Genomic DNA, 57,077 nt, shown 5'->3' with positions numbered 1-57,077 from the left:
GCGTTGCACCTTGATCCGGTATCGCTGGCGGTCGCGCCGGGTGAACGTCGTCCGGTCGACCACCTGACCCATGCGTGAACCGACCTCCATCGAACGGGGAGCGCCTCCTCACCCTCCCGGACCAGGCCCGGTTTCGAAGGGAGAGGCAGTACACGGTGACATATCGCCGGACCGGGCGGTACCGGCTGACCGGGCGACCGGGCGCGGTGAACGGTCAGTGACGTGGGACGATCGGCCGTCGTGGCCATACTCACGCCGGTTGACATCCCGGACGACCCCAGGATCGACGACTTCCGCGACCTCACCACCGCCGATCGGCGCCCGGATCGGCCCGGTGGGCGCGGACTGGTGATCGCGGAGGGCGTCGTCGTCGTGCGGCGGCTGCTGGAGTCGGCCTACCCGGTGCGTTCGCTGCTGGGGGTGCCGCGACGCCTGGCGGAGCTCGCCGACGAACTCGACCGGGTGGACGTACCGGCCTACTCCACAGACGCGGACACGATGGCCCGGGCGGTGGGTTTCCACCTCAATCGCGGCGTTCTCGCCGTCGCCGACCGGGTCCCCGAGCCGCCGGTCGCCGGACTGCTGGAGCGGGCTCGCACGATCGCGGTCTGCGAGGGCGTCGGTGATCACGAGAACCTCGGTTCACTGTTCCGCAACGCGGCCGCGCTGGGGGTGGACGGGATCCTGCTCGGGCCGGGTTGCTCCGACCCGCTCTATCGGCGCAGCGTCCGGGTGTCGATGGGCCACGTACTCCGGGTGCCGTTCACCCGTTTGGCAGGCAGCTGGCCCGCGTCGCTCGACACGCTGCGTGACAACGGTTTCACGGTGGTAGCGCTGACCCCGGCGGCGGACGCCGAGCCGCTGGCGACCGCGGGGCTCGCCGGGACCCGGGTCGCGCTGCTGCTCGGAGCCGAGGGGTCGGGCCTCAGCGACGAGGCGCTGGCCGCCGCGGACCGGCGGATCCGGATCCCGATGGCCTCGGGGGTCGACTCGTTGAACGTCGCCACCGCGGCCGCAGTCGCGTTCCACGCCGTGACCGCCGGCTGAGCGTCGGCGGCGCGCGGGTTCGCTTGCGTTCGCACGGGTTCGGCACGTTCGCACGGGATCCGATCCCGTGCGAACGCAGCGAACCCGTGCGAATGGATCAGCGCTGTCCGCGGACGCCGAGGAGGACCTCGTCCCAGGACGGCATGACCGGCTTGCCCTTCTTGGTCCGCCGGGAGGCCGCTCCACGCTGGCGGGACGACTGGTCGGCGGCCCCGGTGGCCGAGTCCTGTCGCTCCGCGGTGTCGCCACCCTGCTCCGTCGCGCCGGCGCTCTGATCGGCGTCGGGGTCGGTGGCGCCGGTGCGGTCGGCCGTGGGAGAGGTGGCGGAGTCCAGTCGGTCTCCGGTGTCCCCGGCCGTGGTGTCGGTCGCCGTCGCGACGTCCGGCGCCGCGTCACCGGCCGCCGATGCCCCCGGGTTCGGCTTCCCGTCCGTCGCCGCCGCGCCGGACCGGGCACTGCCGGCGCCGTCGCTCGCGGCGCTGCCGGTCGCGTTGTTCCCGGTCGCGGCGCTGCCGGCCGGCGTGTTCCCGGTCGCGGCGTTGCCGGCCGGCGTGTTGCCGGTCGCGTTGTTCCCGTGGGAGGCGCCGTCGAGTTCGACGGCGCGGCTCGCCGTGTCACCGGCCGGCGCGCCGGTGTCCGGTCCGCCGTCCGCCACATCGGTGCCGCGCGCTGCGTCGCCGGTGGCGGTGCCCCGGTCTGCGGTGTCGCGGCCCGTCGTGGCGTCGGCGATCGTGTCGCGTGCTGTGCTCGCCCGGCCGGTCGCGGTGCCCGCACCGGACCCGGCTCCATCGTCGGTCGCCGAGCCGCCGGACGCCGCGCCGCTGCCGGACGCCGCGCCGCTGCCGGACGCCGCGCCGCCGCCGGACGCCGCGCCGCTGCCGGACGCCGGGCCGCTGCCGGACGCCGCGCCGCCGCCGGACGCCGCGCCGCTGCCGGACGCCGGGCCGCTGCCGGACGCCGCGCCGCTGCCGGCTGCCGCGCTACCGCGGGCCGGGTTGCCGCCGGGTGCTGCGTTGCCGGGTGCTGCGTTGCCGGGTGCGGTGCCGCCGCCGGGTGCCGGGTCGCTGCCCTGCTCCCCACCAACGGTGGCCTTCCCCGCCGCGCCACGGTCCGCGGCGCCCGCGGCCCGTGCCTCGGCCGCAGCCCCGCCGGCACCGTCGACGTCGTCGACGGAGGCGGTCCCGTCACCGGGCATCGGCTCGGCGGAGGAGGCCCCGGTACCGGCGGCGTGCTCGGGCTCGGCGGGTTCGACCCGCGGGATCGTCGGTGCGGCGGCGGCCGGTGCCCGGGTCTCGTCGGGCCGCGTCGTGCTGCCCCGGGTGGGTGCCTCGACCCGCGGCCGCGGCGGCGGGCTGGCGCGCCGCTGCTCGGGCGCGATCCCGCGGCCCCAGGAGTCGGCCGGCGGGTGCGCCTGGCCGCCCGCGACCGCCCGGGCCGGGGTGGCCTCGGTGGGGTGGTCCCCGACGGGCTCCTCGTCGCGCGCGATGTCGACGACCGAGCCGAGCGGGCGCAGCGGCCGCGCCGGGAGGCCCTCGACGAGACCGGAGGCGTGCTCGTCCAGCGGGGACACGGTGCCACCGTGCGCCCCGGGCTGGAACGACCAGTGCGCGGCGTTGTCGGACCGCCCGGTCTGCCAGGTCAGGACGACGACCCACTTGCCGTCCTCGCCCTTCCAGGAGTCCCAGCCGGCCGCGGTGAAGTCCTGGCCGCGCAGGCCGAAGGTGTGCGCGACGGTCTCGCCGAGGGTGCGCGAGTCGGGGCCGTCGGCCCGCTGCGGGTGCGCGCTCTGGGCGAGCTCGGCGGTGCGGGAACGCTCGAGGAGGACCGGGTAGGCGAACCGCTCGATCTTCTGGGTCGGGACGCCCGCCGCGGCGGCGACCTCGTCGACCGACGCGCCGCCCCGGATGCGGGCCTGGATCTCCCGTGGGCGCAACTGGCTCTCCAACTCGATCGCGATCTGGCCGAGCCGGGTCACGTCACCACGTGCGGCAGCGCGGAGCTGCTCGTCGGCCGGCACCGTGTAGCGCTCGCGGCGCCCCGGGTCCTCGAGGACGACCGAGCCGTCCCCGGTCACCCCCACGACCCGCAACGCGCGCATCGATCAATCCTCCTGCTGTCGTCCCCGTCCGGGTGACGGTAGTTGCCTGCAGCTCCGTGCCGGGTGAGGCGCGCCGTGCGAGTTCTGCCTGGTCGACGACATCCACCTGGCAGACGGATCTGCGAGACGGTCTCACTCACCGTGCCCAGGCTTCCATGACGCGTGACACACGATGCAAGTGGGGCGGATGTTACTCCTGTGACTACAACGAGTGTCTATCGATCGGGCAACGGACGCCGCGGCGAGGCAACCCCGACCGGGCCCACCGGTACCGGACGCACGACGGCCGGGCCCCGCAGGTTGCGGGACCCGGCCGGCGGGTGCTGTCCGGAGGGCGGACGGCCCGGAGGTCGAGCTGCCCGGGACGAGCCCGGGCGATGAGCAGGAGCCGGACCGCCCGGGAGCCGGGCTGCTCAGGTGCGGAGCCGTCCGGCAGCCGGGCGGCGCAGGAGCTGCGCTGCTCAGGTGCCGAGCTGCTCCACGACCCAGTCGATGCTCGCGGTCAGCGCCGACACGTCGGCCGGCTCGACCGCCGGGAACATGCCGATCCGGAGCTGGTTGCGGCCCAGCTTGCGGTACGGCTCGGTGTCGACGATCCCGTTGGCCCGCAGCGCGGCGGCGACCGCGGCGGCGTCCACCGCGTCGTCGAAGTCGATCGTGCCGACCACCTGGCTGCGGTGCGCCGGGTCGGTCACGAACGGCGTCGCGAACGCGCTGTTCTCGGCCCACGAGTACAGCCGACCGGATGAGTCGCGGGTGCGCGCCACGGCGCCGTCCAGCCCGCCGAGGCCGCCCAGCCAGTCGATCTGCTCGGCGAGCAGGAACAGGGTGGCGACCGCCGGGGTGTTGTACGTCTGGTCCTTGCCGGAGTTGTCGACGGCGGTGGCCAGCGACAGGAACGGCGGGATCCACCGGTCGCCGGCCGACTTCAGCTCGGCGACCCGGTCCAGGGCGCGCGGGCTCATCAGGGCGATGAACAGACCGCCGTCGGAGGCGAAGCCCTTCTGCGGCGCGAAGTAGTAGACATCCGACTGCGCGACGTCGACCGGCAGGCCGCCGGCGCCCGAGGTCGCGTCGATGAGCACGAGCTGGTCGTCGGTCGCGTCGGCGGGCCGCTGCACCGGCACCGCGACGCCGGTCGAGGTCTCGTTGTGCGCCCAGGCGATCGCGTCGACCGACGGGTCGCTGACCGGAGCGGGCGCGGTGCCCGGCTCGGTCGAGACGACCACCGGATCGGCCAGGAACGGCGCCCCGGTCGTGGTGTCGGCGAACTTCTGCGAGAACTCGCCGTAGGTCAGGTGCAGCGAGCGGCGGCGGACCAGGCCGAAGGCGGCCGCGTCCCAGAACGCGGTGGACCCGCCGTTGCCGAGGACGACCTGGTAGCCCTCGGGCAGCGAGAAGAGTTCGGTGAGCCCGGCCCGCACGCGTCCCACCAGGTTCTTCACCGGCTTCTGCCGGTGCGAGGTGCCCATCAGGGAGTCGCCGGTCGCGGCCAGCGCGGAGAGCTGCTCCGGGCGCACCTTGGACGGACCGCATCCGAAGCGGCCGTCCGACGGCAGGAGATCGACAGGGATCTTCAGGTCGGCAGGAGAGGTCACGCTGCCAGTGTCGCAGCACCGTGCGGCCCCGCAGCGGCGACGGTGCGCCGGGCCACACCCGGACGCTCAGCCCGCGCGCGGGGGCCGGTGCGCGCGCCGGTACGCCAGCGGGGCCATCCCGATCTCGGCGTGCAACCGGTGCCGCAGCGCGGCGGTCGTGCCGAAGCCGGTGCACGCGGCGATCTGCTCGACCGGCAGGTCGGTGGTCTCCAGCAGCCGCCGTACCCGGTCCAGCCGCTGCGCGGCGAGCCAGCGGCCCGGGCTGGTGCCGGTCTCGGCGCGGAACCGGCGGGTGAAGGTGCGCACGCTCATCGACGCGCGTGCGGCGAGCTCGTCGACGCCGGGGGAGCGGTCCAGGTGCTCGACCGCCCAGCGGCGCACCGCCGCGGTGTCGGTGCCGGACCCCTCCGGCATCCGGGTCTCGACGAACTGGGCCTGCCCGCCCTCCCGCCACGGCGCGACCACGTTGCGCCGGGCGGTGGTGGCGGCGATCTCCACCCCGTGGTCGCGGCGCACCAGGTGCAGGCACAGGTCGATCCCGGCGGCGACGCCGGCCGAGGTGAGCAGGTCGCCGTCGTCGACGAACAGGACGTCCGGATCGAGCCGCACCTGCGGGAACCGGCGCCGGAGCCGGTTCGCGTGCGCCCAGTGCGTCGTCGCCGGGCGGCCGTCGAGCAGGCCGGCCTCGGCGAGGACGAAGGCGCCGGTGCAGATCCCGACGATCCGCGCCCGGCCGGCGACCCGGTGCAGCAGGTCGAGCACCCGGCGGTCCGTCTCCTGCTCCGGGCCACCGGCCGGGCCGGGCGAGTGCGGCCCGGCGATCGCCGGGACGACCAGGGTCTGCGCGTCCGCCAGCACCTCGGGGCCGTGCTCGGGGAGCAGCCGGTAGCCCGAGCTCGTGCGGACCGGGCCGCCGTCGACGGAGCCGACCCGCACGTCGTAGAGCGGGGTGCCGTCGGTGCCGGTGGTGGTGCCGAGGATGCGTTCCGGGATCGCCAGCTCGAAGGTGATCACCCCGTCGACGGCGAGCACCCCGACCCGGTGCGGTGGGACGGCCATGGCCGGATTTTTGCACATGTCGTCCGATCGGCCACTGTCCCGGGCGGGCGGCACCGCGCAGTCTGATCTCCATGACGGAGGCACCCCCGCGCGCGGCGGGACGGGCACGCCGGGTGCACCCGGCCTGGTGGGTCGCCGGGGCGACGTTCCTCGCGCTGCTCGGCGCGGCCGGGTTCCGGTCGACGCCGGGGGTGCTGGTCGAGCCGCTGCACGCCGAGTTCGGCTGGTCGATCGGGGCGATCTCGTTCGCGATCGCGGTGAACCTCGCGCTGTTCGGGGTGACGGCGCCGTTCGCGGCGGCGCTGATGGAACGCTTCGGGGTGCGCCGGGTGGTGACCGTCGCGCTGCTGCTCGTCGCGGCCGGCGCGGGCAGCACCGTGTTCATGACGCAGGTGTGGCAGCTGGTGCTGCTGTGGGGCGTGATCGTCGGGCTGGGTACCGGCTCGATGGCCCTCGCGCTGGTCGCGACCGTGGTGAACCGGTGGTTCGTCGCCCGCCGCGGCCTGGTGTCCGGGATCCTCACCGCGGCGTCGGCGACCGGGCAGCTGGTGTTCCTGCCGCTGGTCGCGATGATCGTCGAGTCGGCGGGCTGGCGGCCGGCGGCGCTGGTCACGGCGGTCGCGGCGCTCGCCGTCGTACCGGTCGTACTGCTGTTCCTGCGCGACCGGCCGGCTGATCTCGGGCTGCCCCCGTACGGCGGCACCGAGGCCGACGCGGTCCCCGCGCAGCGCACCGGCGCCGCCGCGCTCGCGCTGCGCTCGCTCGTCGAGGCGTCCGGGAACCGGACGTTCTGGTTGCTGTTCGCCGGCTTCTTCATCTGCGGTGCGACGACCGCGGGCCTGGTCCAGGCGCATTTCGTCCCGGCCGCGCACGACCACGGGATGCCCGCGACGACGGCCGCGTCGCTGCTCGCCGTCGTCGGCGTGTTCGACCTGGTCGGGACCGTCTTCTCCGGCTGGCTGACCGACCGGTTCGATCCGCGGGTGCTGCTGGCCGCCTACTACACGCTGCGCGGGGTGTCGCTGTTCGCGCTGCCCGCGCTGTTCGGGACCGACCTGAACGCCAGCATGCTCGCCTTCGTCGTGTTCTACGGCCTGGACTGGGTGGCCACGGTGCCGCCGACGATGGCGCTGGCCCGGGCCGAGTTCGGCGCCCGCTCGGCCGTGGTGTTCGGGTGGATCTTCGCCGCGCACCAGGTGGGCGCGGCCGTCGCGGCGCTCGCCGCCGGGCTGGTGCGCGACGTGCTGGGCGGGTACGACGCCGCCTGGTACGGCGGGGCGGTGTTGTGCCTGATGGCGGCGGTGCTGTCGATCGCGATCCGGCGCCGGGCGGCCGTCGCGGCCTGACCCGACGGGGAGCGCCGCCCGTGCGGGGCAGGGCGCGCCGCCCCGGTGCGGAGGTGCGGCTCCCGGCCCGGCGACGATCGCCGTCGCGGCCCGCCGTGGCCGCGGCGCCGGCCCCGGCGCCCGGTGCCGACCGCAGGAGCGCGCATGACCCAGGATCCGCCCGGGATCGTCCCGCTGCGCCCGCTGGACGCCGTCGAGATCGTCGCCGGCGTGGTCCGGCTGGCCCGCCGGAGCCCGCCCGTCGTGCTCGGCCCGGCGTTCGTCGTCGCGCTGGTGGTGGGCGCGACGCCGTTCGGCCTCCAGCGCTCCGGCGCGACGACGCCGGAGCCCGGTCAGGGCCTGACCGAGGTCTTCACCGGGTCGCTGATGCCGTCGATCCCGCCGACCCTGCTCCACGCCGCGGTCTTCCCGCCGATGGTGGGCATGGTGCTGTCCGCGCTGCGGCCCGCTGTGCCCGGCCGCCCGACGACGCTCGCGCAGGCCTGGGCCACGACCCGGCCGCAGCTGCCCGGCCTCTACGGCCTGCAGGTCGGGCTGACCGTGCTCGGCCTCGTCCCGCTCCTGCTGCTGGTCGGCGTCGCCGTGCCGCTGGCCGGCGCGGGCGGCGTGGCCGTTGCCGTCGCGGTGCTGATCGTGCTCGCCGCCTACCTGCTGCTCACCTGGCTCGGCGTGCTGCTCTACCCGGCGACCGCGGTGATCGTCGTCGAGCGGCTCGGCCTCCGGGACGCGCTGTGGCGCTCGGTGGAGCTGGTCCGCGGCTCGTGGTGGCGGTTCTTCGGCGTCAAGCTGCTCGCCGGGCTGCTGATCATGGTCGTCGGGCTGGTGGTGATGCTGCCGATGATGTTCCTCGGCATCGGCCTGGCGGTCGCCGGGGCCGGGATGACCGCCGTCGTCGTGGGGACCGGGTGCGCGAGCACCCTGGTGGTGACGCTCGCGCTGGCAGCCGCACCCGGTGTCGTCGGCCTGCTGCACCAGGGCCAGCGGATCCGGCGCGAGCGTCTCGACCTGGAGGCCGCCCAGGGCGGGTGACGGCGCGGGTCAGCGCACGACGACGCCGTCCCAGCCCTCGACCTCGCTCGGGTGCCGCGCGCCGGGACCGATGTACTGTGCGGACGGCCGCACCAGCTTGCCCTCGCGCTTCTGCTCCAGCACGTGCGCCGACCAGCCCGCCGTCCGCGCCGAGGTGAACATCGCGGGCATCATGTGCGGCGGCACCTCGGCGAAGTCGAGGATGACGGCGGCCCAGAACTCGACGTTGGTCTCGATCGGGCGGTCCGGGCGTCGTTCCCGCAGGATCGACAGCGCGGTCCGCTCCAGCTCGGCGGCCGCCTCGAACCGGGGCGCGCCCAGCTCCTGGCAGGCGCGCCGGAGCACCCTGGCCCGCGGGTCCTCGGCCCGGTACACCCGGTGCCCGAAGCCCATCAGCTTCTCCTTGCGGTCCAGCAGCCCGGTGACCAGCGCCGCCGGGTCCCCGGTCCGCTCCACCTCGTCGATCATCGGCAGCACCCGGGCCGGCGCGCCGCCGTGCAGCGGGCCGGACATGGCGCCGATCGCACCGGACAGCGACGCCGCGGCGTCGGCACCGGTGGAGGCGATCACCCGGGCGGTGAAGGTGGAGGCGTTCATGCCGTGCTCGGCGGCGGACACCCAGTAGGCGTCGACGGCGGCGACGTGCCGCGGGTCCGGCTCGCCGCGCCAGCGGGTCATGAACCGCTCGGTGATCGTCGAGCACTCGTCGATCCGGGACTGCGGGACGGCCGGCACGCCGATCCCGCGGGCCGACTGGGCCACGTAGGACAGCGCCATCACCGAGGCGCGGGCCAGGTTGTCGCGGGCCGTGGCGTCGTCGATGTCGAGCAGCGGGCGGTAGCCCCAGTACGGCGCGAGCATCGCCAGCGCCGCCTGCACGTCCACCCGCACGTCACCGGTGTGCACCGGGATCGGGAACGGCTCGGCGGGCGGCAGGCCCTGGCCGAACCGGCCGTCCACCAGCAGCGCCCATACGTCGCCGAAGGTGACGATGCCCGCCAGGTCCTCCAGGTCGACCCCGCGGTAGCGCAGCGAGCCGCCGTCCTTGTCCGGCTCGGCGATCTCGGTGCGGAACGCGACGTGCCCCTCGAGACCGGACCGGAATCCGGGAGGTGGCGCAGGTACGTCGTGGGACGGTTCGGTCACGGTCACCGGGTCTCCTTCGGCTCGGGCCTCGCCGGTCACCCTCTCCGGCAGGGCGCGCGTCGGCAACGGGCGGCACCGGTGTGATCGGTCACGGGCCCGGCGCGCCGGGGAACACGCCGTTCGGCGGGTGCACCGGCGACCACCTGCCGCCTACGGTCGGCCCTGCGACACCCGGCGGGGGTGCACGACGGGAAGGGGACCCATGACGGACGCGCCCGAACTGGAGAGGATGCGGAGCGACTACGCCGGCCGGCCGTTCGACGTGCCCGATCTCGCCCCGACCTGGCACGAGCAGCTCGCCGCGTGGCTGGAGGAGGCCCGGGAGGCCGGCCTGGCCGAGCCGAACGCGATGGTCCTCGCCACCGCCGACCCGGAGGGGACGCCGGCGTCGCGGACCGTGCTGTGCAAGGGCCTCGACTCGGGCGGCATCGTCTTCTACACCAACTACACGTCCGCGAAGAGCCACGACCTGAACCGCACCCGGGTCGCCTCCGTCACGTTCCCCTGGTACCCGATGCACCGCCAGGTCCAGCTCGCCGGGCGGGTCGAGCGCTGCTCGGAGGCCCAGTCCGACGCCTACTGGGCGACCCGGCCGCGCGGCTCGCAGCTCGGGGCGTGGGCGTCCGCCCAGTCGACCGTGGTGGCCGGCCGCAACGTGCTCGACCAGGCGCTGGCCGGGGTGACCGCCCGGTTCGACGACGTCGAGCGGATCCCCCGGCCCCCGCACTGGGGCGGCTGGCGGATCGTGCCGTGGCAGGTCGAGTTCTGGCAGGGCCGTACCGACCGGATGCACGACCGGCTCCGGTTCGACGTCGGCCGGGACGACCGCTGGTCGGTCCGCAGGCTCGCCCCGTAAGGGGAACCCCGAGGCGCGCCGCGGAGGACCCCGTGTAGACGTGGTCCCGTGAGCAAGCGCAACGACCCCGGCGACGGGCCGACGCAGCCGGTGCCGGGCGGGGACCGGGATTCGCCCACCCGCCCGGTCGTCAACGGGGGCTCCGCCGACGCGCCGACCCGCCGGGTGCGGGGCGGCGGGCGGTTCACCGGCGCGCTGCGGTCCGCGTTCGCCGACACCACGCCGCTGCGCACGCCCGCCTACCGCAGGCTGTGGACGGCCGGGATCGTCACCGTCATCGGCGCCCAGCTCGCCGTGGTCGCCGTCCCGACGCAGATCTACCAGATGACCGGGTCGTCGGCCTACGTCGGACTGACCGGGCTGTTCGGACTGGTCCCGCTGATCGTGTTCGGGCTGTGGGGTGGCGCGATCGCCGACGCCGTCGACCGCCGGGTGATGCTGCTGTTCACCGGCTCCGGGATCGCGCTGACCTCGCTCGCACTCTGGGTGGTCTCGGCGAGCGGGGTCGGCGACGTCTGGGTGGTGCTGGTGCTGTTCGCCGTCCAGTCGGCGATGCTCGCGATGAACCAGCCGACCCGCAGCGCCGTCATCCCGCGGCTGCTGCCCGCCGAGCAGCTGCCCGCCGCGAACGCGCTGAACATGACCGTCGTGCAGATCGGCGCGGTGCTCGGCCCGCTGCTCGCCGGCATCCTGATCCCGATCATCGGGCTGCCGATGCTGTACCTGCTGGACGCGATCGCGCTGCTGGCGACGCTGTGGGCGACCTGGCGGCTGCCGTCGCTGCCCAGCTCGGCGCAGGCGGCGGGCGGGCCGCGGCCCAAGGTCGGGTCCCGGGCCGTCGTCGACGGCTTCCGCTACGTCGGCATGCACCGGATCCTGCTGGTCTCGTTCCTGGTCGACGTGATCGCGATGGGCTTCGGCATGCCGCGGGTGATGTTCCCGGAGATGGCCGAGCGGACCTTCGGCGACCCGCCCGGCGGCGGCTTCGCGCTGGGCCTGCTGTTCGCCGCGATCCCGATCGGGATGGTCGTCGGCGGGGTGCTGTCCGGCTGGCTGCAGCGGGTGCAACGGCAGGGCGTCGCCGTCGTCGTCGCCATCTGCGTGTGGGGCGGTGGAATCGTCCTGTTCGGTCTCACCGGCTCGCTGTTCCTCGCGGTGCTCGCCCTCGCCGTCGCCGGGGCGGGCGACCTGGTCAGCTCGGTGTACCGGTCGTCGATGCTGCAGACCGTCGCCACCGACGAGATGCGCGGCCGCATGCAGGGCGTGTTCATCGTGGTCGTCGCGGGTGGTCCGCGGCTCGCGGACATGTGGCACGGCGCCTCGGCGGACGCGATCGGGCCGGGGACGAGCGCCGTCGTCGGCGGGATCGCGGTCATCGTCGGCACCTTCGTCGTGGTGGCCCGGTTCCCGGAGTTCTGGCGGTACCGCGCGCCGGTCGCCGGGCGCGATTCGGGGTGACCCTCGTCGCCGCGTTCTGCGGATCCGGCGAGGCGGGCTAGCGTGTGCGGCTGAACCCATATGACCCAGCTGTGAGAGGGAACCTCCACATGTCCGACGAGACCGCCGCCCGCTCCGACTCCGCCGTCCTCAAGCATTCCGGCGGCGAGTTCGAGATGGCGGTGCACACCCCGACGGAGGGGTCGCAGGCCGTCGACGTCAGCAAGCTCCTTGGCAAGACCGGTCTGGTCACCTTCGATCCGGGTTTCACGAGCACCGCCGCCTGTGCCTCGGCGATCACCTACATCGACGGTGACGCCGGCATCCTCCGCTACCGCGGATACCCCATCGACCAGCTGGCGACCAACTCGACGTTCCTCGAGGTCAGCTACCTGCTCATCTACGGCGAGCTGCCGTCCCGGCAGAAGCTGGACGCGTTCACCACCCGGATCAGCAGGCACACCCTGCTGCACGAGGACCTGAAGCGCTTCTTCGAGGGCTTCCCGCGGGACGCGCACCCGATGCCGGTGCTGTCCTCGGCGGTCAGCGCGCTGTCGACGTTCTACCAGGACAGCCTCGACCCGCACGACGAGGAGGCCGTCGAGCTCTCCACGGTCCGGCTGATGGCGAAGGTCTTCACGATCGCCGCCTACGCCTACAAGAAGTCGGTCGGCCAGCCGTTCCTCTACCCGGACAACTCGCTGGGCCTGGTGGAGAACTTCCTGCGGATGACGTTCGGCTTCCCGGCCGAGCCGTACGAGGTCGACCCGGACATGGCCCGGGCGCTGGACACCCTGCTGATCCTGCACGCCGACCACGAGCAGAACTGCTCGACGTCGACGGTGCGGTTGGTCGGCTCCAGCCAGGCGAACCTGTTCGCCTCCATCTCGGCCGGGGTGAACGCGCTGTTCGGCCCGCTGCACGGTGGCGCCAACCAGGCCGTGCTGGAGATGCTGACCCGGATCAAGGACGTCGAGGGCGGCAACGTCGACGACTTCGTGAGCCGGGTGAAGAACAAGGAGCAGGGCGCGAAGCTGATGGGCTTCGGGCACCGGGTCTACAAGAACTACGACCCGCGCGCCAAGATCGTCAAGGAGCAGGCCGAGACGATCCTGAAGAAGCTCGGCGTCAACGACCCGCTGCTCGACATCGCCATGTCGCTGGAGGAGAAGGCGCTCGCCGACGACTACTTCGTCGAGCGCAAGCTCTACCCGAACGTCGACTTCTACACCGGCGTCATCTACCGGGCGATGGGCTTCCCGACCAAGATGTTCACCGTCCTGTTCGCGCTCGGCCGGCTCCCGGGCTGGATCGCGCACTGGCGCGAGATGATGAGCGACCCGCAGAACAAGATCGGCCGCCCGCGCCAGCTGTACACCGGCTCGGCGGAGCGGCTCTACGTCCCGGTCGGCAGCCGCTGACGGCGTAGCGACGCCGCTCGAACGGCCCCGCCGGGTTCCGGCGGGGCGGTTCGCGTGCCCGGGATGAGGTGTGCCGGTCCTTCGGGTCCGAGCCGCGTCCCGCGTCGCACCCCGTGGCTCGCCGAGATGCAGCTCACGGGGCGTGGGTGATCGACAATGCCCGCTCATCCGCATCTCGGTGGGGTGACCGGGTGCGGGATCCGGTGCGACTGTGGTCGTCGCCGCGCGCGGCGGCCGCAGCAGCGCTAGCGTCGACCGGCATGGCGCCGAGCACTGCTGTCGTCTGGTTCCGGCGCGACCTGCGGGTCGCCGACCAGCCCACGTTCCTCGCCGCCGCGGACGCGGCCGATCGCGCGTTGGCGCTGTTCGTGCTCGACCCGGCGCTGCTGGCACCCTCCGGCGCGGCCCGGGTCAACTTCCTGTACGGCTGCCTGCGCGAGCTCGACGAGGCGCTCGGCGGGCGGCTGCTGATCGTCCGGGGCGACCCGGCGGAGGTCGTGCCGCGGGTGGCGGGCGCGGTCGGCGCGACGACGGTGCACGTCGCCGCCGACTTCGGGCCCTACGGCCGCGAGCGGGACGAGCGGGTGGCGACGGCGCTCGCCGACGGCGGCGCCGAGCTGGTGCGCACCGGCTCGCCGTACGCGGTCGCGCCCGGCCGGGTGGAGAAGGGCACCGGCGGGTCGTTCAAGGTGTTCACCCCGTTCAGCCGGGCCTGGGCCGACCACGGCTGGCGGGCCCCGGCCGCCACCGACGCCTCCAGCGTGACCTGGCTGGACCCGGCGGACAAGGACGGCGGGCCGCGCGCGGTCCGTATCCCGGACGACGAACCGTGCGACGCCGAGCTGCCGGAGCCGGGGGAGCGCGCCGCGCTGGCGCGCTGGGCGGAGTTCCTCGACGACGCCGTGCAGCGCTACGGGCCGGACCGCGACGTCCCGGCGAAGGCCGGCACGTCGGGCATGTCGCCGTACCTGAAGTACGGCTGCGTGCACCCGCGCACGCTGCTCGCCGATCTCGGGCGGCGGCGTGGCGACTCGGTGTCGACCTACCGGACCGAGATCGCCTGGCGCGAGTTCTACGCCGACGTGCTGTACCGGCGCCCGGACTCGGCCCGGGGCAACTACGACACCGCCTTCGACCACCTGCCGCTGCGCACCGGCACGGCCGCCGACGCCGACTTCGACCGCTGGCGCGAGGGCCGAACCGGGTTCCCGATCGTCGACGCCGGGATGCGCCAGCTGCGCGCCACCGCCTGGATGCACAACCGGCTGCGGATGGTCGTCGCGTCGTTCCTGCTGAAGGACCTGCACCTGCCGTGGTGGTGGGGCGCCCGGCACTTCATGACGCTGCTGGTGGACGGCGACCTGGCGTCCAACCAGCACGGTTGGCAGTGGACGGCCGGCTCCGGGACGGACGCCTCGCCGTACTTCCGGATCTTCAACCCGATCACCCAGGGGGAGCGCTTCGACCCGGACGGCGACTACGTGCGGCACTGGGTGCCGGAGCTGGCCGGGATCGCCGGGAAGGCGGTGCACCAGCCGTGGAAGCTGCCCGGCGGCATCCCGGACGGCTACCCGGAGCCGATGGTGGACCACCGCGCCGAGCGGCAGGACGCGCTGGACCGCTACGAGCTCGTCAAGAACGCCCGGGGGTGACCCGCAGCGCCTCCCGCCAGGTCACCCGGGCGCCGGTCCGCAGGATCGAGTTCCGGTAGACCCGCGCGGCGAGGGCCACCATCCCGGCCAGCGCCGCCAGCGCGATCAGCAGCGCGACCAGCGGCTCCCACCAGGCGGTCACGCCCAGCGCGGTCCGGGCCGGCATCAGCGTCTGGGAGAAGAACGGCACGAACGACAGCACCGTCGCGACCATGTTCCGCGGGTCGGTCGGCAGGATCGCGACCGCGAGCAGGAACGGCAGCAGCAGCGGCACCGCGATCGGGGCCGTCACCGACTGGAGCTCCTCCTGCCGGGACACCAGCGCGCCGGCCGCCGCGTACAGCGTCGCGAAGAGGAAGAAGCCGACCAGGTACCAGGCGAGGATCGACGGCAGCATCCCGACCAGCAGCGCGGGCACCGCGAGCACGCCGGTGGCGAGCGCGATCGTCGTCCCGATCCCGCCCAGGATCAGCAGCTGCAGCAGGCCGACCAGGCCCAGCCCGAGCACCTTCCCGGCGAGCAGGTGGCCGGGCCGGACGGTGGCGAGCAGCACCTCGACGACCCGGCTGGACTTCTCCTCCACCACGCCCTGCGACACGGCGGCGCCGTAGGCGGTGACCGAGAAGAACAGCAGCAGGGTCACCGCCAGCGCGATGCCGATCCGCTGGCCGCGCTCGTCGTCCACCGGCTCCAGGGTGCGGACGCCGACCGCGGACAGCGCCGTGACCTGCGCCGGATCGGCACCGGCCGCGGTCAGCGCGTCGTTCACCATCCGCTGCTCGACGACCTCGGTCACCAGTGCGCGCAGTCCGGCGCCGACGTCGTCGCGGCCGACGAGCTGGTGGCTGCCCGGCCCGCCGGTGAGCATCGCGTCGGCCTCGCCGGAGCGGACCATCGACTCCCCGGTGGCCCGGTCACCGGCCTCGGTGAGCCGCAGCTGCATGCCCCGCCGGTCGGCGCCGGCCTGCAGGTCCGCCCGCAGCTCGGCGGCCTGCCCCTGCACCACCAGCGACGACTCCGAGGTCTGGCTGCCGACGAACGCGAAGACCGCGCCGTAGCCGCCGAACACGAGCAGCATCAGCAGCAGCCCGACGAGGAAGGTCCGCGAGCGGACCTGGGTGGTGATCTCCCGGCGGGCGACCAGGGCGATCGTGGCGGCCGGTCCGGTCATGCGGCGGCACCGCCGGGGACCCGGTCGGCGACGGCGTCGCGGTACAGCTCGGTCAGCGGCGGCAGGTACGGCCCGAACGCGCGCACCGGCCCGGCGGCCAGCGCGGCGGAGAGCAGCTCCTGGTCGTCGGCGCCGGGGGCGAGCTCGACTCGGGTCCGGTCGCCCGCGCTCTCCAGCACCGTCACGCCGGGCAGCCCGTCCGCCCAGCCGGGCGGCGGCCCGGTCACGTCGTAGCGGTCGCCACCGCCGGAGCGCAGCTCGCGGACCGAGCCGACCGCGACCATCCGGCCGGCGGAGATGATCCCGACCCGGTCGCAGAGCCGCTCCACCAGCTCCAGCTGGTGCGAGGAGAAGATCACCGGGGTGCCGGCCGCCGCCTGCTCGCGCAGCACGTCGCTCATCGTGTCGACGGCGGCCGGGTCCAGCCCGGAGAACGGCTCGTCGAGCACCAGGACGTCCGGGTCGTGCACCAGCGCGGCGCACAGCTGCACCCGCTGCTGGTTGCCCAGCGAGAGCTTCTGGACCTCGTCGCCGCGGCGCCGGGCGAGGCCGAGCCGCCCGGTCCAGTGCTCGGCGGCGGCGACCGCGGCCGCCCGCGGCACGCCGTGCAGCCGGGCCAGGTAGACGAGCTGCTCGACGACCCGCATCTTCGGGTAGAGGCCGCGCTCCTCCGGCAGGTAGCCGATCCGGCGGCGGACCTCCGCGTCCACCGGTGAGCCCTGCCACGACACCGATCCGGCGTCCGCGTCGAGCACGCCGAGCACGATCCGCATCGTGGTGGTCTTGCCGGCGCCGTTGCCGCCGACGAAGCCGAACAGCTCCCCGGGCCGTACCTCGAACGTCACGTCCTGCAGGGCCGTCGCGGTGCCGAACCGCTTGGCGAGCCCGTCGATCGCCAGCACACCGGGGACGCTACACCGGCCGCCCCCGGGCCGGCCGGGCGTGATCGTTGCGCGGAGTAGCAGTTCCGGATTTCGCTCTGTAAGCTCCCGGCCGCGCAATGTCCGAGAATATGTCGATTGTGTAACGAAATATGTCCCCGAGTTGCGGAACGTATTTCGGTATTGGGGGTGTATCGAATGTCCTCGGTTCCGGCCGACCCCGGTCAGCAGGGCACACACGGTGAGGTGGAGCCGTCGATCCTGCGCCGGGCGGTCGCCGCCTCGGCGATCGGAAATGCCACCGAATGGTACGACTACGGCGTCTACGGATACATCGCGGTGATCATCGGTTCGAACTTCTTCCCGGGTGACTACGAGCGGCTGTTCGCGCTCCTCGGGCTCGCCGTGTCGTTCGTGCTGCGCCCGCTCGGCGGGATCGTGTGGGGGCCGCTGGGCGACCGGATCGGCCGGCAGAAGGTCCTCGCGATGACCATCATCCTGATGGGTGTCGCCACCTTCCTGATCGGCATCCTGCCGACCTTCGAGACGATCGGCGTGCTCGCGCCGATCCTGCTGATCCTGCTGCGGGTGGTGCAGGGCTTCTCCACCGGCGGCGAGTACGGCGGCGCCGCGACGTTCATGGCGGAGTACTCCCCGGACCGCAAGCGCGGCTTCTGGGGCAGCTTCCTGGAGTTCGGCACGATGGCCGGCCTCACCCTGGCCGCACTGGTCGTCTTCGGCCTGACCGCCGCGATCGGCGACGACGCGATGACCAGCTGGGGCTGGCGGATCCCGTTCCTGCTGGCGCTGCCACTGGCACTGATCGGGCTCTACATCCGGAGCAAGCTCGAGGACACCCCGGTGTTCCGCGAGCTGGAGGAGAGCGGGCAGGCCGAGACGGCGGCCACCGGGGCGCTCAAGCGCCTGCTGGTCGACTACCGCAAGCCGATCGTCACCCTCTTCGGCCTGGTCATCGCGCTGAACGTGACCAACTACGTGCTGCTCACCTACATGCCGACCTACCTGCAGGGCACGATCGGGATGAACGCCGACGACGCCACCCTGGTCGGCGTGCTCGGCGGCGCGCTGATGATGGTCTTCATCCCGATGGCGGGATCGCTGTCCGACCGGATCGGGCGCAAACCCTGCTGGCTGATCTCGATGACCGGCGTGTTCGTCCTGGCGATCCCGATGTACATGCTGATGGGCGTCAGCTTCGGCTGGGCGGTGGTCGGGTTCACCGTGCTGGGCCTGGTCTACGCGCTGCAGCTGGGCACCATCTCGGCAACGTTCCCGGCGATGTTCCCGACGCACGTCCGGTTCGCCGGGATGGCGATCTCCTACAACGTGGCGACGGCGATCTTCGGCGGCTGGGCGCCGGTCGCCAGCGAGGCGCTCGTGGAGTCCACCGGGGACCTGCTGATCCCGGCCTACTTCATGATGGGCGCCTCGCTCGTCGGGCTGGTCGCGCTCTACTTCGTGATCGAGACGAAGGGGGCGTCGCTGAGCGGCCGGGAGCTGCCGGGGCTCGCCGAACACGAGGCGAAGCAGGCCGCCCGGGCACGCGCCTGAGCTGTCCGTCGGCACCGGGCCGGGCCCGTCCCCGCAGGCCGGGGGCGGGCCCGGCGCCGGTTCAGCGCAGTGCCGCCCAGCCGCCGGGCAGCGGCACGTGCCCGTCCCGGGCGGCCGTCCACAGCCACGCCCAGCAGACGGCGCCGTCGTCGAGCACCACCCGGATCCGCTCGTACTCCGGTCCCTCGTAACCGTCCAGCGCCGGCAGCGCGGTCACCGGATCGGCGAGCTCGACGACGTAGCCGGGCACCCCGGTGCCGCCGTCCAGGCTCAGCGCCGGATAGCCGTGCCCGGTGTCGGCGACGCTGCCGGCCGGCAGGAACGCGGGCCGCGGCAGCACGTGCGGGTCGGCGTGCTCGCGGGCCAGCGGCCAGGCGCGCTGACCGGGCATCAGCGATCCGTAGACGAACACCCGGGACGGCCAGGCGTCCGGCTCGGGCCGGCCGGTCACCGTGCCGGCGTCCAGTCCGTCGGCGCCCGGCTCGCCGGTCAGCGCCGCCGCCCCGGCCTGGCCGAGCTGCGCGCACCGCACCGGGCCGCCGTCGACCAGCAGCGGGCGCCGGTCGGTGCGCGGGTCGCCGGTGGGCCGCTCGGGGGCGACGTAGGCGAAGGGCCGGTCCAGCACCTCCCCGGTCCCGGGGACGGTGACCGAGCCGGTGGCGATCCGGGCCAGCCGGTAGCGGGGCGGCTCGGCGGACCGTCCCTCGACGGCGTCGAGCGCGCTGAACTGCTCCGGTGCGGCCAGCCAGACGACGTGCTCCACCACGGCGCCGGGGACCGCGGCGAGGGTGGCCGGACGCTGGTCGTCCACCACCCGGCGGCCGGCCGACCACACCGCGGCCAGTCCCTCCGCCCGGACCCGCAGCGCGACGACCGGCCCGGTGAGCCCGCGGTGCGCCCGCATCCAGCTGATCTTCGACGGGTTCGCGTTCGATCCGTAGGCCAGCACCGGGACCCGCCCGGCCAGCGGGGCCGCGCCCCGCTCGGCGAGCCACCCGTCGAGGCAGCGACCGGCGACGAGCCGGCCGGACGGCGCGCCGGGATCGGCGGTGACCGGGTGGGTCAGGCCGTCGTCGTGGACGAACGAGACGCCCGGGCGGACGCCGGGATAGGGGGCCGCGGGAAAGGCGGAGTCCGGCCACGGCGACGGGGTGTCCGGTTCCATGCGGAGCGACGGTAGATCAACATCCCGGATCGCGCACCCACCGGGAGGTCAGCCGGTGCGGTCGTCGTCCGCCCGGCGCACCGCCGGATGGAAGCGGCGCAGCAGTGCCGAGGCCGCGGCGCCCAGCCCGAGGACGCCGAGCCAGCCGACCAGGGCGTACGCCCAGGCGGGGGTCCCGGCCGGGGCCAGCGCCACCACCGCGACCAGCACCAGCACGGCCGAGCCGATGCCGACGAGCACCCGCTGCCAGCCGGGCACCTCGTCGGGCAGGCCGAAGATCCGGCCGAGCGCGGAGCCGGTCCCGGACGTGCCGGCCCCGCTCACGAGGCGCGCCCCCGTTCCCGGCCGCGGGCCACGGCCCGCCGGAGCAGCGCCGCGGTCGCCACCATCAGCCCGAACACCACCAGCATCCCGACGAGCGACCGGACCCAGACCGGCGTCCCCGCGGGCAGGGTCAGCGGCACGAAGAACACCCCGACCATCGTGCTGCTGAGCAGGACCATCAGCAGCAGCGGCGGCGGGGTGCCCGCCGGGAACGTCAGCGCCCGCACGAGCGGGTTGCGCCGGGCCGGATCGGACATACCGCGCAGGCTACCCGGAGGCCGACACGCCCTCGGGCATCGCGATCCCGTAGCCGCGGATCTTGCGGTAGATCGTGGCCCGGCTCATCCCGAGCCGCCGGGCCGCCTCGGCCTTGTTGCCGTCGGCGTCGAGCAGCGCGTCGACGATGGCGTCGCACTCGATCGACTCCAGCGGCGTCAGCACCCGGCGGGTCAGCGCCCTGGTCTCCGGCGGCAGGTCCTCGACCCGGATCACCCCGGTGCGGCGGCGGGCGACGACCTTGCGCAGGACCTGGTAGAGCTGGTCGACGTTGCCCGGCCACCGGTTGCGCATCAGCACCCGCAGCGCCTCCGGCGAGCAGGTCAGGTCGGCCCCGCGGGTCAGCCGGGCCAGCAGGTACGGGACGAGCTCGGCGACGTCCTCCACGTGGTGGCGCAGCGGCGGGACCTCGATGGTCCGCGGGAAGGCGCCGAGCAGTGCGGTCAGCTCCGGGCTGTCGGTGCCGCCGTCGGGCGCCGGGCCGCGGGTGGCGACCACCCAGGGGCGCTCGTGGTCGGTGGACTCGCGCTGCGGCTCCAGCGCCTCGGTCAGCGCGGTCGCGGCGGCCGGCGGGAGCGTGTCGACCTCGCGGAGCACCAGCGTGCCGCTGCCGCCGGCCAGTTCGTCGGTGACCTCGGCCAGCCAGCGCGGTGAGAAGTCAGCCGCGTCCAGCACCCGCACGTGCCCGGCGGGGGAGTGCAGGTGGTGGGTGGCCCGGGCCAGGGTGGTCCGGCCCGAACCCGGTTCGCCCTCCAGCACCACCCACTCGTTCTTGCGCAGGTGCCGGTCGACCGACTGGGCGCACTTCGTCCACAGCGCGCCGGAGCCGACCGCGGTGGGCAGGGCGGTGGTGATCGTCGGGTGCGTGGCGCGCGGGCCGGGCACCTCCCGGTGGGTCAGCGTCACCTGCAGCACCCCGCCCGACGAGGCGGTGTCGACCCAGCTCGGCCGGCACTGCACCCGGGCGGTCGCGCCGCTGGGCAGGTCGACGACGAGCTGGCGGCTGCGCCCGGAGCGCAGCGCCTCGGTGGCCCCGGCGAGCAGCGGGACCTGGTCGGCGGGCGCGATGAGCTCGCGGGCCCGGTCGTTCATCATCACCAGGTCGTCGCCGACCGCGAGGACCGCGGTGTTGCCGGCCCGCTGCACCGCGGCGAGGTAGTCGTGCAGCAGGGTCAGCTCGTGCCGGCCGGAGGCGGCCAGCAGCGCCTCCTCGATCCGGCGGGCGGTGGTGGCGGCGGTCGCCATCATCAGTGCGTTGGCCTCATTCCGCCAGCAGGTCAGGTCGACCACGCCGAGGATCTTCCCGGTCACCGGGTGCCGGATCGGTGCCCCGGCGCAGGCCAGGTCCTCCAGGTGCTCGACGAAGTGCTCGTGCCCGAAGACCTCGGTCGGCCGGCGCCCCTCCAGGGCGGTGCCGATCCCGTTGGTGCCGACGTGGCGCTCGGCGTACGAGAAGCCCGGTGCCAGCCACACCCGGTCGAGGTGCTGGCGCAGCGCTGAGTCGCCGGTGCGGCGGTCCAGTACGACGCCGTCGTGGTCGCACAGGATCAGGCTGACCGGCTCGGTGGTGAACTGGTCGGCGAGCTCGGCCACGATCGGCGTCGCGGCCCTGGCCAGCGGCCCGTCGGTCTCGCACTCCAGCTCGGCGAGATCGATCGAGTCGGCCGGGACGTCCATGTCGCGGGACCGGATCCAGGACGCGAGGATCGGGGCGCGGACCGCATCCGGCGACACGGTGTCGCGGTGCAGGAAGGCCTCCCGGGCCGCCGCCACCCGCTCCGCCGTCAGGAGATCCGTCGAGGGGTCGCCGCCGGGGCTGTGCGTGCCGGTCGTCCGCACCGATCCGGTACCGCCCTGCGCACCATCGGGCAGGGATGTCACGGGTGGCCTCCTCGCCCTGCGTCGTGATCGGGAACCACACCCCGCAACCGACGGCTGAGCAGCGGTGACCTGCTCCGGAAGAAGGTGTGACGACGACGGTACGCGCCGTGAGAGCAAGATCACCAGACGTGACCGCTTCGCAGCGTCTCATATTGAGACCTCAGACCGCCTGCCGAGCCGGTGTGATTCGCAGCACGGGATGAACGGCATCGGAGCCGCGGGATCCACTCGCGCCGCCGGAGGCCGCTGGTCCCGCGACCGATCTCCACCCGGGGCACCCGCGCTCGCCCCGTGGTCCGGCGGTCGGGCGAGGCGGACCCGTACGACAGGCGCTCTCTCCGGGGAGGACCCCGGGGACCCGCGGGGCGCATGCACCGGCGACCGCCGCGAACGACGCACGACCGGTTGGACCGAATCCGACCACCACCCACCACCGTGAGGAGACGACGTGAGTCGGCAGAGCTTGGCAAAGGCTCACCAGAAGATCCAGGAGCTGTCCTGGGAGCCGCAGTACCACGAGCCGTACATGAAGTACGGAACCGACTACACCTTCCGGAAGGCCGCGAAGAAGGACCCGCTCAAGCAGGTCCTCCGGTCCTACTTCCCGATGGAGGAGGAGAAGGACCACCGCGTCTACGGCGCCCAGGACGGTGCCATCCGCGGCAACATGTTCCGGCAGGTGCAGGAGCGCTGGCTGGAGTGGCAGAAGCTCTTCCTGTCGATCATCCCGTTGCCGGAGATCTCGGCGGCGCGGTCGATGCCGATGCTGTTCCATGTGGTTCCGAACCCGGAGCTGCACAACGGCCAGGCGATCCAGATGATCGACGAGGTTCGGCACAGCACGATCCAGCAGAACCTCAAGCGCCTGTACATGAACAACTACATCGACCCGGCGGGCTTCAACAACTCGCTGCGGAACTTCCAGTCGGACTACTGCGGCACCATCGGCCGCCAGTTCGCCGAGGGGTTCATCACCGGTGACGCGATCACCGCGGCGTCGATCTACCTGACGATCGTCGCCGAGACCGCGTTCACGAACACCCTGTTCGTGGCGATGCCGGCGGAGGCCGCGGCCAACGGTGACTACCTGTTGCCGACGGTCTTCCACTCGGTGCAGTCCGACGAGTCGCGGCACATCTCCAACGGCTACGCGACCCTGCTGATGGCGCTGTCCGACGAGGACAACCGCCAGCTGCTCGAGCGTGACCTGCGGTACGCCTGGTGGAACAACCACCGGGTGGTCGACGCGGCCATCGGTACCTTCATCGAGTACGGCACGAAGGACCGCCGCAAGGACCGCGAGTCCTACGCGGAGATGTGGCGTCGCTGGATCTACGACGACTACTACCGTTCGTACCTGCTGCCGCTGGAGAAGTACGGCCTCGTCATCCCGCACGACCTGGTCGAGGAGTCCTGGAACCAGATCTGGAACAAGGGCTACGTCCACGAGGTCGCGCAGTTCTTCGCCACCGGCTGGTGCGCCAACTACTGGCGGATCGACGGCATGACGGACACCGACTTCGAGTGGTTCGAGTACAAGTACCCGGGCTGGTACGACCGGTACGGCAAGTGGTGGGAGAACTACAACCGGCTCGCCAAGCCGAACGGTCACCACGCGATCGTCGCCGAGGACGTCGACTACGTGTACCCGCACCGGTGCTGGACCTGCATGGTCCCGTGTCTGGTCCGCGAGGACATGGTCGTCGACAAGGTGGACGGTCAGTGGCGGACGTACTGCCACGAGGTCTGCCGCTGGACCGACGCCGAGGCGTTCCGTCCCGTGTACCAGGGTCGCGAGACCCCGAACATGGGCAAGCTCGTCGGTCACCGTGAGTGGGAGACGCTCTACCACGGCTGGAACTGGGCGGACGTCATCCAGGACATGGGCTTCGTCCGTGACGACGGCAAGACCCTGACCGCCCAGCCGCACCTGGATCTCGACCCGAAGAAGATGTGGACGCTCGACCACATGCGGCGGATGCCGCACCTGGCGAGCCCCAACGTCATCCTCAACGAGATGAGCGACTCCGAGCGCGAAGCGTTCGTGGCGGACTACAACCGCCAGGGGCCGGCCGGTCGCCCCGCGCCCACCGACGCCTGAGCGCGGGTCAGGCGAGGGGGGAGGGATCCCGCTAGTCCATAGCGGGGCCCTCTCTCCGCGGCCCGGCCGGGGGGTCGTCTTCCCCGGCCGGGTCAACCCGGCCGTCCCCTGGTGGGACGGCGGGGTCCTGCGCGTGCTCACTTGTCCGATTCGTCGCTTTTCTCACACCAATGTCGCGGTGTTGTTCACGCAAGAGAGGTGGTCCGTAGACCGTGGGTGACAAACACGTCGTGCGGTTCGAACCGGTCGGTATCGAGATCGAGGTCGACGAGGACCAGAACATCCTGCGCGCGGCCGCCGAGCAGGGTGTCCAGCTCATGCACGGCTGCAAGGAAGGCCAGTGCGCGGCCTGCAAGTCGTTCGTCCTCGAGGGCGAGGACATCGAGTACGACAGCTACTCGACGTTCGCGCTGCCGGACTACGAGAAGGAGGAGGGCTCGACGCTCCTCTGCCGGGCGCACGCGTACGAGGACCTTGTGATCGAACTCCTCAACTACGACGAGGAGATCATCCGGTCCGGGCTGCCACTCACCAAGGGTGCGGTCGAGCTGGTGTCGGTCGAGAGAGTCACCCACGACATGCGGCACCTGACGGTCAAGCTGGTCGAGCCGAGCGAGATCAAGTTCTTCCCGGGGCAGTACATGGACCTGGTCTGCCCCGGCACCGAGGAGAGCCGCTCGTTCTCGATGGCGAACACGCCCAACCGGGACGGCCTGTTCGAGTTCGTGATCAAGGTCTACCCGGGTGGGCTGTTCGGCACCTGGCTCGACGAGACGGCCAAGCCCGGCGACCGGCTCGACGTCGAGGCCCCGTTCGGCACCTTCACCCTGCGGCAGAACCGCAGCTCGCGGCTGATCTTCGTCGGCGGCGGGGCCGGGATGGCTCCCGTGCTGGGCCTGCTCCGCGCGATGGCCGAGGGCGGGGTGGAGCGGCAGGCGACCTTCTACTACGGCGCCCGCACGTCGAAGGACCTCTGCTTCGAGAAGGAGCTCGCCGATCTCGCTCCGCAGCTCACCGACTTCCGTTTCGTGCCGGCGCTGTCCGAACCGGACGGCTCCGACGGCGACTGGGCCGGCGAGACGGGGCTGATCACCGATGTGGTCAGGAAGAACGAGCCCGATCTGAAAGGAGTCGATGCCTACGTCTGCGGTCCGCCACCGATGGTCGACGCGGCCATCGCGACGCTGACCCAACTCGGTGTGAGCGAGGACAACATCTTCTACGACAAGTTCACCACGACCGGTGAGCAAGAAGGCGAGGACGGACTCTCATGACACAGTCCACCACCACGGACGACGCGACGTCCGGTTCGCAGCGCAGCGTTCCCAAGCCTGTCTTCACCGACGCCGAGGCCGGGGCCCGCGAGTTTCCCGACTCGAGTTCGAACGCGCGCCGCTACAACTACTACACCCCGGCGAAGCGCAAGCAGACCGTGTACGAGGACACCACCGTCGAGGTCCAGCCGGACCCGCGGCACTACCTCGCACAGGGCTGGATCTACGGCTTCGCCAACGGCGAGGGCGGCTACCCGCTGCACTGGACCAAGCTGAAGGCGTGGGGCGTCGACGAGCCCGAGCCGCAGCGCGGGATCGGCACCGGCGGCCTGGCCGTCAAGAACTGGCCGGCCCACGGCTGGCACGAGTTCCGTGACCCGAACGAGGAATGGGAGCAGTCCCTCTACCGGTACAACGCGAACGTCGTCCGCCAGCTCACGCAGAACATCGAGAACGCCCGCAACGGCAAGGCGTTCGAGCTCTGGAACACGAACTGGACGCGCTTCGTCGAGCGCAACGTCGGTGCCTGGATGCACATCGAGCACATCCTGGGGCTGTACGTGTTCGCCGCGAACGAGCGGTCCGCGCCGACCAACATGCACAACACGGCGCTCGCCGCGAACTCCACCCGCAAGATCCGGTTCGCCCAGGACCTCGCGCTCTACAACCTGACGCTCTCCGAGGAGATCGACGGGTTCGACGGCCGGGCCCACCTCGACGCGTGGGACAACGCGCCGGAGTGGCAGGGTGCCCGGAGGCTGACCGAGGCCCTGACCGCTGTCCAGGACGACTGGGGCGAGGCCATCTTCGCGACGAACTGCATCTTCGAGCCGCTGGTCGGGGAGCTGTTCCGGTCGAACCTGGTGATGCAGTCCGCCGCCACCAACGGCGACTTCGTCACCCCGACGGTGATGGGGGCCGGCGAGTACGACTACGCGCAGCGGGACCTGCGCTGGTCGATCGCCTGTTTCGCGCCGCTGGTGCGGGACAAGGAGTTCGCCGACCACAACCGGGAGCTGTTCAACGGCTGGCTGCGGACCTACGTGCCGCAGGTGCTGGAGGCGGCCCGGCAGATGCAGCCGATGTGGTCGCAGTCCGACTCGAAGCCGCCGACGTTCGAGGACTCCCTCGACCGTGCCAAGAACCGCTTCGCCGGGATCTGCGCCGATCTCGGTCTCGACGTCCCCGAGGAGCTGAAGCAGTGATGACGAGCACCGACTCGCCGTTCAAGCAGGACAGCACCGCGTCGAACATGTGTGGCTTCACCCTGATGAACAACCAGATCGGCGCCATCATGGCGACCGTCCTGGACCGTCAGGACAACGTCACCGTCCAGCACCTGCCCTCGATGATCCGGGTCGACGGGGTCGGCAAGTTCGAGGTCGACTACGCCGAGATGGACGAGGAGGCCGGCCAGGAAGAGGGCTGGTTCGACGCGGCCGAGTTCGAGGAGAACATGTCGACCCACTACGGGCGCATGGTCCACCTGGACGACAAGACGATCATGTTCGCCAACCCCGAGGACGCCGCCGAGTACATCGACTTCGATCTGAAGCCGGTGGACTGACGCCCTCGCCCTGATGCGCCGCACCGCCCGGGATGACGACCCGGCGCGGAGCCACCACACCCCACGCCCGGCCCGGGCGGTGTGGCGCTGCTCGGTCTCCGAGCACCTGCGTTGATCCGCACCCGCGCACTGGACCAACTCATCCCTCCGGGAGGACTCCCACCATGGCCAAGGAACTCCGCTTCGGCGCCGAGGGCCGGCACCTGCTGCAGGCCGGTGTCGACCAGCTGGCCGAAGCCGTCAAGAGCACGCTCGGCCCCAAGGGCCGCAACGTCATCCTGGAGAAGATCACGGGTTCGCCCGAGGTCACGAACGACGGCGTGACGATCGCCCGCGAGATCCACCTGCGCGACCCGTTCGAGAACATGGGCGCCCAGCTGGTCAAGGAAGCGGCGGTCAAGACCAACGACACCGTCGGCGACGGCACCACCACCGCCACCGTGCTGGCCCAGGCCATCGTCCGGGAGGGCATGCTCGCCATCGAGCGCGGCGGCAACCCGGTGCTGGTCAAGCGCGGTATCGACATCGCGGTCGGCGCGCTGGTGGACCGGCTGCACACGGTGTCGCACCCGGTCGGCACCGAGGAGGACTACGCCCGCGTCGCCGCCATCTCGGCCAACGACGACTGGTCGATCGGCACCGTCGTCGCCAAGGCGCTGCACACCGTCGGCGACGACGGCGTGGTGACCGTGGACGACAACCCGGTGCCCGGCGTCTCGGTCGACTTCGTCGAGGACTTCGAGTTCGACAACGGCTACGTCTCGCCCTACATGGTGACCAACCCGGGCACGCTCGAGGCGGTCGTCGACGACCCGTACATCCTGTTCTCGGCCGGCCGGATCAAGGACGTCCAGGAGATCATGCCGGTGCTGGACCGGATCATGCGCAACGAGCGGCGCCCGCTCGTCGTGATCGCCGAGACGGTCGAGGGCACCGCCCTGCAGATGCTGGTGCACAACCACGTCAACGGGCACTTCCAGGCGGTCGCGATCAAGGCGCCCGGCTTCGGCGAGAAGCGCATCCATCTGCTGGAGGACATGGCCGCGCTGTGCGGCGGCCAGGTGCACTCGAAGAGCTCCTCGTTCTCCCTGGAGCAGATCGACGTCACCCACCTCGGCCGGGCCACCCAGATCCGGGTGACCAGCGAGAACACCACCATCATCGGTGGGCACGGGGACAAGCAGAAGCTGGAGTACCGGCTCTCCCAGCTGCGCGCCGAGCTCGCCAGGGCGACCATCGGCACCGACGAGGACTTCTTCTCGGACCGGATCGCCCGGCTCTCCGGCAAGGCCGCGATCATCTCGGTCGGCGCGCCGACCAACGCCGAGGCCCGCGAGATCCGGCACCGGGTCGACGACTCGCTGCAGGCCACCCGGGCCGCTGTCGCCGAGGGCATCGTCGCGGGCGGTGGCGCCGCGCTGCTGCACGCCGAGCCCGCGCTGGACGAGCTCGACGTGACCGGGGACTACCGGATCGGCGTCGAGATCGTCCGGCACGCGCTCACCGAGCCGGTGCACCTGATCGCCTCCAACGCCGGCTACGACGGCGATGAGGTGGTCAAGCAGGTCGGCGCGCTGGACGCCGACTCCGGGTTCGACGCCCTCGAGGGCCGCTACGGGAACATGGTCGAGATGGGGATCATCGACCCGCTCCGGGTGGTCCGCTCCGCCCTGCAGAACGGTGCGTCGGTGGCCGGCCTGATCCTCACCACCAACTCGCTGGTGGCCGAGGAGGTCACGCCCTGGAACAAGGCGCTGATGACCGAGTTCGGCGAGCTCGACGAGGGCATCCCGCAGCCCAGCCCGGACTCGAGCACGCCGCAGTCGATGGGTCTCGGACCCTCCGTCGGCTGAGTCGCGGACGGTACATCGCAATCCCGGCCCGGCACGCCGAGCGCGTGCCGGGCCGGTCCGTGAGAGTGGAGAGGTGGACCTGGTGGACCGGTGTTGCGGGGGTGCCGGCGTCTCGTTCGTCGTGGACGCCCAGGTCCACGGCTGGGACGGGCGTCCGCACAACCAGGCGGGCCCGGCCGGTGAGCAGTTCGTCGCCGACCTGCACCACCGGCACCGGATGGTCGACCCGTCCCCGCGGCCGCTGTCGGCGGACGCGTTCGGGCTGGTCACCCGGGAGGCGCTGGCCGCGCACGTGCTGTCCGCGGTGGACCGCGCGGTGCTGGTCCCGGCGACCTTCGACGACCTGTTCGTGCTCGGGTTCGCCGCCCCGGCCTGGCACGCCGAGCTCGCCGAGGAGCATCCCGGCCGGCTGGTGCTGGCCGGCGAGCTCGACCCGGCCGACCGGGAGCGGGCCCGCGGCATCGGCGCCCAGGTCACCCGGGGCGGCCTGCGTGCGCTCACGGTGCTGCCGTCGCGGCGGCCGGAGACCGCGGTCTCGCTGCGCGCGTCCTGGCTGCGCCGGACGCTGATCCGGGCCGAGCAGGCCGGGGCCGGCGTCGTCCACATCGGGGTGGCGCCGACCGCGCGGCCGCCGGCCGCCGCCCCGCAGTGGGCGCACGCCGGCGTCGTCGAGGCGGGGGAGGCGGTGCCGCGCCCGCGCTGGCCGTCCTGGGCGGAGCCGGTCCGCGCCGGGTCGGCGCTGCCGGTCCGGGCCCGGACGCCGGGCCCGCTGCCGGCCGGCGCGGTCGACGTCGCCGAGGTGCGGGAGCTGGCCGCGGCGCTGCCCCGGGTCCGGTTCGTGCTGGGCGCGGCCGCCGCGCCGACCGCGGCACTCACCCGGCTGGCCCGGCTGCCGAACGTCTACGTGCTGCTCACCGACCTGCTGATCGCGTTGCGCCGCAACCCGGAACCGGCCGCCGAGGCGCTCGGCGAGCTGCTCGCCGCCTACGGGCCGGACCGCCTGATGTTCGGCAGCGGCTATCCGCTGGTGCGGCCGGCCCGGCTGATCCGGGACCTGATGACCTTCCGCTACCCGGACTCGCTGCGCGGCCGCTATCCCGAGCTGGACGACGAGGTGCTCGAGGCGCTGCTCGGCGGCACCGCCTCCCGGCTCTACCGGCTGGCCGATCCGCGGGTGCCGCAGGCCGGGCGCCGGCGACCGGCCGGGCCGGTCGCGCTCTCCCGATCGCCGCGGGCGCGCTGACCGGGCCGCGCCTCACGCCTCGGCGCGCAGCCGCTCCGCGGCCCACCGGGCCCAGTCGCGGACCGTCTCGTACTGCCGGACGCCGAACTCGGCGGCGAGCTGTCCCATGCCGTCCTCGCCGAGCATGGGGGCGTCGTCGGGGTGCTCGGCGCGGACCGCGCGCAGAACCGCGAGGGAACGTTCGGCGTCCTCGGCGGTCCGGTCGAGCACGGCCAGCGCGTCGTCGCGGGGGAGTGCGGCGATCAGGAACATCCGCAGCACCGGCTCGTTGCGGACCTTGCCCTGCTGCGGCGGGGCGAGCATCCAGCGGCGCAGCTCGGCGCGCCCGTCGTCGGTGAGGGTATAGGTCTTCGCGCCGCGCGCGCCCTCCTCGGTCACCTCGGCGAGCCCCTGCGCGGCGAGCTTGCCGAGCTCGGGATAGACGCTGGTGTGCCCGGCCTGCCAGGCGTAGCGGCCGAGATCGGTGTCGAACACCCGGGCCAGGTCGTAGCCGGTGGCCGGGCGCAGGGCGAGCAGTCCGAGCAGGGCGTGCGGGAGCGACACACCGGGAAGCTTACCTACCGAGAACGACATGTCAGTATTGACATGTCATGTTCGGAACCCTGATGCTCGTCGGCATGACGACGACCGACCGACTCCCGGAGTACCTGCAGGGCCACTTCGCCCCGGTCCCGGACGAGATCACCGTGCACGACCTGCCCGTCACCGGGGCGCTGCCGCCCGAGCTGGACGGCCGCTACCTGCGCAACGGGCCCAATCCGCTGCCGGGCGAGGACCCGGGGCACTGGTTCGCCGGGCACGGGATGCTGCACGGCATCCGGCTCCGCGCGGGGCGCGCCGAGTGGTACCGCAACCGGTGGGTGCGCACCCGGCTGCTCGACGGGCGCCCGCACCTCACCCCGGACGGCGCGCCCGACCTGGCCGCGGTGCCCGCGAACACGCACGTCGTGTCGCACGCGGGCCGGATCCTCGCGCTGGTCGAGGCCGGGCTGCCCTACGAGGTGACGCCGGAGCTGGACACGGTCGGCGCCGTCGACTTCGGCGGGCGGTTGCACACCGCGATGACGGCGCACCCCAAGACCGATCCGGTGACCGGGGACCTGCACTGCTTCGGCTACGGGTTCGTCCCGCCGTACCTGACCTACCACCGGATCTCCGCGGCGGGCGAGCTGGTCGCCAGTGCCGAGGTCGCCGTCGCCGGGCCGACGATGATGCACGACTTCGCGATCACCGACCGGCACGCGGTGTTCCTCGACCTGCCGATGACGTTCCGGATGGCGGACGCGCTCACCGGTGCCATGCCCTACCGGTGGGACGACGGCTACGGCGCGCGGCTGGGCGTCATGCCGCTGGACCGGCCCGGCGAGGTCCGCTGGTTCGGGATCGACCCGTGCTTCGTGTTCCACGTCGGCAACGCGCACACCGACGCCGCCGGCCGGATCGTCGTCGACGGCGCCCGCTACGCCCCGGCCGACGTCGCCGTCATGTGGCCGTCGCTCGGTGACGGCCCGGCCGGGCCCGCCGCGTCGGCGGCCGCCACCGGAACGGCGACCCTGCACCGGTGGACGCTCGACCCGGCGACCGGCTCGGTCACCGAGACCGCGCTGTCCGGGACGGGACTGGAGTTCCCGACCGTCGACGACGCCGTGGTCGGCCGGCCGAACCGCTACACCTACGCCGTCGCGGACACCGGTCCGGCGGGTGCGCCGTACTCCGCCGTGCTCCGGCACGACCGGGCCCGGGACGAGCTGGTCGCGCACGAGCTCGGCCCGGACGTCGTCGCCGGCGAGGCGGTGTTCGTGCCGGTCGCCGGCGCGGACCGCGCCGAGGACGACGGCTGGCTGCTCTCGGTCACCACCACCCGGGACGGCCGGGCGTCCGAGCTGCTGGTGCTCGACGCCCGGGAGTCCGCCGCCGCCCCGGTGGCCCGGGTGACGCTGCCGCGCGGCGTCCCGTCCGGGTTCCACGGGTCCTGGCTCCCCGATGGTGAGCAAGGCTAGGCAAACCTGAGGCGTCGATCTACGATTCCGCCGCGGAACGGAGGCGGACATGGACATCACGCGGCGGCAGCTGCTGGTCGGATCACTGGTCGCGGCGGGCGGGCTGGTGCTCGCCGGGTGCGGCCGGGACGAGGGCGCCGGCGGCGGCGCCGACCCCGCGGCGGCCCCGGGATTCCCGGTCACCCTCGAGCAGACCGACGAGCTGGACCACGACCTGCTGGTGTGGGACCAGCTGTCCTTCACCCCGGGCGGGCGGGCCACCGTGGAAGCCGATCCGCTGGCGTCCCGGCCGGCCGTGTCCCGCGAGGGGCGGACCGTCTTCCTGGAGGGGGCCACCGAGCCGGCGTTCGCCTGGCAGACCGTGCTGAGCCTGCCCGCCGCGCTGGACGGCATCCTCCCGCTGGTGGAGCAGGCGCTGCCGAGGGGCTGATCGCGGCTTGCGAGGGTGGGGCGTGCCCCGCTCCCTGTCCGCGCCCTCGTTCCTGCTGCTGCTGGCCGCGACCGCGCTCGCCTTCGGCGGCTACGCGCTGCTGCTGCCGGTGGTGCCGCTGTGGGTGTCCCGGGGCGGCGCCGGGGCGTTCGGCGCCGGGCTCACCACCGGTGTGCTGATGGCGGTCACCGTCGGCACCCAGCTGCTCGTCCCGGCGATGCTGCGCCGGATCGGGCACCGCGCCGTCCTGGTCACCGGTTCGCTGCTGCTCGGCCTGCCGACCCCGCTGCTGGCGCTGTCCGCGGACCTCGCGCCGGTGCTGGCGATCTCCGCGGTGCGCGGCGTCGGGTTCGGCATGGCGACGGTCGCCGGCAGCGCGCTGGTCGCCGAGCTCGTCGAGCCGTCCGCGCACGGCCGGGCGTCGGCCCGGTACGGCTACGCGATCGGTGTGCCGCAGCTGGCCCTGCTGCCGGCCGGGGTCGCCGTGGTCGACCTGACCGGGTTCACCGGCGTGTTCCTGGCGGCCGGGATCGCGCCGGTGGCCGGGGCACTCGTCGTCGCGTTCGTCCGCGGGCCCCGGCGCGGGCGGCTCGCCGACCGGGCGCCGGCCCGGCCCGCCGCCTCCCGCGGGCTCACCGGGCATCCGCGGGCCCCGCGGCACCGGCTGCCCGCCGCCCCGGTGCTGGCGATGCTGGCCTGCTCCACCGCGCAGGGCGGGGTGATCACCTTCGCGCCGCTCGCCGTCCCCGGCGCGCCGGCGGCCGTCCCCGCCGCGCTGTTCGCGACCGCGCTCGGGGCGCTGCTCGGCCGCGGCTTCGCCGGTGCCCGCACCGACCGCAGCGGACGGCCCGGCGCGCTGCTGCCGGCCGGCACCCTGGTCGCCGGCGCCGGGATGCTCGGGGTGCTGGCCGCGCCGCTCGCCCCGCTGCTGCTGGTCGCCGGCGCGACCGCGGTCGGGATCGGCTTCGGGATCGTGCAGAACGACTCGCTGGTCGCGCTGTTCGCGGCCGCCGGGCCGCTGTACTACGGCCAGGCCAGCGCGGCCTGGAACATCGCCTACGACGCCGGCACCGGCCTCGGCGCGGCCGGGCTCGGCGCGATCGCCGAGCCGTTCGGCTTCGTCGCCGCGTTCGGTGCGGCGGCCGCGCTGCTGCTGGGCGTCACGCCGCTGGTCCGGCGCCGGTCCGGCTGAGGTCGCGCGCCGAGATGCGCACCCGTGTCCGGTGGAGATCCACGATTCGCACCGGGGCGCATCTCGGCGGGGTGGCGCCGGGTCAGGAGCCGGTCAGGATCCGTTGCGGATCCATTCCTCCAGGTGCGGGGCCTCGTCGCCGATCTTCGTCGAGTCGCCGTGCCCGGTCCGGACCTGGGTGTCGCCGGGCAGCGTCAGCAGCGTCGTCCGGATGGACTCGATGATCGTGTCGAAGCTCGAGTACGACCGCCCGGTCGCGCCCGGCCCGCCCTGGAACAGCGTGTCGCCGGTGAAGACGACGCCCAGCTCCGGCGCGTAGAGGCAGGACGAGCCGGGGGAGTGCCCCGGGGTCTGCAGCACCCGCAGGTCGATCCCGCCGGCGGACAGCACCTGGCCGTCGGCCAGCTCCTCGTCCGGCTTGCGGTCCGGCCAGGTCATGTCCCACAGGACGTGCTCGGCCGGGTTGAGCAGGATCGGCGCCGAGAACCGGTCGGCCAGCGCCGGGGCCTGGTTCACGTGGTCGTCGTGCGCGTGCGTGCACACGATCGCCTTGACCCGGCGGTCGCCGACGGCCGCCGCGATCGCGTCGGCGTCGTGCGCGGCGTCGATCACGAAGACCTCGGAGTCGTCACCGACGATCCAGACGTTGTTGTCGACGTCGAAGCTGCCGCCGTCGAGGTTGAACGTCCCGGAGGTGACGACGTGGCCGATCGCGGAGTCGAGGGCGGCCATCAGAGGACCACCACCGAACGCAGCACGTCGCCCGAGTGCATCTTCTCGAACGCCTTCTCGACGCCGTCGATCCCGATCTCCTCGGTCACGAACTTGTCGAGCGGGAACCGGCCCTGCAGGTACAGGTCCACGTATGTCGGGAAGTCCCGGCTGGGCAGGCAGTCGCCGTACCAGGACGACTTGAGCGCGCCGCCGCGGCCGAAGTAGTCGATCAGCGGGATCTCCGGGGCCTGCAGGTCCGGCGTCGGCACCCCGACCAGGACGACGGTGCCGGCCAGGTCGCGGGCGTAGAACGCCTGCTTGTAGGTCTCCGGGCGGCCGACCGCCTCGACGACGACGTCGGCGCCGTTGCCGTCGGTGACGCTCTGGATGAACTCGACCGGGTCGGTCTCCTTGGCGTTCACCGTGTGCGTGGCGCCGAACTCCTGCGCCCAGGCCAGCTTCCGCGGGTCGGTGTCGACGGCGATGATCGTGGTGGCGCCGGCGAGCTTGGCGCCGGCGATGGCGGCGTCGCCGACCCCGCCGCAGCCGATCACCGCGATCGAGTCGCCGCGGCCGATCTGCCCGGTGTTGACGGCGGCGCCCAGCCCGGCCATCACGCCGCAGCCGAGCAGGCCGGCGACCTTGGCCGGCGCCTCCGGGTTCACCTTCGTGCACTGCCCGGCCGCGACCAGGGTCTTCTCGATGAACGCGCCGATGCCCAGCGCCGGGGACAGCTCGGTGCCGTCCTCCAGGGTCATCTTCTGGGTGGCGTTGTGGGTGTCGAAACAGAGATGCGGCTTGCCCTTCTTACAGGCCCGGCACACCCCGCACACGGCCCGCCAGTTCAGCACCACGTAGTCGCCGGGCTCCAGATCGACGACGCCCGCGCCGACCGACTCGACGATCCCGGCGGCCTCGTGGCCGAGCAGGAACGGGAACTCGTCGTTGATACCGCCCTCGCGGTAGTGCAGGTCGGTGTGGCAGACCCCGCAGGCCTGGACCTTCACCACGGCCTCGCCCGGGCCGGGATCGGGGACGTTGATCGTCTCGATGGTGACCGGCTCGCCCTTGGCGCGGGCCACGACGCCACGTACCTGTTGTGTCATACATACCTACTTCCGGTCGTCGTCGACGACGACCGCCGACGGATGCTCAGATCGCGACTCTGGCATGCGTTCCCATCGGCTGTCTCGCCCGAACCCCGATGAATCACGTGTTACTCCCGAGTCACCTGTCCGCAGGTCGTGCCGCGGGCCGGCACCGTTGCGAAACGGTCTCGCGTACGGTCGTCGGCTGTGACCGTGCCGCCGACCGAGCCGCCGACCCCGCCGCCCGGCCTCGCGCTGGGCGTCGTCGCCGGCGCGGGGCGTCCGGGCAGCTCCCGGATCGCCTGCCCGCTGCCCGACGGCGGCCTGCTCGACGTCGGATCGCTCGCCACCGCGCAGCGCGGCCCGCACCCCGAGCTGCTCACCGCGCCGAACCTGGACCGGCTGCTGGCGGCGGACGCCCGGGTATGGCGCGAGATCGTCGGCTGGCTGCGCGGATGGCGCCAGGACCACGAGCGGGCGTTCGCGCACCGGCTCCCGGCCGAGGGACTGGTGCCGCTGCTGCCCTTCTCGGTCGCCGACTACGTCGACTTCTACGCCTGCGAGCAGCACGCCCGCAACGCCGGGCTGATCTTCCGGCCGGACGCCGAGCCGCTCGCCCCGAACTGGCGGCACCTGCCCGTCGGCTACCACGGCCGGGCCGGCACGGTCCGGGTCAGCGGGACCCCGGTCGTCCGGCCCGCCGGGCAGCGCGCGGCGGGCGACTTCGGCCCGACCCGCCGGCTCGACCTGGAGGCCGAGCTCGGGTTCGTGCTCGGCGGCCCGGCGCCCGGGCCGGTCGCGGTGGACGACGCCGCGGAGCACGTGTTCGGGGTGGTGCTGCTCAACGACTGGTCGGCCCGCGACGTCCAGGGCTTCGAGACCCGCCCGCTCGGCCCGCACCTGGGCAAGTCGTTCGCCACCTCGATCTCGGCCTGGGTGACCCCGCTCGACGAGCTCGCCGCCGCCCGGGTCCCGGTGCCGCCGCACGATCCGGAGCCGCTGCCCTACCTCACCCCGTCGTCGCCGGCGCTGGGACTCGACGTCGAGCTGGCCGTGCACCTGAACGGGCAGCGGATCTCCACCCCGCCCGCGGCCGACCTGTACTGGTCGCCGGAGCAGCTGGTGGCCCACCTGACGTCCAACGGGGCGGACCTGCGCGCGGGCGACCTGCTCGGCTCCGGGACGGTCTCCGGCCCGGACCGCGGGCAGTTCGGCTCGATGCTGGAGCTCGCCTGGAACGGCCGGGACCCGGTCGCGCTGCCCGGCGGCGCGCAGCGCTGCTGGCTGGCCGACGACGACGAGATCGTGCTCACCGCGACCGCGCCGGCCCGCGACGGGGGACGGTTCTCGCTGGGTGAGGTGCGGGGCCGGATCCGCGGGGCGTGACCGGCGGCCTCACGCGCCGCGCAGCGGCCGCTCCTCGCCGAGCGCGTTGCGGATCAGCGGCGGCACCTCCTGCTTGCCCGAGCCGTCGACCGCGATGACCACGTACACGGTGCGGCAGTCGCAGGTGACGACCCGGTTCCCGGCGTCGTCGAGCGCCCGCACCTCGAAGTCCAGCGCGAAGCTGGTCCGGCCGATCCGGGCGGTGGACACCGCGACCACGACGTCCTCGCCCCAGCCGACCCCGGCCCGCCAGTCCAGCTCGGTGTGCACCAGCTGGACGTCGTAGCCGGCGTCGAGCATCGCCCGGTAGGTCAGCTCCCGGTGCTCCAGGAACTCGGTCATCGCCTCGTCGAACCAGGCCAGGTACCAGGCGTTGAACACCACACCCTGGGCGTCCACCTCGTGGTAGCGCACCCGCACCGGGAACTCGAAGGTCGCCATGCGGTGATGCTACGACCGTCCGGCGCGGTTCACCCGTCCTGCGGTGTCCCGCCCATCCGCTCCCGGATCGTCCGGTTCACCGCGCGGCCGAACGTGGTGACCACCCCCTGCACGGTGATCGGCTTGAGCCGGGACAGCGCCGCGGCCAGCCTGCTCCGCTCGTCGGCGGGCCGGCCGCGGTCCCGGTAGGGCTGCAGCACCTCGTCCTGGAACAGCGCCATCAGGTCCTCGGCGAGCGCGGAGGTGTGCTTCTCGATCGCGGCCTGCGCGCGCTGCCACATCTCCGGCGGGAGCCCGGAGTCCAGCGCGGCGAGCGCGGTGGCGAGCGCGGTGGCGCCGTGCACCCGGACCCGGCCGTCGTCGTGCCGGACGAGCGCGCCGAGGGTCACCAGGGTGTCGACGTCGTCGTCGGTGAGCGGGCGGCCGGCCCGGCGGTCGAGATCGGCGCGGGTCAGGTCCTCGCCGTGCTCCGGGATCCACGGGGTGAGCAGTGCCCGCTGCAGCGCGAGCTCCTCGGGGCCGGCGTCGTGCGGGAGCCGTTCCAGCTGCCGCTCGATCGCGGCCAGCGTGAAGCCGAGCCCGGTCAGCTCGCTGATCAGCTCGAGGCGGGCCCGGTGCCCGGCGTCGTACAGACCGGTGCGGCCGCGCAGCAGCGGCGCCGGGAGCAGGCCCTTGCCGGCGTAGAACCGGATCGTGCGCACCGAGACCCCGGTCCGTTCGGCCAGCTGGTCGACGGTGAGCAGGTCGGGTGTTGCCGGAGCGGACATGGCGAGCAGGCTACGGCCCGGACCTCGAACGTGACAGTGATGATGTGACATTCTTGGTGTGACACCGCTGGTGTGACATCGTTGCTGTCACATCCTCGGTCGGGCGTATTGACCATGTGACAGTGCTGCTGTAACAAAAGCTACCAGCAAGTAGGAGCGATGGCGCCCCACGCGTCACGCCTACCGACCACCCACGAGAGGTTCGGATGAGCGAGATCCCCGAGGCCTACATCTACGACGCGATCCGCACACCGCGCGGCCGGGGCAAGGCGTCCGGCTCGCTGCACGAGGTCAAGCCGATCTCCCTGGTGGTCGGCCTGGTCGACGAGCTGCGCAGGCGCAATCCCGAGCTGGACCCGGCCGTCGTCGACGACCTGGTGCTCGGCGTCGTCTCGCCGATCGGCGACCAGGGCGGCGACATCGCCAAGACCGCCGCCATCGCGGCCGGCCTGCCGGACACCGTCGCCGGCGTCCAGCTCAACCGGTTCTGCGCGTCCGGCCTGGAGGCGGTGAACACGGCCGCGCAGAAGGTGCGCTCCGGCATGGAGGAGATGGTCATCGCCGGCGGCGTCGAGGCCATGAGCCGGGTGCCGATGGGCTCCGACGGCGGGGCCTGGGCGATGGACCCGGACACCGCCTACGAGACCGGTTTCGTGCCGCAGGGCATCGGCGCCGACCTGATCGCCACCCTGGAGGGCTTCTCGCGCGAGGACGTCGACGCGTTCGCCGTCGAGTCGCAGACGCGCGCCGCGAAGGCCTGGGCCGACGGCCGCTTCGCCGGCTCCGTCGTCCCGGTCAAGGACCGCAACGGCCTGACCGTGCTGGACCGCGACGAGCACATCCGGGCCGGCGCGACCGTCGAGACGCTCGGCGGGCTCAAGCCGTCGTTCGAGATGATGGGCCGCGACGGCGGGTTCGACGCCGTCGCGCTGCAGCAGTACCACTGGGTCGAGAAGATCGACCACGTGCACCACGCCGGCAACTCGTCCGGCATCGTCGACGGCGCCGCGCTCACGCTGATCGGCACCGAGGCCGCCGGGAAGGCGAACGGCCTCACCCCGCGGGCCCGGATCGTCGCCACCGCGCTGTCCGGCGCCGACCCGACGATCATGCTGACCGGCCCGGCGCCCGCGTCCCGCAAGGCGCTCGCCAAGGCCGGTCTCACGGTCGACGACATCGACCTGTTCGAGATCAACGAGGCGTTCGCCGCGGTCGCCCTGCGCTACATGCGCGACATGGGCATCTCGCACGAGCAGACCAACGTCAACGGCGGGGCCATCGCGATGGGCCACCCGCTCGGCGCCACCGGGGCGATGATCCTCGGCACGCTGGTCGACGAGCTGGAGCGCCGCGACCTGCGCCGGGGCCTCGCCACGCTGTGCGTCGGCGGCGGCATGGGCATCGCCACCATCGTCGAGCGGCTGTGAGGCCGGCGTGCCGAACCATCAGCACAGTTCGCGTGAGCCTCGGAAGGAAACCACTGTGAGCAACGAGCAGGCCGTCCGCTGGGAGACCGACGCGGACGGGATCGCGGTCGTCACCCTCGACGACCCGGGCCGCAGCGCCAACACCATGAACGACCGCTACCGCGAGGCGATGGGCCGGGTCGTCGACGAGATCGTGGCGGCGAAGGACGACATCGTCGGCGTCGTCATCACCTCGGCGAAGAAGACCTTCTTCGCCGGTGGCGACCTGGAGCAGCTCTCGGCGGCCGGGGCCGACGACGCCCCGCAGGTCTTCGAGATGGTCACCGAGGTGAAGAACCAGCTGCGCAGGCTGGAGACCTTCGGCCGTCCGGTCGCCGCGGCGATGGCGGGCACCGCGCTCGGCGGCGGGCTGGAGATCGGCCTGGCCGCCCACCACCGGGTCGGGATCGACGCGAAGGGCGTGCTCTACGGCCTGCCCGAGGTCACCCTGGGCCTGCTGCCCGGCGGCGGCGGCGTCACCCGCGTCACCCGGATGCTGGGCATCGCCAACGGCTTCATGAACGTCCTCGCGCAGGGCCAGCGGCTCAAGCCCGCGAAGGCGCTGGAGCTGGGGATCGTCGACGAGCTGGCGGCCACCCCGGACGAGGTCGTGGCGAGGGCGAAGGACTGGGTGAAGGCCAACCCGGAGGCCAAGCAGCCCTGGGACCAGCCGAAGTACAAGATCCCCGGCGGCACGCCGTCGACGCCGTCGCTGGCGTCGATCCTCCCGGCGTTCCCGGCGAACCTGCGCAAGCAGCTCAAGGGCGCGCCGATGCCGGCGCCGCGCAACATCCTGGCCGCCGCCGTCGAGGGCAGCCAGGTCGACTTCGACACCGCGCTGCGGATCGAGGGCCGCTACTTCACCGAGCTGGTGACCGGCCAGGTCTCGAAGAACATGACCAAGGCGTTCTTCTTCGACCTCAACGCGATCAACGGCGGCAAGTCCCGCCCGGACGCACCCGAGAAGTGGCAGCCCACCAAGGTCGCCGTGCTCGGCGCCGGGATGATGGGCGCCGGGATCGCCTACGTATGCGCGCTCGCCGGCTGGGAGGTCGTGCTCAAGGACGTCTCGGCCGAGGCCGCGGCCAAGGGCAAGGCGTACTCGGAGAACCTGGTCGAGAAGGGCGTCGCCCGCGGGAAGACCACGCAGGAGAAGGGTGACGCGCTGCTCGCCCGGATCACCCCGACCGACGACTACGCCGATCTCGCCGGCGCCGACGTGGTGATCGAGGCGGTCTTCGAGTCCGTCGCGCTCAAGCAGGAGGTGTTCGCGGAGGCGGTCAAGGTGGTGAACCCGGACGCGCTGCTGTGCTCCAACACCTCCACCCTGCCGATCACCGAGCTGGCCTCCGGGGTGGAGCGGCCGGACGACTTCATCGGCCTGCACTTCTTCTCGCCGGTCGACAAGATGCCGCTGGTCGAGATCATCAAGGGCGAGCGGACCAACGACGAGGCGCTGGCCAAGGCGTTCGACCTGACCCTCGGCATCAAGAAGACGCCGATCGTGGTCAACGACTCGCGCGGCTTCTTCACCAGCCGGGTGATCGGCACCTTCATCAACGAGGGCGTCGCGATGCTGGCCGAGGGCATCGACCCGCAGACCATCGAGCAGGCGTCGTCGCAGGCCGGCTACCCGGCCCCGGTGCTGCAGCTGATGGACGAGCTGACCCTCACCCTCCCGCGCAAGATCCGCGAGGAGACCCGCAAGGGCGTCGAGGCCGCGGGCGGCACCTGGACGCCGCACCCGGCCGACGCGGTGATCGACCGGATGGTCGACGAGTTCGACCGCAAGGGCAAGAGCGGCGGCGCCGGCTTCTACTCCTACACCGACGGCAAGCGGACCGGCCTGTGGCCCGGCCTGCGCGAGCAGTTCGGCGCGACCAACCACGACGTCGACCTGCACGAGCTCAGCGAGCGGATGCTGTTCATCGAGTCGATCGAGACGGTGCGCTGCGTCGACGAGGGCGTGCTGGAGACCGTCGCCGACGCCAACATCGGCTCGATCTTCGGCATCGGCTTCCCGCCGTGGACCGGTGGGGTGCTGCAGTACATCGAGGGCTACCCCGGTGGCCCGGCCGGTTTCGTCGCGCGTGCCGACGAGCTCAAGGAGCGCTACGGCGACCGGTTCGACGTCCCGCAGTCGCTGCGGGACCGGGCCGCGAAGGGGGAGTCGGCCACCGCGGCCGCCTGATCCCGGACCTGCACACGGGCCCCGCCGGCACCCTGGCTGGCGGGGCCCGCGTGTGTGGTCACCCGCCGGCCGGGCCGTGCGCCCCGACCGGCGGGCCGCTCCCGTCCGGTCCCGATGGTTCCGGCGGTTCGGGAGATCCGGGCGGTTCGGCCGGGCCGGGCAGGACGGTCCGGCAGAACTCACCGAGCGCGGCCGCCCGCCGGGTGAGCTGGGCGCCGTGCGGGTGCGCCAGCACCACCGCCACGTCGGGGACCTCGTCGGCGATCGGGAGTGCGACCACCCGGTGACCGTCGTAGGTCACGTCGGTCAGCGGGTGCTGGACGAGCAGCGCGTAGCCGAGACCGCGGCCGACCAGGCAGCGCACCAGCTCCAGGCTGGGGGTGCGGTACCAGGCGTCCCGGCCGGACATGAGGGTCTCGGCCCCCGGGGACAGCGGCGGCAGGTCGAGCCGGATCAGCCGCTCCCCGGCCAGCGCGGACAGGTGCACGTGCGGGTCCCCGGCCAGCGGGTGGTCGGCGGCGAGCAGCACGTAGGGCCGCAGCCGCCGGACCGGGCGGTGGCCCAGGTCGGGATGCAGCCCGCGGTCATAGAGCAGCGCGACCTCGATCGCCCCGTCGAGCAGCAGTCGTTGAAGTGCGGGCTGGGTGTCCTCGACGACCTCCAGCCGCAGCTGCGGATGTGCCTCGGCGAACCGGTCCAGCAGCGGCGGCACGAAGAACGGTGCGAGCACCGTGTAACAGCCGATCCGCAGCCGCCCGGCCAGCTGGGTGCCGCTGCTCTCCGCTGCTGCCTGCAGCTCCTCGGCCTGCCCGAGCAGCGCCCGGACCTCGCCGAGCAGCCGTTGGCCCGCGGGTGTCAGGGACACCCCCTTGGCCTTGCGTCGCAGCAGCAGCTGCACACCGAGTGCGCGTTCCAGCTCGGTGATCGCGAGTGCGACACCGGCCTGCGAGACGTGGCACCGGTCGGCGGCCCCGCTGAGCGTCCCGGCCTCCGCGGCGGCCACGAAGTACTCCAGCTGACGCAGCGTGTAGCGCACGGATACAACAGTAGAAGTTTTCTTCGGGGAAAGTTACTCATGCTTTTCACGCCTTAGGTCCGCCCAGCAGACTGCTGATCGGCAGCACCGACGCAGCCGACATACGGGAGACCGCGTGACAAACCGGGCATCAGCCTATGACGGGCCGATCATCGACGTGGACGTCCACCAGCGGTGGCGGCACACCGACGAGCTGCTGGAGCGGCTGCCGCGACGCTGGCAGGACCACGTCCGGGCGCGCACCGGTGGGGCCCGCGCCGCGCTGATGCCCGCCGGCCTGACCTACCCCTTCCAGCGCGGGGTGAACAAACGGCTGGAGGCCGTCCCGGCGGACGGCGTCGGGACGTCCTACGAGCTGATGCTCGAGCAGCACCTCGATCCGTTCCCGATCGAGATCGCCAACCTGTCCTTCGACATCGGGCACGAGGTCGCCCAGCGCAACCCGGAGTTCGGCCTGGCGATCGCCCGCGCCATGAACGACTGGGTGGTCGAGACCTGGCTGCCGCGCGACCCCCGGCTGCGGACGACCATCGTCGTCCCGACCGAGCTGCCGGACGCCGCGGCCGACGAGATCCGCCGGATGGCGGACCACCCGGGAGTGACCGCCGTGCTGTTCTCCTGGAACGCGTTCGGCAAGCCGCTCGGGCACCCGGTGTACGACCCGATCTACCGGGCCGCGCACGAGGCCGGGCTGCCGATCGCGATCCACGGCGCGGCCGGGGAGACCGAGGGCGGGCTCGCCCACACCGCGGCCGGCGGCATCCCGAACTCGCGCCTGGAGTGGCACACCCTGCTCCAGCAGCCGACCCTCACCCACATCGGCAGCTTCGTCAGCCAGGGGACGTTCGAGAAGTTCCCGCAGCTGAAGGTGCTGCTCCTGGAGACCGGCCTGGCCTGGGTGCCGCACTTCCTGTGGCGGATGGACGCGCACTACCGGGAGCTGCGGGCCGAGAGCGACTGGGTGCGCCGGCTCCCGAGCGACTACTTCCGTGACCACATCCGGCTCAGCACCCAGCCGTTCGAGCTGACCCCGCGGCGGAACCAGCTGATCGAGCTGTTCGAGGCCCTCGGCGGGATGGAGGACGTGCTCTGCTTCTCCAGCGACTACCCGCACTGGGACGCCGACGACCCGTTCTACGTGGCGCGCCGGCTGCCCCGCGACTGGCTGCCCAAGGTCTTCCACGGCAACGCCCGCGACGTGCTGCGGCTGCAGCCCTCGCCCGAGCCGGCCGGTGCCCTCCGATGAGCACCGTCGACATCGGAGCCGCCGAGGACTTCCCGGACCGCACCCTGCGCCGGGTCGAGGCGGCCGGGGTCGAGCTCGGCGTGTGCCGGTGGGGGGAGCGGATCTACGCCGTGCGCAGCCGCTGCCCGCACCAGGCGGCGCCGCTGACCGAGGGCTTCCTGCAGACCGGGCTGTCGGCCGGGTTCACCGCCGACGGGGTGGAGGTGCTGGCCGATCCCGCCGAGCCGGTCGTGCTGTGCCCGTGGCACCGGTGGGAGTTCTCGCTGGTCAGCGGCGAGTCCCCGTGCCCCGGCTACAAGGTGCGGACCTACCCGGTGCACGTCGACGACGGCGGACGGGTGCACGTCCGGATGGGGAGGCGATGACGTGGGCGGCTACCGCGGACCGGTGATCGACACCTGCGTCCATCACCACTGGTCCACCCAGACCGAGGTCACCGACCTGATGCCGGACGGATGGCGCGAGCACATCGGGACGCCCGGCACGCTCCCCGGCGGGGCCGGCGCCATGCCGCTGCTGCCCTCGACCCCCTACCGCCACCCGACCGGTGACTACCTGGCCTCGGCCGGGCCCGGCGGCGTCCCGGCCGGCTCCGATCCGGCGCTGACGGTGCGCCAGGCGCTCGACGACGTTCCGGTGCGCCGCGCGGTGCTGAGCCACGACCGCGGCATGTTCGTCCCCGCGGTACCGAACACCTACCGCGCGCTGGAGATCGCCCGGGCGATGAACGACTGGACCGTCGAGCGGTGGTTCGCCGCCGACCCGCGGCTGCACGGGCTGGTCCTGGTCCCGAACCAGACCCCCGACGACGGCGCCGCCGAGATCCGCCGGTCCGGCGCGCACGACCGGATGGTCGGCGCGCTGATGGCGGCCAACGGCCTCGGTAAGCCGTTCGGGCATCCCGCCTACCACGAGATCTACCGTGCGGCCTGCGACATGGACCTGCCGGTGGTACTGCACACCGGCGGCGACGTCGGCGCGGACACGCTGACCCATCCGACCGCCGGCGGCCTCCCGGCCACCTTCGCCGAGGTCTCGGCGCTCGCCTACAGCCCGATCATGACCCACGTGCAGAGCATGATCGTGCAGGGCGTCTTCGAGCGGTTCCCCGGCCTGCGACTGTTCGTCTCGGGGGCCGGCGCGGCCTGGATCCCCGGCCTGTTCTTCCGGCTGGACGTGAACTGGCGCGGCCTGCGGCGCGAGGTGCCGTGGGTGCGCAGGCCGCCCAGCGACTACCTCCGCGCGCACGTGCGGGTCTCCACGTGGCCGATCGACCGCCCGGCCGAGCCGGACGGCGCGGAGCGGGTGGTCCGGCTGCTGGAGAGCTTCGGCGACCCGGCCGACCTGCTCTGCTACTCGTCCGGCTACCCGTACTGGAACACCGACCCGGTCGACGACATCGCCGCCCGGCTGCCCGCCGGCTGGCACGACCGGGTCTTCCACGACAACGCCCTGGACTGGTTCCGCTGGCCCGAGCGGCCCCGCCGGACCGGACCGGGACCGACCGTCGAGGTCGGGGCGATGCCGTCCGGCGGGGGGATGGCCCCGCCCGCGCGGCGGGACTATCCGACCGAGGACGGCCGGGAGACCGAGTGGCTGCCGGCAGCGGACTGAGCGCGGGCGGGCCCGGGATGTTCGACGCCGCGCAGCTCGCCCGCCGGGTCGCCGCGATCGGGAGCGAGGTGACCCCGCAGGCGGCCGACGCGTCCTACGCGCTGTACGCGCCGTACCACCGGGACGGCCCGGACGTCCGGGTGCACCGCGACCTGTCCTACGGTGCCGACCCGCGGCAGCAGCTCGACGTGTTCACCCCGGCCCGGCCCGGCGGGCCGCGGCCGGTGGTGCTGTTCGCGCACGGCGGCGGGTTCGTCGCGGGTGGCAGGCGCCGGCCGGACGGCCCCTTCCACGACAACGTCGGTCGCTGGGCGGTCCGGCGCGGGATGGTCGGGGTGACCATGTCCTACCGGCTCGCGCCGCAGCACCGCTGGCCGGCCGGGGCGCAGGACGTCGCGGCCGCGGTGGAGTGGGTCCGTTCCCGGATCGGGGCGCACGGCGGCGACCCGGCCCGGGTGCACCTGATGGGTACCTCGGCCGGCGCGGTGCACGCCGCGACCTACCTCGCCCATCCGCGGTTCCACCCGGCCGGCGGGCCGGGGGTCGCCTCGGTGGTGCTCCTGTCCGGCGCCTACGACCTGCCGAGCTTCGAGGCCGCCCGGTTGCAGCCGTACCTCGGGGACGACCCGGACGTACACCGAGCGGCGTCGCCGCTGACCGGCCTGCTGGCGTCCCCGGTGCCGGTGCACTACGTGCTCGCCGAGCACGACCCGGCGGGCGCGCAACGGCAGGCCGCGCTGCTGGTGGACGCACACACCCGCCGCACCGGCCACCCGCCGGACCTGTTCCGGCTGGCCGGGCACAACCACTTCACGACCACCGCGCACCTGGACACCCCCGACGACGCGCTCGACCACCACCTGCTCTCCCGGTTCTCCCCGTGATGACCGGACGGACGTGACGAAGCAGCCCTTCTCGAGGAACGAGGCGACACCGATGTCGACAGCTTTCCGGAACGGAGTCAGGAACCGATGGGCGGTGCTCGGCGGTGTCCTGCTCACCGCGTCGCTGCTCGCGGCGTGCGGGGGCGCCGCCGGCGGCACCGGTGAGAGCGCGCCGGTGGACGCCGAGCCGGCGCCCGGCGGCACGCTCACCATGGCGATGCCGATCCCGACCCGCTCGTTCGACCCTGCGCAGGACACGACGATGGCCCCCACCGGGGACGCCACCAGGCTGGCGGCGGTCTACGACCACCTCTTCCTGTCCGACCCGGTCACCGGGGAGGCCGTCCCGCACATCGGCGAGAGCCTGGAGCCGTCCGAGGACGGCACCGTGTGGACCATGCGGATCCGGCCGGGCGTGACGTTCACCGACGGCACCCCCTACGACGCCGAGGCGGTGCGCTTCACCTACCAGCGCTACGTCGAGCTGGACATGTCCGCCGAGGCGGGCACGATCGCGACCTGGGACATGACGGTCACCGATCCGCTGACCCTGCGGATCGAGACGCCCGAGCCGAACCGGCACCTGGACAAGATGATCGCCGCGTCGCTGCCGTTCGTGGTGTCGCCCGCCGCGGTCGCCGCCGACCCGGACGGCTTCTTCGAGAACCCGGTCGGCGCCGGGCCCTACCAGCTCACCGAGTGGGCGCGGGACAGCCACGAGATCTACACGGCGAACCCGGACTACTGGCAGGAGGGCAGGCCGTACCTGGAGCAGGTCCGGATCAATCTGGTGCCGGACGCGAACCAGCGGGTCAACGCGATCGCCTCGGGCCAGGCGGACATGCAGCCGCCGAACTCCGACGCCGATCTCGCGCTCTACGAGCAGGCCGCCGGGATGAACCTGAACGTCCACCAGGAGGCCCAGAACGGCGGCGGCTGGATCTACTTCAACAACCAGCGGGCCCCGTTCGACGACCCGCGCGCCCGCGAGGCGATCTACCGGGCCATCGACCGCCAGCAGCTCTCCGAGGTCATGCAGGGCACGGCGGACGCGCAGGCGGCGCAGACGCTGTTCGTGCCCGGCTCGCCGTTCCACGAGCCGGACGTGACCTTCCCGGACGCCGACCGGGAGCGGGCCCAGCAGCTGTTCGACGAGATCGCCGCCGAGAGCGGGCCGGTCGAGTTCGTGTTCGTCAACATCAGCGGGAACGACGTCAACACCCGCGCCGCGCAGTTCATCCAGAGCCAGCTGCGCGACCTGGCGAACGTCGACGTGCGGATCGACAACATCGACATCACCGCGGCGCGCGAGCGGGTGTTCATGCGCAAGGACTACGACATGAGCCCGTATCCCGGCTCGTACCGGTTCCCCGACCCGGAGCCGAGCCTGGTGAACCTGCTGCACACCGACGGCAGCTTCAACACCCCCGGCTACAGCCACCCGGAGGTGGACGCGGCACTGCTCGCGGCCCGCTCGGCGGGCGACCCGGAGCAGCGCGCCGCGGAGTACCGCACGGTGCAGGAGCGCTTCGTCGCCGACCTGCCCGGGCTGTTCACCTTCACCCCGACGATGACCACGCTGATGACCGGCGAGGTGACGGGGCTGGAGTACACCAGCCGCGGCCTGCTCCGCTGGGACTCGATCGGCTTCCGTCCCTGATCCGCCTGCTCGCGACCGAGGGGAGCCACCGTGCTGCGTCAAGTCGGGAGCCGACTGCTCCGGCTGGTGCCGGTCCTGATCCTGATCACGCTGCTCACCACGGCGATGGTCGACCTGATGCCGGGCTCGCCCGCGCTCGCCATGCTCGGCGACCAGGCGACCCCGGAGCAGGTCGCCCGGCTGAACGCGGAGCTCGGCCTGGACCGCCCGTTCCTGGTGCGCTACGGGGAGTGGGTGCTCGCCGCGCTGTCCGGTGACCTCGGCACGTCGCTGCGGATGGGCATGCCGGTCACCGAGGTGATCGCCGACCGCTTCTGGGTCACCTTCCAGATCGCCATGCTGTCGGTGGTCATGGCGCTGCTCATCGCGGTGCCGCTGGCACTCGTGGCGGGCGCCCGGTCCGGCGGGCGGCTGGACCGGGCGGCCGGCACCGCGTCGTCGGCGCTGCTGTCGCTGCCCGGCTTCGCCGCGGCCATGCTGCTGATCTACCTGCTCGCCGTGCAGGTGCGGGTGTTCCCGGTCGGCGGCTGGGTGCCCTTCACCGAGGACCCGGTCGGGAACCTGCGGTTCGCGTTCCTGCCCGCGCTGAGCCTGGCCCTGATGGAGGCGGCCGTCTACTACCGCCTGCTGCGCAGCGACGTGATCGCCACCCTGCAGGAGAAGTTCGTGCTGTCCGCCCGGGCCCGCGGCCTGCCACCCGGGTACGTGCTGCTGCGGCACGTGCTCCGGCCCTCGCTGTTCTCGCTGACCACGGTCGCCGGGCTGTCCATGGGCAGGCTGCTGGGCGGGGCGGTGATCGTCGAGTCGCTGTTCGCGCTGCCCGGGCTCGGCGCACTGGTGATCCAGTCCGTCCCGTTCCAGGACATCCCCACGATCCAGGGGATCGTCGTGGTGGTGGCCGTGATCTACGTGCTCATCAACATGTCGGCCTGGTCGCCGCCGCGATCGGGCTGCTGGTCGGCGGCCTGCTCGGGCTGGTCGCCGGCTACTTCCGTCATCCGCCGCTCCCGCTGGACGGGCCGGCCAGCTCGGTCCCGCCACCCGCAACCGCCAGCTGCAGCTCGTCGGCGTCGCGCAGCAGGAGCGCGGCCCGCTCCCGCAGCAGCGCCCCGGTCGGGGTGAGCACGATCCCGTGCGCCTTGCGCCGGACCATCAGCTGGGTGCGCAACACCCGTTCCAGATCGGTCACCGCGGAGGCGACCGCGGTCGGCGTGACGTGCAGCCCGGCCGCGGCCGCGGAGATCGACCCGGCCTCGGCGACGGCGACGAAGCAGGTCAGCTGGCGGAGCGTGTACCCGGGCACCGATCCCCTTACCGAACTGTTGGTGTGGATATACCGAGCAATTGTGAAGTTTACCTACGTAGGTGGGCGCGGACACACTCGTCCGGGAGAGCGATTCCGACGAGGGGACGTGGTCGACGATGACGACGGACGCAGCGCCCGCCCGGCGCGTCCCGACCGCCGACGGGGTGACCATCGAGCAGCTCTGGGCCGACCCGTACCCGATCTACCACCGGTTGCGGGCGCAGGCCCCGGTGCACTGGGTGCCCGCGGTCGGCCGGTATCTGGTGCTCGGCCACGCGGCCTGCCACACCGTCGAGCTGGACCAGGAACGGTTCACCGCCGACGAGGCTGGCTCGCTGATGAAGCGCTCGATGGGGCACAGCATGCTCCGCAAGGACGATCCCGAACACGACACCGAACGCCGGGCCTACGGCGGCGTGCTCCGGCCGAAGGCGATCGCCGCGCAGTGGCGGGCCGTGTTCGAGCACAACGCCGACGCCTGCCTGGAGCGGCTGCGCCGGGCCGGGCCGGGCGCCGACCTGGTGCAGGAGTTCGCCGCGCCCTACGCCGCGGAGAACCTGCGGCAGATCATCGGCTTCCGCAACGCGACCGCGGCCGACCTGCTCCGCTGGTCGCAGACGATGATCGACGGCACCGGCAACTACGCCGACGACCCGGACGTCTGGGCGCTCGCCGAGCGGTCGTCCGCCGAGGTCGACGAGGCCGTCGACGAGATGCTGCGGGTGCTGCGCGCCGAGCCGGACGCGACCCTGCTGTCCGCGCTGGCCGGCTCGGGGATGCCGATCGAGTCGGTCCGGGCCAACCTCAAGATGACCATCGGCGGCGGGGTGAACGAGCCCCGCGACGCGATCGCCACCACCGTGTGGGCGCTGCTGGAGCGGCCCGGCCAGCTCGCCACGGTGCGCGCGGACGGGCGCTGGTCGGACGCCTTCGAGGAGTCCGTCCGCTGGGTGTCGCCGATCAGCATGTACCCGCGCGAGGCCACCCGGGACACCGAGCTGGGCGGAATGGCGATCCCGCGCGGCGCCCGGCTCGGGATCGTGGTCGCGGCCGCCAACCGGGATCCCGCGGTGTTCGACGACCCGGACCGGTTCGACGTCGACCGGCCCCGGACCGCGCATCTCGCCTTCGGCGGCGGGAACCACTTCTGCGCGGGCGCCTGGGTCGCGCGGACGTCGGTGGTCGGCGTCGCACTGCCCCGGCTGTTCGACGGGCTGCCCGGCCTGCGGCCCGATCCGGACCGCCCCGCCACGATCGGCGGCTGGGTCTTCCGGGGCGTGCTCGGGCTCCCCGTGCGGTGGGATCGCGACGGCGCCGGGGAGGCCCCGTGCCCCGCGTGACCTACCACCACCCCGGCGGCCGCCCCGCCGACGTCGTCGACGCCGACGCCGGGTCGAACGTGATGCGGGCCGCGGTGGAGAACGGCGTCGCCGGGGTCGTCGGCGAGTGCGGTGGCCAGGCCATGTGCGCCACCTGCCACGTCTACGTCCGCGACGGCTACCTCGGCGCGCTCGGTCCGGTCGGGCCGGACGAGGACGAGATGCTCGACTGCACCGCCGCCCCGCGGGACGACCGGCGCAGCCGCCTCGGCTGCCAGGTGGTGCTCGGCGACCGCCTCGGGGAGGTGGAGGTCGATGTCCCCGGCACCCAGGTCTGAGCAGCGGGTCGTGGTGGTCGGGGCCGGGCACGGCGGGATCGCGGTGGCCGAGGCGCTGCGCGAGCGCGGCCACCGCGGTCCGGTGACCGTCGTCGGGGACGAGCCGGTGCCGCCCTACCAGCGCCCACCGCTGTCCAAGGAACACCTCGCCGCGGCGGCACCGCCACGCCCGCTGCCGCTGCGCTCGACCGGTCAACTCGCCGAGCGCAGGATCACCCTGCGCACCGGGGTACCGGTGACCGGCCTCGACCGGACGGCGCGCACGGTCCGGCTGGCCGACGGCCGGGTGCTCGGCTACGACGCACTGGTGCTCGCCACCGGATCGGTCAACCGGACGCTGCGGGTACCCGGCATCGAGCTGGGCGGCATCCACGGCCTGCGCACCCTGGCCGACGCGGATGCGTTGTGGACCGGGCTGGAACGGTGCCGGTCGCTGGTCGTCGTCGGCGCCGGGTTCGTCGGTCTGGAGGTCGCCGCCGCGGCCCGTGCCCGGGACCTGCCGGTGACGGTGCTGGAGGCGGCGGCGCGCCCGCTGTCGCGCACCGCGTCCCCCGAGGTCGCGGCACATGTGGCGCAGGTGCACCGGCGGGCCGGGACGGTGCTGCACACCGGCGGGTCGGTGCTGCGCTTCACCGGCGCCGGCGGCCGGGTCACCGGCGTGGTCGGCACCGGCGGACACCGGTACCGGGCCGATCTGGTGCTGGTCGGTGTCGGTGCGGTACCGCGTACGGAGCTGGCCGGGCAGGCCGGGCTCCCGGTCGACGACGGCGTCCTGGTCGACGACCGGCTGCGCACCGCCGACCCCGCGGTGTACGCCGTCGGGGACTGCGCCCGCACCGGACGGTTGCGACTGGAGTCCGTGCAGAACGCCACCGACCAGGCCCGCCGGGTCGCGGCCGCGGTGCTCGGCGAGGACCCCGGCCCGGCCGGGCCCGCGTGGTTCTGGAGCCGGCAGGGCGAGCTGACCCTGCAGATCGCGGGGGTGCCGGTCCCGGGCGACGAGCGGATCGTGCTCGGCGAGCCGGACACCGGCCGGTTCTCGGTCGGGCACCTGCGCGCGGGACGGCTGGCCGCCGTCGAGTCGGTGAACCAGCCCGCCGTGCACGTCGCGGCCCGCCGGGTACTGGCGGCGGACCCGCCCCGGGCCGCCGAACTGCGGGCCCCCGGCTTCGACCTGCGCGAGCACGCCCGCCGCGACCCGGCCGGGATCGGCCGGACAGGAGGAACGACGTGAGCACCCCGGAAGGGAACGAGACCGACGCGGTCACCGCCGAGCTGGGCCACCGGCCCGGCAAGGTCGTCGCCGTCCACCTGAACTTCCGGTCGCGGGCCGCCCAGCGCGGGCGCACCCCGGCGGTCGCGTCCTACTTCCTCGCACCGGCCTCGTCGCTGACCGGCTCCGGTGTGGTCGAGCGGCCGGCGGGCACCGAGCTGCTCGCCTTCGAGGGCGAGATCGCGATCGTGATCGGGCGGACAGCCCGGCGGGTCAGCCCCGAGGACGGCTGGGCGCACGTCGGCTGGGTGACCGCGGCCAACGACATCGGCCTGCAGGACCTGCGGGCCGCCGACCGCGGCTCGAACCTGCGGTCCAAGGGCTCCGACGGCTACACCCCGCTGGGCCCCCGGCTGCTCCCGGCGGCCGGGCTCGATCCGGCCGGGTTGCGGGTGCGGACCTGGCTGGACGGCGTCGAGGTGCAGGACGGCGGCAGCGACACCCTGCTGTTCGATCTCGGGCACCTGGTGGCCGACCTGTCCCGCACGCTCACCCTGGAGGTGGGTGACGTCGTCCTCACCGGGACGCCCGCCGGGGCGTCGGTGGCCCGGCCCGGCCAGGTGGTCGAGGTCGAGGTGAGCAGTGCGGACGGCGCCGTGTGCACCGGGCGATTGCGGACCGAGGTGGTCGAGGGTCCGCCGCTGGCACCGTGGGGCGCCCCGCCCCGGGCCGACGACGCGGCCCGGGCGGACGCCTGGGGAACCGCGCCGGCGCCGGTGCTCACCGACGCGCTGCGCGAGCGGCTCGGCCGGGTCGCCGTCGCGACCCTGTCGGTGCAGCTGCGCCGCCGCGGCTACGACACCGTGAGCATCGACGGCGTGCGGCCGTTGGTGCCGGGCCGGCGACTGGTCGGGACCGCGCGGACCCTGCGCTACGTGCCGTTCCGGCCGGACCTGTTCGCCGCCCGCGGTGGCGGCCAGAACGCACAGAAGCGGGCCGTCGACGGGCTGCGTCCGGGCGAGGTACTGGTCATGGAGGCCCGTCGCGACCCGGACGCCGGGACCCTCGGCGACATCCTCGCGCTGCGCGCGCTGGTGCGCGGCGCCGCCGGGATCGTCACCGACGGGGCCGTCCGGGACGCCGCCGCCGTCGCCGCGCTGGACCTGCCCGTCTGTTCCGCGGGCCGGCACCCGGCGGTGCTCGGCAGGCGGCACGTGCCGTGGGAGACCGACGTGACCGTCGCCTGCGGCGGCGCGACGGTCGCCGTCGGGGACGTGATCGTCGCCGACGACGACGGGGTGCTGGTGATCCCGCCGCAGCTGCTCGACGAGGTCCTGACCGACGCCGAGCGGCAGGAACGCGAGGAGACCTGGATCGCCGCGCGGGTCGCCGAGGGCGCCGCCCTGGACGGGCTGTACCCGCTCGCCGGTGCCTGGCGCGAGCGCCACGACACCGAGCACGCCGGGCGGACGGAAACCGAGCAGACGACCGAGGGAGAGGAGGGTCCGGGATGAGGTTCCGCCACGATCCGGCCCGCATCCGGGGATCGATCGCACCACTGGTCACCCCGTTCACCGGGTCCGGCGAGCCGGACCACGCGAGCCTGCGCGCCCTGGTCCGCTGGCAGCTGGCCGCCGGCTCACACGGCATCTCGCTCGGCGGCTCCACCGGGGAGCCGTCGGCGCAGACCCCCGCCGAGCGGATCGCGGCGATCCGCACGGTGGCCGAGGAGGTCGGCGACCGGGTGCCGTTCGTGCCGGGCACCGGCTCGGCGAAGCTCGACGAGACCCTGGAGATCACCGCGGCGGCCCGCGACGCCGGTGCCGACGCCGTGCTGGTGATCACCCCGTACTACGCCCGGCCGTCCCAGGAGGCGTTGCACGCCTGGTACTCCACGGTCGCCCGGGAGTTCCCCGACCTGCCGGTGATCGTCTACAACGTGCCGTCCCGGACCGCGGTCGAGATCGCGCCGGAGACCGTCGGCGCGCTGTTCCGCGAGCACGACAACATCGTCGGGATCAAGGAGACGACCCGGGACTTCGAGCACTTCTCCCGCGTGCTGCACGTCGCCGGGCCGGACCTGATGGTCTGGTCCGGGATCGAGCTGCTGTGCCTGCCGGTGCTGTCGCTGGGCGGGGTCGGCTTCGTCTCGGCGCTGGCGAACATCGCCCCCACCGCGGTCGCGCGGATGTACGAGGCCGCCGTCAGCGGCGACGCCGAGGAGGCCCGCCGGTTGCACTACGCGGCACATCCGCTGGTCGACCTGGTCTTCGCCGAGCCGAACCCGGCGCCGGTCAAGTGGCTGCTCGCCGAGCGCGGGCTGATCGCGAGCGACCACGTGCGGCCGCCGCTGACCGGCCTCACCGGGCCCGGCCGGGACCGGGTGCGGGCACTCGCCGAGGCAGGCTCTGCTCTGCTCACCCCCGCCGGGGCGGGGGCGGGCCGGTGACCCGGCCGGCCGGGCTGCCCGGGCACCTGCGGCACTTCGTCGGCGGTGAGCACCGCGACTCCGCCGACGGCGCGACCTTCGAGGTCCTCGAACCGGTCGGCAACCGCCCCTACCTCACCGCGGCGGCCGGTTCCGCTGCCGACGTCGGCGCCGCGGTCGCCGCCGCCCGGCAGGCGTTCACCGACGGCCCGTGGCCGACGATGCCGGCCAGGGCCAGGTCCCGGGTGCTGAACCGGATCGCCGACCTGGTCGAGGACCGTGCCGACGTCCTCGCCGAGTGGGAGACCTTCGACACCGGGCTGCCGATCACCCAGGCCCGCGGCCAGGCCCGGCGGGCCGCGGAGAACTTCCGGTTCTTCGCCGACCTGATCGTCGCCCAGCGCGACGACGCGTACACCGTCCCCGGCACCCAGCTCAACTACGTGAACCGCAGGCCGGTCGGGGTGGCCGGGCTGATCACGCCGTGGAACACGCCCTTCATGCTGGAGTCCTGGAAGCTGGCCCCGGCGATCGCGGCGGGCTGCACGGTCGTGCTCAAGCCCGCCGAGTTCACCCCGCTCTCGGCGAGCCTGTGGGCGGACATCGTCACCGAGGCCGGACTGCCGGACGGCGTGTTCAACCTGGTGCACGGGATCGGCGAGCAGGCCGGCGCGGCGCTGGTCGCGCACCCGCAGGTCCCGCTGATCTCGTTCACCGGCGAGACGACCACCGGCCGGGAGATCTTCCGGGCGGCGGCGCCCAACCTCAAGGGCCTGTCGATGGAGCTGGGTGGAAAGTCCCCGGTCCTGGTGTTCGACGACGCCGATCTCGACGCCGCCCTGGACTCGGCGCTGTTCGGGGTGTTCTCGCTGAACGGCGAGCGCTGCACCGCGGGCTCGCGGGTGCTCGTCCAGCGCGGGGTCTACGACGGCTTCGTCGAGCGCTACGCCGAGCGGGCCGGCCGGGTCGTCGTCGGTGACCCGGCCGACCCGCGGACCGAGATCGGTGCGCTCGTGCATCCCGAGCACCACGCCCGGGTGGTCGGCTATGTCGAGTCCGGGAAGCAGGAGGCCCGGCTGGTCGCCGGTGGCGGCCGCCCGGCCCACCTGCCGGAGGGGAACTTCCTCGAACCCACGGTGTTCGCCGACGTCGGCCCGGACGCCCGGATCTTCCGCGAGGAGATCTTCGGACCGGTCGTCGCGCTCACCCCGTTCGACGACGAGGACGAGGCCGTCGCGCTCGCCAACGACGTCGACTACGGGCTGGCCGGCTACGTCTGGACCCGGGACCTGACCCGCGGGCACCGGGTCGCGCAGGCGATCGAGGCGGGGATGGTCTGGCTGAACTCGCACAACGTCCGCGACCTGCGCACCCCGTTCGGCGGGGTGAAGGCGTCCGGGCTGGGACACGAGGGCGGCCACCGCTCGATCGACTTCTACACCGGGGAGCAGGCGGTGCACCTGGCGCTCGGCCCGGTGCACACCCCCCGCTTCGGTGCGGGCTGACCGGAGGGACCGCAGATGAGCACATCGACCACCGCCCCGCCGGACGTGATCCGGGCCGCCTACGCCGAGCTCGTCGTGACCGATCTCGCCGCGGCCCGCCGGTTCTACGTCGACGTCCTCGGCCTGGTCGTCACCGCCGAGGAGCCGGACGCGCTCTACCTGCGCGCGTTCGAGGAGTACCTGCACCACAGCCTGGTGCTGCGCCGCGGTCCGGTCGCGGGCTGCGCCGGACTCGCCTACCGGGTGCGCACCCCGGCCGACCTGGACCGGGCGGAGACCCATCACCGGGCGCTCGGGCTGCCGGTCGAGCGGTGCGCCGCGGGCACGGTCCGCGGGACCGGGGAGACGGTCCGGGTGACCGACCCGCTGGGCTTCCCGGTGTCGTTCTTCCACGACGCCGAGCACGTCGAGCGGTTCACCCGCCGCTACGAGCTGCACGGCGCCGGCGCGATCAGCCGGATCGACCACTTCAACCTGGTCACCCCGGACGTGCCCGCGGCCCAGCGCTACTACGAGGGCCTCGGGTTCCGGGTCGCCGAGGACATCGCCGACGCCGCGGGCACGGTCTACGCGTCGTGGCTGCACCGCAAGGCCACCGTGCACGACGTGGCGCTGACCGGCGGCGACGGACCGCGGCTGCACCACGTCGCGTTCGCCACCCAGGAGCGCAGCCAGATCCTGCACATCTGCGACCGGCTCGGCGCGCTGCGCCGCCCGGAGGCGATCGAGCGCGGTCCCGGCAGGCACGGTGTGTCGAACGCGTTCTACCTCTACCTGCGTGACCCGGACGGGCACCGGATCGAGATCTACACCCACGACTACTACACCGGCGACCCGGACAATCCGGTCGTGCACT

At 73.4% G+C, this 57,077-nt stretch carries 50 protein-coding genes and 1 pseudogene (2 of these 51 only partly in view); 33 read left to right on the top strand and 18 right to left on the bottom strand.

What is annotated here, in order from left to right; all coding sequences use genetic code 11:
* Positions 1–72 carry the 5' portion of a glutamate-cysteine ligase family protein gene (locus tag ACVJO7_RS22855; RefSeq protein WP_491674567.1) on the bottom strand. Its footprint begins 1,416 nt before the window's first position, so 72 of the gene's 1,488 nt are visible here — the first part of the coding sequence; the start codon lies at positions 70–72; the stop codon falls past the left edge of the window.
* 168 nt (positions 73–240) lie between these two features.
* Between ACVJO7_RS22855 and ACVJO7_RS22850 the strand changes: the two genes are divergently transcribed.
* Complete coding sequence (locus ACVJO7_RS22850; RefSeq protein WP_491674566.1) at positions 241–1,047, top strand: TrmH family RNA methyltransferase; 807 nt, start codon at positions 241–243, stop codon at positions 1,045–1,047.
* Between the two features lie 97 nt (positions 1,048–1,144).
* Here the strand turns inward: ACVJO7_RS22850 and sepH are convergent, their stop codons facing one another.
* The 3 genes from sepH to ACVJO7_RS22835 form a co-directional block, all read right to left on the bottom strand.
* Entirely contained in the window at positions 1,145–3,145 is a 2,001-nt protein-coding gene (sepH, locus tag ACVJO7_RS22845) for a septation protein SepH (protein WP_491674565.1), read from the bottom strand.
* Positions 3,146–3,606: 461 nt separating this feature from the next.
* Complete coding sequence (gene serC, locus ACVJO7_RS22840) at positions 3,607–4,743, bottom strand: phosphoserine transaminase (RefSeq protein WP_344018330.1); 1,137 nt, start codon at positions 4,741–4,743, stop codon at positions 3,607–3,609.
* Positions 4,744–4,809: 66 nt separating this feature from the next.
* Positions 4,810–5,802, bottom strand: a complete 993-nt coding sequence (locus tag ACVJO7_RS22835) for a GlxA family transcriptional regulator (protein WP_491674564.1) — start codon at positions 5,800–5,802, stop codon at positions 4,810–4,812.
* 71 nt (positions 5,803–5,873) lie between these two features.
* Here ACVJO7_RS22835 and ACVJO7_RS22830 point away from each other — a divergent pair, with 71 nt between their 5' ends.
* Together ACVJO7_RS22830 and ACVJO7_RS22825 are read left to right on the top strand one after the other, a co-directional pair.
* Positions 5,874–7,148, top strand: coding sequence for an MFS transporter (locus tag ACVJO7_RS22830; protein ID WP_491674563.1), 1,275 nt, complete (start codon positions 5,874–5,876; stop codon positions 7,146–7,148).
* Between the two features lie 144 nt (positions 7,149–7,292).
* The gene (locus ACVJO7_RS22825) at positions 7,293–8,177 is read left to right on the top strand and encodes a hypothetical protein (RefSeq protein WP_491674562.1); all 885 of its coding nucleotides are present in this window, start codon (positions 7,293–7,295) and stop codon (positions 8,175–8,177) included.
* 9 nt (positions 8,178–8,186) lie between these two features.
* On the opposite strand, the gene ACVJO7_RS22820 is transcribed toward ACVJO7_RS22825, so the two are convergent.
* Positions 8,187–9,329 carry a citrate synthase 2 gene (locus ACVJO7_RS22820; protein WP_491674561.1) on the bottom strand — a complete coding sequence of 381 codons (1,143 nt, stop codon included), beginning with the start codon at positions 9,327–9,329 and terminating at the stop codon, positions 8,187–8,189.
* 196 nt (positions 9,330–9,525) lie between these two features.
* Here ACVJO7_RS22820 and pdxH point away from each other — a divergent pair, with 196 nt between their 5' ends.
* From pdxH to ACVJO7_RS22800, 4 genes are all read left to right on the top strand, one after another.
* Complete coding sequence (pdxH, locus tag ACVJO7_RS22815; RefSeq protein ID WP_425563574.1) at positions 9,526–10,179, top strand: pyridoxamine 5'-phosphate oxidase; 654 nt, start codon at positions 9,526–9,528, stop codon at positions 10,177–10,179.
* Between the two features lie 48 nt (positions 10,180–10,227).
* The gene (locus ACVJO7_RS22810; protein WP_491674560.1) at positions 10,228–11,637 is read left to right on the top strand and encodes an MFS transporter; all 1,410 of its coding nucleotides are present in this window, start codon (positions 10,228–10,230) and stop codon (positions 11,635–11,637) included.
* 89 nt (positions 11,638–11,726) lie between these two features.
* On the top strand, positions 11,727–13,037 hold the full coding sequence (locus tag ACVJO7_RS22805; RefSeq protein ID WP_344018314.1) for a citrate synthase: 1,311 nt from the start codon (positions 11,727–11,729) through the stop codon (positions 13,035–13,037).
* Positions 13,038–13,297: 260 nt separating this feature from the next.
* The gene (locus ACVJO7_RS22800) at positions 13,298–14,689 is read left to right on the top strand and encodes a cryptochrome/photolyase family protein (RefSeq protein ID WP_491674559.1); all 1,392 of its coding nucleotides are present in this window, start codon (positions 13,298–13,300) and stop codon (positions 14,687–14,689) included.
* On the opposite strand, the gene ACVJO7_RS22795 is transcribed toward ACVJO7_RS22800, so the two are convergent.
* Entirely contained in the window at positions 14,670–15,860 is a 1,191-nt protein-coding gene (locus tag ACVJO7_RS22795) for an ABC transporter permease (RefSeq protein WP_491674558.1), read from the bottom strand. The two genes, ACVJO7_RS22800 and ACVJO7_RS22795, sit on opposite strands and share 20 nt — an antisense overlap.
* Positions 15,857–16,762 carry an ABC transporter ATP-binding protein gene (locus ACVJO7_RS22790; protein WP_491674557.1) on the bottom strand — a complete coding sequence of 302 codons (906 nt, stop codon included), beginning with the start codon at positions 16,760–16,762 and terminating at the stop codon, positions 15,857–15,859. The genes ACVJO7_RS22795 and ACVJO7_RS22790 overlap by 4 nt, the downstream gene beginning before the upstream one ends.
* A 177-nt stretch (positions 16,763–16,939) precedes the next feature.
* Here ACVJO7_RS22790 and ACVJO7_RS22785 point away from each other — a divergent pair, with 177 nt between their 5' ends.
* A complete protein-coding gene (locus ACVJO7_RS22785; RefSeq protein ID WP_491674556.1) occupies positions 16,940–18,313 on the top strand; it encodes an MFS transporter in 1,374 nt (457 codons plus the stop codon).
* Between the two features lie 61 nt (positions 18,314–18,374).
* On the opposite strand, the gene ACVJO7_RS22780 is transcribed toward ACVJO7_RS22785, so the two are convergent.
* Genes ACVJO7_RS22780 through ACVJO7_RS22765 form a run of 4 tightly spaced genes read right to left on the bottom strand, consistent with a single transcriptional unit; the run spans position 18,375 to position 21,959 of the window.
* Positions 18,375–19,478, bottom strand: coding sequence for a gamma-glutamylcyclotransferase family protein (locus ACVJO7_RS22780; protein ID WP_491674555.1), 1,104 nt, complete (start codon positions 19,476–19,478; stop codon positions 18,375–18,377).
* A 48-nt stretch (positions 19,479–19,526) separates the two neighbouring features.
* Positions 19,527–19,802, bottom strand: a complete 276-nt coding sequence (locus ACVJO7_RS22775; RefSeq protein ID WP_491674554.1) for a hypothetical protein — start codon at positions 19,800–19,802, stop codon at positions 19,527–19,529.
* Positions 19,799–20,059 carry a hypothetical protein gene (locus tag ACVJO7_RS22770; RefSeq protein ID WP_491674553.1) on the bottom strand — a complete coding sequence of 87 codons (261 nt, stop codon included), beginning with the start codon at positions 20,057–20,059 and terminating at the stop codon, positions 19,799–19,801. Before ACVJO7_RS22770 ends, ACVJO7_RS22775 begins: the two co-directional genes overlap by 4 nt.
* Before the next feature lie 10 nt (positions 20,060–20,069).
* Positions 20,070–21,959, bottom strand: coding sequence for a sigma-54-dependent Fis family transcriptional regulator (locus tag ACVJO7_RS22765; protein WP_491674552.1), 1,890 nt, complete (start codon positions 21,957–21,959; stop codon positions 20,070–20,072).
* Between the two features lie 463 nt (positions 21,960–22,422).
* Between ACVJO7_RS22765 and ACVJO7_RS22760 the strand changes: the two genes are divergently transcribed.
* From ACVJO7_RS22760 to ACVJO7_RS22735, 6 genes are all read left to right on the top strand, one after another.
* Positions 22,423–24,060 carry a ferritin family protein gene (locus ACVJO7_RS22760; protein WP_358487093.1) on the top strand — a complete coding sequence of 546 codons (1,638 nt, stop codon included), beginning with the start codon at positions 22,423–22,425 and terminating at the stop codon, positions 24,058–24,060.
* A gap of 212 nt (positions 24,061–24,272) precedes the next feature.
* Positions 24,273–25,334, top strand: a complete 1,062-nt coding sequence (locus ACVJO7_RS22755) for an FAD-binding oxidoreductase (RefSeq protein WP_491674551.1) — start codon at positions 24,273–24,275, stop codon at positions 25,332–25,334.
* Positions 25,331–26,539 carry a ferritin family protein gene (locus tag ACVJO7_RS22750; protein ID WP_491674550.1) on the top strand — a complete coding sequence of 403 codons (1,209 nt, stop codon included), beginning with the start codon at positions 25,331–25,333 and terminating at the stop codon, positions 26,537–26,539. Before ACVJO7_RS22755 ends, ACVJO7_RS22750 begins: the two co-directional genes overlap by 4 nt.
* Entirely contained in the window at positions 26,539–26,901 is a 363-nt protein-coding gene (gene mimD, locus ACVJO7_RS22745; protein WP_344018286.1) for a propane 2-monooxygenase effector subunit MimD, read from the top strand. The genes ACVJO7_RS22750 and mimD overlap by 1 nt, the downstream gene beginning before the upstream one ends.
* A 164-nt stretch (positions 26,902–27,065) precedes the next feature.
* Positions 27,066–28,754 (top strand): chaperonin GroEL, encoded by a 1,689-nt coding sequence (gene groL, locus ACVJO7_RS22740; protein WP_491674549.1) that lies wholly within the window; start codon positions 27,066–27,068, stop codon positions 28,752–28,754.
* A gap of 73 nt (positions 28,755–28,827) precedes the next feature.
* Entirely contained in the window at positions 28,828–29,997 is a 1,170-nt protein-coding gene (locus ACVJO7_RS22735) for an amidohydrolase family protein (RefSeq protein ID WP_344018282.1), read from the top strand.
* A 12-nt stretch (positions 29,998–30,009) separates the two neighbouring features.
* On the opposite strand, the gene ACVJO7_RS22730 is transcribed toward ACVJO7_RS22735, so the two are convergent.
* The gene (locus tag ACVJO7_RS22730; RefSeq protein WP_344018280.1) at positions 30,010–30,540 is read right to left on the bottom strand and encodes a PadR family transcriptional regulator; all 531 of its coding nucleotides are present in this window, start codon (positions 30,538–30,540) and stop codon (positions 30,010–30,012) included.
* 47 nt (positions 30,541–30,587) lie between these two features.
* Between ACVJO7_RS22730 and ACVJO7_RS22725 the strand changes: the two genes are divergently transcribed.
* From ACVJO7_RS22725 to ACVJO7_RS22715, 3 genes are read left to right on the top strand one after another with little or no spacing between them, the layout of a single operon-like run.
* On the top strand, positions 30,588–31,997 hold the full coding sequence (locus ACVJO7_RS22725; RefSeq protein ID WP_491674548.1) for a carotenoid oxygenase family protein: 1,410 nt from the start codon (positions 30,588–30,590) through the stop codon (positions 31,995–31,997).
* A gap of 49 nt (positions 31,998–32,046) precedes the next feature.
* Positions 32,047–32,427: a hypothetical protein gene (locus ACVJO7_RS22720; protein WP_491674547.1), complete on the top strand. Its 381-nt coding sequence runs from the start codon at positions 32,047–32,049 to the stop codon at positions 32,425–32,427.
* Between the two features lie 22 nt (positions 32,428–32,449).
* Positions 32,450–33,619 carry an MFS transporter gene (locus tag ACVJO7_RS22715; RefSeq protein WP_491674546.1) on the top strand — a complete coding sequence of 390 codons (1,170 nt, stop codon included), beginning with the start codon at positions 32,450–32,452 and terminating at the stop codon, positions 33,617–33,619.
* A gap of 93 nt (positions 33,620–33,712) precedes the next feature.
* Here the strand turns inward: ACVJO7_RS22715 and ACVJO7_RS22710 are convergent, their stop codons facing one another.
* Entirely contained in the window at positions 33,713–34,351 is a 639-nt protein-coding gene (locus tag ACVJO7_RS22710) for an MBL fold metallo-hydrolase (RefSeq protein ID WP_491674545.1), read from the bottom strand.
* On the bottom strand, positions 34,351–35,439 hold the full coding sequence (locus ACVJO7_RS22705; protein WP_491674544.1) for an S-(hydroxymethyl)mycothiol dehydrogenase: 1,089 nt from the start codon (positions 35,437–35,439) through the stop codon (positions 34,351–34,353). The genes ACVJO7_RS22710 and ACVJO7_RS22705 overlap by 1 nt, the downstream gene beginning before the upstream one ends.
* 189 nt (positions 35,440–35,628) lie before the next feature.
* Between ACVJO7_RS22705 and ACVJO7_RS22700 the strand changes: the two genes are divergently transcribed.
* The gene (locus tag ACVJO7_RS22700; protein WP_491674543.1) at positions 35,629–36,807 is read left to right on the top strand and encodes a fumarylacetoacetate hydrolase family protein; all 1,179 of its coding nucleotides are present in this window, start codon (positions 35,629–35,631) and stop codon (positions 36,805–36,807) included.
* Positions 36,808–36,816: 9 nt separating this feature from the next.
* Here ACVJO7_RS22700 and ACVJO7_RS22695 read toward each other — a convergent pair whose 3' ends face one another.
* Positions 36,817–37,248 carry an acyl-CoA thioesterase gene (locus ACVJO7_RS22695; RefSeq protein ID WP_344018265.1) on the bottom strand — a complete coding sequence of 144 codons (432 nt, stop codon included), beginning with the start codon at positions 37,246–37,248 and terminating at the stop codon, positions 36,817–36,819.
* A gap of 29 nt (positions 37,249–37,277) precedes the next feature.
* On the bottom strand, positions 37,278–38,015 hold the full coding sequence (locus tag ACVJO7_RS22690; protein WP_344018263.1) for a MerR family transcriptional regulator: 738 nt from the start codon (positions 38,013–38,015) through the stop codon (positions 37,278–37,280).
* Between the two features lie 206 nt (positions 38,016–38,221).
* Between ACVJO7_RS22690 and ACVJO7_RS22685 the strand changes: the two genes are divergently transcribed.
* Together ACVJO7_RS22685 and ACVJO7_RS22680 are read left to right on the top strand one after the other, a co-directional pair.
* A complete protein-coding gene (locus tag ACVJO7_RS22685) occupies positions 38,222–39,442 on the top strand; it encodes an acetyl-CoA C-acetyltransferase (protein ID WP_358487049.1) in 1,221 nt (406 codons plus the stop codon).
* Between the two features lie 55 nt (positions 39,443–39,497).
* A complete protein-coding gene (locus tag ACVJO7_RS22680) occupies positions 39,498–41,672 on the top strand; it encodes a 3-hydroxyacyl-CoA dehydrogenase NAD-binding domain-containing protein (protein ID WP_344018259.1) in 2,175 nt (724 codons plus the stop codon).
* A gap of 58 nt (positions 41,673–41,730) precedes the next feature.
* Here ACVJO7_RS22680 and ACVJO7_RS22675 read toward each other — a convergent pair whose 3' ends face one another.
* On the bottom strand, positions 41,731–42,708 hold the full coding sequence (locus tag ACVJO7_RS22675; RefSeq protein ID WP_491674542.1) for a LysR substrate-binding domain-containing protein: 978 nt from the start codon (positions 42,706–42,708) through the stop codon (positions 41,731–41,733).
* A 157-nt stretch (positions 42,709–42,865) separates the two neighbouring features.
* Here ACVJO7_RS22675 and ACVJO7_RS22670 point away from each other — a divergent pair, with 157 nt between their 5' ends.
* The 6 genes and pseudogenes from ACVJO7_RS22670 to ACVJO7_RS22645 all read left to right on the top strand — a co-directional run.
* Entirely contained in the window at positions 42,866–43,954 is a 1,089-nt protein-coding gene (locus ACVJO7_RS22670; RefSeq protein WP_491674541.1) for an amidohydrolase family protein, read from the top strand.
* Complete coding sequence (locus tag ACVJO7_RS22665; RefSeq protein WP_491674540.1) at positions 43,951–44,319, top strand: Rieske (2Fe-2S) protein; 369 nt, start codon at positions 43,951–43,953, stop codon at positions 44,317–44,319. The genes ACVJO7_RS22670 and ACVJO7_RS22665 overlap by 4 nt, the downstream gene beginning before the upstream one ends.
* Positions 44,320–44,341: 22 nt before the next feature.
* Positions 44,342–45,568 carry an amidohydrolase family protein gene (locus tag ACVJO7_RS22660; protein WP_491674539.1) on the top strand — a complete coding sequence of 409 codons (1,227 nt, stop codon included), beginning with the start codon at positions 44,342–44,344 and terminating at the stop codon, positions 45,566–45,568.
* Positions 45,547–46,452, top strand: coding sequence for an alpha/beta hydrolase (locus tag ACVJO7_RS22655; RefSeq protein ID WP_491674538.1), 906 nt, complete (start codon positions 45,547–45,549; stop codon positions 46,450–46,452). The genes ACVJO7_RS22660 and ACVJO7_RS22655 overlap by 22 nt, the downstream gene beginning before the upstream one ends.
* 94 nt (positions 46,453–46,546) lie before the next feature.
* Positions 46,547–48,112 carry an ABC transporter substrate-binding protein gene (locus tag ACVJO7_RS22650; protein ID WP_491674537.1) on the top strand — a complete coding sequence of 522 codons (1,566 nt, stop codon included), beginning with the start codon at positions 46,547–46,549 and terminating at the stop codon, positions 48,110–48,112.
* A 30-nt stretch (positions 48,113–48,142) separates the two neighbouring features.
* A pseudogene (locus tag ACVJO7_RS22645) lies at positions 48,143–49,027 on the top strand (ABC transporter permease); the annotation flags it as partial.
* 79 nt (positions 49,028–49,106) lie between these two features.
* Here ACVJO7_RS22645 and ACVJO7_RS22640 read toward each other — a convergent pair.
* Positions 49,107–49,415 carry a LysR family transcriptional regulator gene (locus ACVJO7_RS22640; protein WP_491674536.1) on the bottom strand — a complete coding sequence of 103 codons (309 nt, stop codon included), beginning with the start codon at positions 49,413–49,415 and terminating at the stop codon, positions 49,107–49,109.
* Positions 49,416–49,534: 119 nt separating this feature from the next.
* On the opposite strand from ACVJO7_RS22640, the gene ACVJO7_RS22635 reads away from it, so the two are divergent.
* The 7 genes in view from ACVJO7_RS22635 to hpaD are tightly spaced (at most 15 nt apart) and all read left to right on the top strand, a layout consistent with a single transcriptional unit that may run on beyond the window.
* Positions 49,535–50,758 carry a cytochrome P450 gene (locus tag ACVJO7_RS22635; RefSeq protein WP_491674535.1) on the top strand — a complete coding sequence of 408 codons (1,224 nt, stop codon included), beginning with the start codon at positions 49,535–49,537 and terminating at the stop codon, positions 50,756–50,758.
* Positions 50,746–51,075, top strand: coding sequence for a 2Fe-2S iron-sulfur cluster-binding protein (locus ACVJO7_RS22630; RefSeq protein WP_491674534.1), 330 nt, complete (start codon positions 50,746–50,748; stop codon positions 51,073–51,075). The genes ACVJO7_RS22635 and ACVJO7_RS22630 overlap by 13 nt, the downstream gene beginning before the upstream one ends.
* Positions 51,053–52,309 carry an NAD(P)/FAD-dependent oxidoreductase gene (locus ACVJO7_RS22625; protein WP_491674533.1) on the top strand — a complete coding sequence of 419 codons (1,257 nt, stop codon included), beginning with the start codon at positions 51,053–51,055 and terminating at the stop codon, positions 52,307–52,309. The genes ACVJO7_RS22630 and ACVJO7_RS22625 overlap by 23 nt, the downstream gene beginning before the upstream one ends.
* Positions 52,306–53,802, top strand: coding sequence for a fumarylacetoacetate hydrolase family protein (locus ACVJO7_RS22620; RefSeq protein ID WP_491674532.1), 1,497 nt, complete (start codon positions 52,306–52,308; stop codon positions 53,800–53,802). The genes ACVJO7_RS22625 and ACVJO7_RS22620 overlap by 4 nt, the downstream gene beginning before the upstream one ends.
* Complete coding sequence (dapA, locus tag ACVJO7_RS22615) at positions 53,799–54,737, top strand: 4-hydroxy-tetrahydrodipicolinate synthase (protein ID WP_491674531.1); 939 nt, start codon at positions 53,799–53,801, stop codon at positions 54,735–54,737. Before ACVJO7_RS22620 ends, dapA begins: the two co-directional genes overlap by 4 nt.
* Positions 54,734–56,221, top strand: a complete 1,488-nt coding sequence (hpaE, locus tag ACVJO7_RS22610) for a 5-carboxymethyl-2-hydroxymuconate semialdehyde dehydrogenase (RefSeq protein WP_491674530.1) — start codon at positions 54,734–54,736, stop codon at positions 56,219–56,221. Before dapA ends, hpaE begins: the two co-directional genes overlap by 4 nt.
* Positions 56,222–56,236: 15 nt before the next feature.
* Positions 56,237–57,077 carry the 5' portion of a 3,4-dihydroxyphenylacetate 2,3-dioxygenase gene (gene hpaD, locus ACVJO7_RS22605; protein WP_491674529.1) on the top strand. 209 nt of this gene lie beyond the right edge of the window, so only the first 841 of its 1,050 coding nucleotides appear in the window; its start codon is at positions 56,237–56,239; its stop codon lies beyond the right edge, outside the window.

Source organism: Pseudonocardia sp. DxW (assembly GCF_058448985.1).
Note: the sequence above shows the minus strand (reverse complement) of the source record. Positions and strands in the feature narration are given on the sequence as shown.

Excerpts from the sequence above, each read along its gene's own strand:
- dapA (WP_491674531.1), top strand. The coding sequence starts at position 53,799 with ATGAGGTTCCGCCACGATCCGGCCCGCATCCGGGGATCGATCGCACCA.
- ACVJO7_RS22685 (WP_358487049.1), top strand. The coding sequence starts at position 38,222 with ATGAGCGAGATCCCCGAGGCCTACATCTACGACGCGATCCGCACACCG.
- ACVJO7_RS22705 (WP_491674544.1), bottom strand. The coding sequence starts at position 35,439 with ATGACACAACAGGTACGTGGCGTCGTGGCCCGCGCCAAGGGCGAGCCG.
- ACVJO7_RS22750 (WP_491674550.1), top strand. The coding sequence starts at position 25,331 with ATGACACAGTCCACCACCACGGACGACGCGACGTCCGGTTCGCAGCGC.
- ACVJO7_RS22835 (WP_491674564.1), bottom strand. The coding sequence starts at position 5,802 with ATGGCCGTCCCACCGCACCGGGTCGGGGTGCTCGCCGTCGACGGGGTG.
- ACVJO7_RS22785 (WP_491674556.1), top strand. The coding sequence starts at position 16,940 with ATGTCCTCGGTTCCGGCCGACCCCGGTCAGCAGGGCACACACGGTGAG.
- ACVJO7_RS22800 (WP_491674559.1), top strand. The coding sequence starts at position 13,298 with ATGGCGCCGAGCACTGCTGTCGTCTGGTTCCGGCGCGACCTGCGGGTC.
- groL (WP_491674549.1), top strand. The coding sequence starts at position 27,066 with ATGGCCAAGGAACTCCGCTTCGGCGCCGAGGGCCGGCACCTGCTGCAG.
- ACVJO7_RS22780 (WP_491674555.1), bottom strand. The coding sequence starts at position 19,478 with ATGGAACCGGACACCCCGTCGCCGTGGCCGGACTCCGCCTTTCCCGCG.
- ACVJO7_RS22635 (WP_491674535.1), top strand. The coding sequence starts at position 49,535 with ATGACGACGGACGCAGCGCCCGCCCGGCGCGTCCCGACCGCCGACGGG.
- ACVJO7_RS22825 (WP_491674562.1), top strand. The coding sequence starts at position 7,293 with ATGACCCAGGATCCGCCCGGGATCGTCCCGCTGCGCCCGCTGGACGCC.
- ACVJO7_RS22720 (WP_491674547.1), top strand. The coding sequence starts at position 32,047 with ATGGACATCACGCGGCGGCAGCTGCTGGTCGGATCACTGGTCGCGGCG.
- ACVJO7_RS22695 (WP_344018265.1), bottom strand. The coding sequence starts at position 37,248 with ATGGCGACCTTCGAGTTCCCGGTGCGGGTGCGCTACCACGAGGTGGAC.
- sepH (WP_491674565.1), bottom strand. The coding sequence starts at position 3,145 with ATGCGCGCGTTGCGGGTCGTGGGGGTGACCGGGGACGGCTCGGTCGTC.
- ACVJO7_RS22625 (WP_491674533.1), top strand. The coding sequence starts at position 51,053 with ATGTCCCCGGCACCCAGGTCTGAGCAGCGGGTCGTGGTGGTCGGGGCC.
- ACVJO7_RS22795 (WP_491674558.1), bottom strand. The coding sequence starts at position 15,860 with ATGACCGGACCGGCCGCCACGATCGCCCTGGTCGCCCGCCGGGAGATC.
- ACVJO7_RS22805 (WP_344018314.1), top strand. The coding sequence starts at position 11,727 with ATGTCCGACGAGACCGCCGCCCGCTCCGACTCCGCCGTCCTCAAGCAT.
- ACVJO7_RS22690 (WP_344018263.1), bottom strand. The coding sequence starts at position 38,015 with ATGTCCGCTCCGGCAACACCCGACCTGCTCACCGTCGACCAGCTGGCC.
- ACVJO7_RS22710 (WP_491674545.1), bottom strand. The coding sequence starts at position 34,351 with ATGGCCGCCCTCGACTCCGCGATCGGCCACGTCGTCACCTCCGGGACG.
- ACVJO7_RS22770 (WP_491674553.1), bottom strand. The coding sequence starts at position 20,059 with ATGTCCGATCCGGCCCGGCGCAACCCGCTCGTGCGGGCGCTGACGTTC.
- mimD (WP_344018286.1), top strand. The coding sequence starts at position 26,539 with ATGACGAGCACCGACTCGCCGTTCAAGCAGGACAGCACCGCGTCGAAC.
- pdxH (WP_425563574.1), top strand. The coding sequence starts at position 9,526 with ATGACGGACGCGCCCGAACTGGAGAGGATGCGGAGCGACTACGCCGGC.
- ACVJO7_RS22665 (WP_491674540.1), top strand. The coding sequence starts at position 43,951 with ATGAGCACCGTCGACATCGGAGCCGCCGAGGACTTCCCGGACCGCACC.
- ACVJO7_RS22830 (WP_491674563.1), top strand. The coding sequence starts at position 5,874 with ATGACGGAGGCACCCCCGCGCGCGGCGGGACGGGCACGCCGGGTGCAC.
- ACVJO7_RS22725 (WP_491674548.1), top strand. The coding sequence starts at position 30,588 with ATGTTCGGAACCCTGATGCTCGTCGGCATGACGACGACCGACCGACTC.